The 57671-nt window shown below is 39.8% G+C and carries 52 protein-coding genes and 1 pseudogene (1 of these 53 running past the window's edge); 45 read left to right on the forward strand and 8 right to left on the reverse strand.

Going from position 1 to position 57671, the window contains the following annotated elements:
- Nucleotides 1–131 precede the first annotated feature (131 nt).
- Entirely contained in the window at nucleotides 132–1472 is a 1341-nt protein-coding gene (locus tag LQZ76_RS03285; protein ID WP_230098341.1) for an aminotransferase-like domain-containing protein, read from the reverse strand.
- Nucleotides 1473–1572: 100 nt separating this feature from the next.
- Between LQZ76_RS03285 and LQZ76_RS03290 the strand changes: the two genes are divergently transcribed.
- From LQZ76_RS03290 to LQZ76_RS03305, 4 genes are all read left to right on the forward strand, one after another.
- Nucleotides 1573–2385, forward strand: coding sequence for an NAD-dependent epimerase/dehydratase family protein (locus LQZ76_RS03290; RefSeq protein WP_230098342.1), 813 nt, complete (start codon nucleotides 1573–1575; stop codon nucleotides 2383–2385).
- 31 nt (nucleotides 2386–2416) lie between these two features.
- A complete protein-coding gene (locus LQZ76_RS03295) occupies nucleotides 2417–2635 on the forward strand; it encodes a DUF2798 domain-containing protein (protein ID WP_230098343.1) in 219 nt (72 codons plus the stop codon).
- A gap of 65 nt (nucleotides 2636–2700) precedes the next feature.
- Nucleotides 2701–3288, forward strand: a complete 588-nt coding sequence (locus LQZ76_RS03300) for a DUF1349 domain-containing protein (protein ID WP_230098344.1) — start codon at nucleotides 2701–2703, stop codon at nucleotides 3286–3288.
- 219 nt (nucleotides 3289–3507) lie between these two features.
- Nucleotides 3508–3954, forward strand: coding sequence for a hypothetical protein (locus LQZ76_RS03305; RefSeq protein ID WP_230098345.1), 447 nt, complete (start codon nucleotides 3508–3510; stop codon nucleotides 3952–3954).
- Nucleotides 3955–4084: 130 nt separating this feature from the next.
- Here LQZ76_RS03305 and guaA read toward each other — a convergent pair whose 3' ends face one another.
- From guaA to guaB, 3 genes and pseudogenes are all read right to left on the reverse strand, one after another.
- The gene (gene guaA, locus LQZ76_RS03310) at nucleotides 4085–5632 is read right to left on the reverse strand and encodes a glutamine-hydrolyzing GMP synthase (RefSeq protein ID WP_230098346.1); all 1548 of its coding nucleotides are present in this window, start codon (nucleotides 5630–5632) and stop codon (nucleotides 4085–4087) included.
- A gap of 33 nt (nucleotides 5633–5665) precedes the next feature.
- On the reverse strand, nucleotides 5666–6610 hold the full coding sequence (locus tag LQZ76_RS03315; RefSeq protein ID WP_230098398.1) for an IMP dehydrogenase: 945 nt from the start codon (nucleotides 6608–6610) through the stop codon (nucleotides 5666–5668).
- 15 nt (nucleotides 6611–6625) lie between these two features.
- Nucleotides 6626–7729 (reverse strand): annotated as a pseudogene (guaB, locus tag LQZ76_RS03320) (IMP dehydrogenase); the annotation flags it as partial.
- A gap of 260 nt (nucleotides 7730–7989) precedes the next feature.
- On the opposite strand from guaB, the gene LQZ76_RS03325 reads away from it, so the two are divergent.
- Together LQZ76_RS03325 and LQZ76_RS03330 are read left to right on the forward strand one after the other, a co-directional pair.
- Entirely contained in the window at nucleotides 7990–8964 is a 975-nt protein-coding gene (locus LQZ76_RS03325) for a beta-ketoacyl-ACP synthase III (protein ID WP_230098347.1), read from the forward strand.
- A gap of 101 nt (nucleotides 8965–9065) precedes the next feature.
- The gene (locus LQZ76_RS03330; RefSeq protein ID WP_230098348.1) at nucleotides 9066–9728 is read left to right on the forward strand and encodes a 2,3-bisphosphoglycerate-dependent phosphoglycerate mutase; all 663 of its coding nucleotides are present in this window, start codon (nucleotides 9066–9068) and stop codon (nucleotides 9726–9728) included.
- 55 nt (nucleotides 9729–9783) lie between these two features.
- Here the strand turns inward: LQZ76_RS03330 and LQZ76_RS03335 are convergent, their stop codons facing one another.
- Nucleotides 9784–10767 (reverse strand): polyprenyl synthetase family protein, encoded by a 984-nt coding sequence (locus tag LQZ76_RS03335; protein WP_230098349.1) that lies wholly within the window; start codon nucleotides 10765–10767, stop codon nucleotides 9784–9786.
- A gap of 303 nt (nucleotides 10768–11070) precedes the next feature.
- On the opposite strand from LQZ76_RS03335, the gene LQZ76_RS03340 reads away from it, so the two are divergent.
- The 9 genes from LQZ76_RS03340 to LQZ76_RS03380 all read left to right on the forward strand — a co-directional run bounded on the left by LQZ76_RS03340 (nucleotide 11071) and on the right by LQZ76_RS03380 (nucleotide 19346).
- Entirely contained in the window at nucleotides 11071–11913 is an 843-nt protein-coding gene (locus tag LQZ76_RS03340; RefSeq protein WP_230098350.1) for an energy-coupling factor ABC transporter ATP-binding protein, read from the forward strand.
- Nucleotides 11889–12755, forward strand: coding sequence for an energy-coupling factor transporter ATPase (locus LQZ76_RS03345; protein WP_230098351.1), 867 nt, complete (start codon nucleotides 11889–11891; stop codon nucleotides 12753–12755). The genes LQZ76_RS03340 and LQZ76_RS03345 overlap by 25 nt, the downstream gene beginning before the upstream one ends.
- Nucleotides 12752–13552 carry an energy-coupling factor transporter transmembrane component T family protein gene (locus LQZ76_RS03350; RefSeq protein WP_230098352.1) on the forward strand — a complete coding sequence of 267 codons (801 nt, stop codon included), beginning with the start codon at nucleotides 12752–12754 and terminating at the stop codon, nucleotides 13550–13552. Before LQZ76_RS03345 ends, LQZ76_RS03350 begins: the two co-directional genes overlap by 4 nt.
- A 10-nt stretch (nucleotides 13553–13562) precedes the next feature.
- The gene (gene truA, locus LQZ76_RS03355; protein ID WP_230098353.1) at nucleotides 13563–14330 is read left to right on the forward strand and encodes a tRNA pseudouridine(38-40) synthase TruA; all 768 of its coding nucleotides are present in this window, start codon (nucleotides 13563–13565) and stop codon (nucleotides 14328–14330) included.
- A 154-nt stretch (nucleotides 14331–14484) separates the two neighbouring features.
- Nucleotides 14485–14928, forward strand: a complete 444-nt coding sequence (gene rplM / locus LQZ76_RS03360) for a 50S ribosomal protein L13 (protein WP_168722216.1) — start codon at nucleotides 14485–14487, stop codon at nucleotides 14926–14928.
- Between the two features lie 14 nt (nucleotides 14929–14942).
- Nucleotides 14943–15335 carry a 30S ribosomal protein S9 gene (rpsI, locus tag LQZ76_RS03365; RefSeq protein WP_168722215.1) on the forward strand — a complete coding sequence of 131 codons (393 nt, stop codon included), beginning with the start codon at nucleotides 14943–14945 and terminating at the stop codon, nucleotides 15333–15335.
- 142 nt (nucleotides 15336–15477) lie between these two features.
- Complete coding sequence (locus tag LQZ76_RS03370; RefSeq protein ID WP_230098354.1) at nucleotides 15478–16383, forward strand: UbiA family prenyltransferase; 906 nt, start codon at nucleotides 15478–15480, stop codon at nucleotides 16381–16383.
- 142 nt (nucleotides 16384–16525) lie between these two features.
- On the forward strand, nucleotides 16526–17575 hold the full coding sequence (locus tag LQZ76_RS03375) for a tRNA dihydrouridine synthase (RefSeq protein WP_168722213.1): 1050 nt from the start codon (nucleotides 16526–16528) through the stop codon (nucleotides 17573–17575).
- A gap of 334 nt (nucleotides 17576–17909) precedes the next feature.
- Nucleotides 17910–19346 carry an amino acid permease gene (locus LQZ76_RS03380; protein ID WP_230098355.1) on the forward strand — a complete coding sequence of 479 codons (1437 nt, stop codon included), beginning with the start codon at nucleotides 17910–17912 and terminating at the stop codon, nucleotides 19344–19346.
- Nucleotides 19347–19416: 70 nt separating this feature from the next.
- On the opposite strand, the gene LQZ76_RS03385 is transcribed toward LQZ76_RS03380, so the two are convergent.
- Nucleotides 19417–20367, reverse strand: coding sequence for an NAD(P)-dependent oxidoreductase (locus tag LQZ76_RS03385; protein ID WP_230098356.1), 951 nt, complete (start codon nucleotides 20365–20367; stop codon nucleotides 19417–19419).
- A 130-nt stretch (nucleotides 20368–20497) separates the two neighbouring features.
- Here LQZ76_RS03385 and LQZ76_RS03390 point away from each other — a divergent pair, with 130 nt between their 5' ends.
- Nucleotides 20498–21109: an ECF transporter S component gene (locus tag LQZ76_RS03390; protein WP_230098357.1), complete on the forward strand. Its 612-nt coding sequence runs from the start codon at nucleotides 20498–20500 to the stop codon at nucleotides 21107–21109.
- A gap of 218 nt (nucleotides 21110–21327) precedes the next feature.
- On the opposite strand, the gene LQZ76_RS03395 is transcribed toward LQZ76_RS03390, so the two are convergent.
- Nucleotides 21328–22017 (reverse strand): YoaK family protein, encoded by a 690-nt coding sequence (locus tag LQZ76_RS03395; RefSeq protein WP_230098358.1) that lies wholly within the window; start codon nucleotides 22015–22017, stop codon nucleotides 21328–21330.
- Nucleotides 22018–22187: 170 nt separating this feature from the next.
- Between LQZ76_RS03395 and LQZ76_RS03400 the strand changes: the two genes are divergently transcribed.
- From LQZ76_RS03400 to LQZ76_RS03425, 6 genes are all read left to right on the forward strand, one after another.
- Nucleotides 22188–23672, forward strand: coding sequence for a nicotinate phosphoribosyltransferase (locus LQZ76_RS03400; RefSeq protein ID WP_230098359.1), 1485 nt, complete (start codon nucleotides 22188–22190; stop codon nucleotides 23670–23672).
- Nucleotide 23673: 1 nt separating this feature from the next.
- Nucleotides 23674–24507, forward strand: coding sequence for an NAD(+) synthase (gene nadE, locus LQZ76_RS03405; protein ID WP_230098360.1), 834 nt, complete (start codon nucleotides 23674–23676; stop codon nucleotides 24505–24507).
- A gap of 278 nt (nucleotides 24508–24785) precedes the next feature.
- Nucleotides 24786–27437: a cation-translocating P-type ATPase gene (locus tag LQZ76_RS03410; protein WP_230098361.1), complete on the forward strand. Its 2652-nt coding sequence runs from the start codon at nucleotides 24786–24788 to the stop codon at nucleotides 27435–27437.
- A 109-nt stretch (nucleotides 27438–27546) separates the two neighbouring features.
- Nucleotides 27547–27993, forward strand: coding sequence for a hypothetical protein (locus tag LQZ76_RS03415; protein ID WP_230098362.1), 447 nt, complete (start codon nucleotides 27547–27549; stop codon nucleotides 27991–27993).
- 261 nt (nucleotides 27994–28254) lie between these two features.
- Complete coding sequence (locus LQZ76_RS03420; protein ID WP_230098363.1) at nucleotides 28255–29589, forward strand: C1 family peptidase; 1335 nt, start codon at nucleotides 28255–28257, stop codon at nucleotides 29587–29589.
- A gap of 302 nt (nucleotides 29590–29891) precedes the next feature.
- On the forward strand, nucleotides 29892–30785 hold the full coding sequence (locus LQZ76_RS03425) for a phosphate ABC transporter substrate-binding protein (RefSeq protein WP_230098364.1): 894 nt from the start codon (nucleotides 29892–29894) through the stop codon (nucleotides 30783–30785).
- Between the two features lie 65 nt (nucleotides 30786–30850).
- Here LQZ76_RS03425 and LQZ76_RS03430 read toward each other — a convergent pair whose 3' ends face one another.
- Nucleotides 30851–31489 carry a YigZ family protein gene (locus LQZ76_RS03430; RefSeq protein WP_230098365.1) on the reverse strand — a complete coding sequence of 213 codons (639 nt, stop codon included), beginning with the start codon at nucleotides 31487–31489 and terminating at the stop codon, nucleotides 30851–30853.
- Between the two features lie 93 nt (nucleotides 31490–31582).
- On the opposite strand from LQZ76_RS03430, the gene LQZ76_RS03435 reads away from it, so the two are divergent.
- The 23 genes from LQZ76_RS03435 to uvrA form a co-directional block, all read left to right on the forward strand.
- Nucleotides 31583–32869, forward strand: coding sequence for a helicase-related protein (locus LQZ76_RS03435; RefSeq protein ID WP_230098366.1), 1287 nt, complete (start codon nucleotides 31583–31585; stop codon nucleotides 32867–32869).
- Between the two features lie 238 nt (nucleotides 32870–33107).
- Nucleotides 33108–33536: a ComF family protein gene (locus LQZ76_RS03440; protein WP_230098367.1), complete on the forward strand. Its 429-nt coding sequence runs from the start codon at nucleotides 33108–33110 to the stop codon at nucleotides 33534–33536.
- A gap of 125 nt (nucleotides 33537–33661) precedes the next feature.
- On the forward strand, nucleotides 33662–34213 hold the full coding sequence (gene hpf / locus LQZ76_RS03445) for a ribosome hibernation-promoting factor, HPF/YfiA family (protein WP_230098368.1): 552 nt from the start codon (nucleotides 33662–33664) through the stop codon (nucleotides 34211–34213).
- 239 nt (nucleotides 34214–34452) lie between these two features.
- On the forward strand, nucleotides 34453–36816 hold the full coding sequence (gene secA / locus LQZ76_RS03450) for a preprotein translocase subunit SecA (RefSeq protein WP_230098369.1): 2364 nt from the start codon (nucleotides 34453–34455) through the stop codon (nucleotides 36814–36816).
- Between the two features lie 174 nt (nucleotides 36817–36990).
- Complete coding sequence (gene prfB, locus LQZ76_RS03455) at nucleotides 36991–38106, forward strand: peptide chain release factor 2 (protein WP_230098370.1); 1116 nt, start codon at nucleotides 36991–36993, stop codon at nucleotides 38104–38106.
- A gap of 105 nt (nucleotides 38107–38211) precedes the next feature.
- Nucleotides 38212–38919 carry a response regulator transcription factor gene (locus LQZ76_RS03460; protein WP_230098371.1) on the forward strand — a complete coding sequence of 236 codons (708 nt, stop codon included), beginning with the start codon at nucleotides 38212–38214 and terminating at the stop codon, nucleotides 38917–38919.
- 3 nt (nucleotides 38920–38922) lie between these two features.
- Nucleotides 38923–40311 (forward strand): sensor histidine kinase, encoded by a 1389-nt coding sequence (locus LQZ76_RS03465; protein ID WP_230098372.1) that lies wholly within the window; start codon nucleotides 38923–38925, stop codon nucleotides 40309–40311.
- 391 nt (nucleotides 40312–40702) lie between these two features.
- A complete protein-coding gene (pstC, locus tag LQZ76_RS03470; RefSeq protein WP_230098373.1) occupies nucleotides 40703–41623 on the forward strand; it encodes a phosphate ABC transporter permease subunit PstC in 921 nt (306 codons plus the stop codon).
- Nucleotides 41623–42510: a phosphate ABC transporter permease PstA gene (gene pstA, locus LQZ76_RS03475; protein ID WP_230098374.1), complete on the forward strand. Its 888-nt coding sequence runs from the start codon at nucleotides 41623–41625 to the stop codon at nucleotides 42508–42510. Before pstC ends, pstA begins: the two co-directional genes overlap by 1 nt.
- A 28-nt stretch (nucleotides 42511–42538) precedes the next feature.
- A complete protein-coding gene (gene pstB, locus LQZ76_RS03480) occupies nucleotides 42539–43357 on the forward strand; it encodes a phosphate ABC transporter ATP-binding protein PstB (protein WP_230098375.1) in 819 nt (272 codons plus the stop codon).
- A 14-nt stretch (nucleotides 43358–43371) separates the two neighbouring features.
- Nucleotides 43372–44130 (forward strand): phosphate ABC transporter ATP-binding protein PstB, encoded by a 759-nt coding sequence (gene pstB / locus LQZ76_RS03485; RefSeq protein ID WP_168722191.1) that lies wholly within the window; start codon nucleotides 43372–43374, stop codon nucleotides 44128–44130.
- A 22-nt stretch (nucleotides 44131–44152) separates the two neighbouring features.
- The gene (gene phoU / locus LQZ76_RS03490) at nucleotides 44153–44830 is read left to right on the forward strand and encodes a phosphate signaling complex protein PhoU (RefSeq protein WP_230098376.1); all 678 of its coding nucleotides are present in this window, start codon (nucleotides 44153–44155) and stop codon (nucleotides 44828–44830) included.
- A 217-nt stretch (nucleotides 44831–45047) separates the two neighbouring features.
- Nucleotides 45048–45446 (forward strand): PspC domain-containing protein, encoded by a 399-nt coding sequence (locus tag LQZ76_RS03495; protein ID WP_230098377.1) that lies wholly within the window; start codon nucleotides 45048–45050, stop codon nucleotides 45444–45446.
- A gap of 3 nt (nucleotides 45447–45449) precedes the next feature.
- Entirely contained in the window at nucleotides 45450–45809 is a 360-nt protein-coding gene (locus LQZ76_RS03500) for a phage holin family protein (protein WP_230098378.1), read from the forward strand.
- Between the two features lie 13 nt (nucleotides 45810–45822).
- The gene (gene hprK / locus LQZ76_RS03505) at nucleotides 45823–46755 is read left to right on the forward strand and encodes an HPr(Ser) kinase/phosphatase (RefSeq protein WP_230098379.1); all 933 of its coding nucleotides are present in this window, start codon (nucleotides 45823–45825) and stop codon (nucleotides 46753–46755) included.
- A gap of 21 nt (nucleotides 46756–46776) precedes the next feature.
- A complete protein-coding gene (lgt, locus tag LQZ76_RS03510; protein ID WP_230098380.1) occupies nucleotides 46777–47613 on the forward strand; it encodes a prolipoprotein diacylglyceryl transferase in 837 nt (278 codons plus the stop codon).
- Nucleotides 47614–47634: 21 nt separating this feature from the next.
- On the forward strand, nucleotides 47635–48651 hold the full coding sequence (locus LQZ76_RS03515) for an NAD(P)H-dependent glycerol-3-phosphate dehydrogenase (protein ID WP_230098381.1): 1017 nt from the start codon (nucleotides 47635–47637) through the stop codon (nucleotides 48649–48651).
- A gap of 96 nt (nucleotides 48652–48747) precedes the next feature.
- Nucleotides 48748–49620 carry a UTP--glucose-1-phosphate uridylyltransferase GalU gene (gene galU, locus LQZ76_RS03520; protein WP_230098382.1) on the forward strand — a complete coding sequence of 291 codons (873 nt, stop codon included), beginning with the start codon at nucleotides 48748–48750 and terminating at the stop codon, nucleotides 49618–49620.
- Nucleotides 49621–49751: 131 nt separating this feature from the next.
- On the forward strand, nucleotides 49752–50681 hold the full coding sequence (gene trxB, locus LQZ76_RS03525; protein WP_230098383.1) for a thioredoxin-disulfide reductase: 930 nt from the start codon (nucleotides 49752–49754) through the stop codon (nucleotides 50679–50681).
- Between the two features lie 97 nt (nucleotides 50682–50778).
- Nucleotides 50779–52506, forward strand: coding sequence for a phospho-sugar mutase (locus tag LQZ76_RS03530; protein ID WP_230098384.1), 1728 nt, complete (start codon nucleotides 50779–50781; stop codon nucleotides 52504–52506).
- 196 nt (nucleotides 52507–52702) lie between these two features.
- A complete protein-coding gene (locus tag LQZ76_RS03535; RefSeq protein WP_230098385.1) occupies nucleotides 52703–53332 on the forward strand; it encodes a YfbR-like 5'-deoxynucleotidase in 630 nt (209 codons plus the stop codon).
- Nucleotides 53333–53455: 123 nt separating this feature from the next.
- On the forward strand, nucleotides 53456–55474 hold the full coding sequence (gene uvrB / locus LQZ76_RS03540; RefSeq protein ID WP_230098386.1) for an excinuclease ABC subunit UvrB: 2019 nt from the start codon (nucleotides 53456–53458) through the stop codon (nucleotides 55472–55474).
- 9 nt (nucleotides 55475–55483) lie between these two features.
- Nucleotides 55484–57671, forward strand: partial view of an excinuclease ABC subunit UvrA gene (uvrA, locus tag LQZ76_RS03545; RefSeq protein ID WP_230098387.1) — the 5' portion only. The gene runs 659 nt beyond the window's last position; only the first 2188 of its 2847 coding nucleotides appear in the window; its start codon is at nucleotides 55484–55486; the stop codon falls past the right edge of the window.

The raw sequence follows: 57671 nt of genomic DNA on the forward strand, positions 1-57671 counted from the left end.
TTGGTTGCACCCGATGCTTTTTTCTTTTGATTATATCTAAAAGGGCCACTAAATGAAATTTAAAATTTCATTTAGTGGCCCTTTTTTTATAGGGTTATGTCACAACCCCTTATTTTGTCTATAAGCCGGTTTCAAGCATCAACGTCACGGATGACATATATGCCAATTACAGCCCAAAGAGTGGTTAAATTGGCTGTAATCGTGGCAGAAGGCATATTACGGACGTCAATACTAAAAAGATTTAATGGCCGCTGACCAATATAATTAGTGGTCAACATATTAACTTCCAAATTTTGCTGTTTCAGTAATTCTGTCAGCATTAATGCACTGATTTTAGTAGTATCAAAGTGCAAGACAACTTGGGTTGCCAGATTATTTTTTTTAATGCCATGTTGTTGCAAAAAAGTATTTAGTCGCCGTGCTTTTTGATGATAAGCGGTTGTGATTTGGTGGCGATGGCGGGTGAACATTGAACTCGTTAAATAGATGGCCAATGCGCGCTGCATAAACATATTAGTATCGTAGTCAATCAGTTGTTTTTCGTTAATGAACGAGTCAAATAATTTTTGGGGCATAATGACTGCGCCAAGCCGTAAAGCGGGAAAAATTATTTTAGAAAAAGAGCGTAAATAGATAACGTGATCGACATGTGCTTGTTCATAAAGGGTTTTAACCCGTGAATTATTTTCAAAGTCAGCAAAATAATCATCTTCGACAAGATAGACATCGTATTTTTGGGCCAGGTGACATAGTTTGGCCCGCTCGCGGTTGGTGTAACTTTGTCCATAAGGAACACTAAATCGTGGAATCGTATAAAAAAATTTAATTGGCTGAGTTTTAAAAATATTTTCTAATGCATCCCAATCTAAGCCATTTGCATTCCGGGTAATCGTTAAATAATCGGTAGTTAAGTTTTCCACTAAAGCATTCATTTGATGATAAGTAGGTTGCTCTAATAAAATGGTCTGTTTGTGATTGGGAAAGGGCATCCGCGTTAAAATGTATAACGCTTGTTGAATCCCGGAAGTAATTGCAATTTGACCGGTGCCGGTGAAAAGATGTTGGGTATTAAAATAGTTATTAATTGCGGTAATTAACGGCGGATAACCAGCGGGATTATTAAAGTACGTAAATAAGTGTTCGTGGGAGGTTTGGGTAACTTGATTTAAACATGCCCGAAAATCATTGTAGGGAAACAACGTCTCATCGGGCATCGAATTAGCAAATTTAATGGGTTGCTTAATCACTGGGGTGGGTTGTTCAACCCCAGTTAAAACGTAATTTCCACTTTTAGCAACCGCATAAATAATATTTTGGTATTTAAGTTCTTGTAATACATGGCTAATCGTATCTTTATTACATTGAAATTGGGTCGCTAAACTACGAATGGAAGGTAGTTTGGTACCAACTGGCCAAGTGCCGTTGTTAATCATACTTGTGATATAAGCTAAGACGGTCGCGTATTTAGTCATCAGCAATTCCTTTCTGTACCCAGACAGTTAGATAATAAGTCCATTGTAGCCCAGTAGAAAGGACTTTAAAATAGTTTTAGACAATAACGGAGGTCAGAACATGCAACGAATTTTTATTACAGGCGCTACAGGATTAATCGGTTTTCAATTAGGCCAAGTATTACTTAAGTTAGGTTATGAAGTGGGAGGATTAACGACTTCAGAGCACGGCGTACAACGCTTAGACGCTGCCGGAATAACGGCCTTTAAAGGTGATATTTTAGTCTATGATGATGTTAAAGCGGCTTTAGTTACGTTTAAACCAACAGTGATTATGCATCAAGTTACGGCGTTAAAGGATGGGAGCTCGGCAGCTAATGCCCATGTACGCACGATTGGGACCCGAAATTTGGTCCAAGCAGCCCAACTTGTCGGGGTTAAGCAAATTATCGCACAAAGTATTGCCTGGAGTTATGCACCTGGGGATAACTTGGCCACGGAGGAGACTCCGTTAGATATTACGGCACCAGCCCCGCGGCAAACGACGGTTAATGGGATTTTAGCACTCGAAAAAGCGGTTAAAACATTACCCTTGTGGACAATTCTACGATATGGCACATTATATGGTCCCGGGACGTGGTACGATCAAGGTAATTTAATTAATCAACAGATGGCAGCGGGGGAATTAACTTTGAGCTTGGGGATAACTTCATTTATCCACATTAATGATGCGGTTCAAGCAGCAATGCAAGCCTTAACCTTACCACAAGGTGTGTATAACATTGTGGATAACCAACCAATGGCAAACGAAACATGGTCACAGCTTTATGCACAAGTTATGCACAGCCCACAGGCCCCAAGCTTTATTCCAGCCCAGCCCTTTGAACGCGGTGTTAGTAATGCTAAATGGTTAGCTAACGGTGGGCAGTTGTAATATCCGACATTTGCTCAAGGAGTGGTTAATCATGAAGCACGTCACTAAAATAATTATCGGCATCATTAATACCGGCGTTTTATCATTGGTTTTTTATTACGTCAGTCATCCACAATTTCTGACAATCGCATGGGGCGTGTGGTTACATGCCTGGTTGATAGCATTCATATGTATTTTACCATTGAGCTATTTAACTCCATGGTTAGTTCAAAAACTACTTGTACGTACAGGTTTATTAAAAGAGCTTTAATTTAGCGTAGGAGTAACCTATAATGGAAGGTGCATAACAGAGAAAGTTCTCAAAGGAGTTAACTCATGGAATTTAACACACAAGAACTAGTTTGGACACGCCAACCACAAGCGGCCAAGATTACAGCCACAACAATTGATATTACAACAGCCCCCCATACTGATTTATGGCAACGGACGTATTACGGGTTTCAAAATGATAATGCGCCGGTTTTACAAATGACGACGGCCGAACAATATTTTTCTTTTGCTGTCAAAACAGAATTTAAAACCCACCAACGCTTTGATCAATGCGGGATTGTCTTGTATTTAGATAGTGATAACTGGTTAAAATCATCAACTGAATACGAAAATGAACAATTTCAACGGTTAGGTAGCGTCGTCACGAATGAAGGTTATTCAGATTGGGCCACCATCGATGTTTCAACAGAGCACAAGGCCATTTGGTATCGTTTAAGCCGGCGGGCAAGTGATTATCGCTTAGAATATTCATTTGATGGGGAGGAGTATCATCAAATGCGCATTGCCCATCTCAACCGTGGCGATCAAACGATTCAATTTGGTGTCTATGCATGTAGTCCCGAAGCTTCAAGTTTTACTGCTCATTTTTCAAACATGCAGTTAGGCGAATGTGTTTGGGAAGCCCATCAATAACATTTATAGTAAAAAATGTATTATCCCTAAGTTAATCAGCTTTCTCGCTTGTATTTAAGTTGCTAAACAGGCTTTTTGGCTGCAAAAGTGTTATTATAATGAATAATCTAAAGTTAATGTTATATTAAGATGTTGATTTGAAATAGCGTTTGTAAACGGATAATAGGATTGACTATTAGTGGCATCTCTAATTAAACAAGGCATAGGGGGATGAGTTAGATGGATGATGCAAAGATGGAACAATTAGTAGCGCGGGTGACCCAACTGGAACAAAAGTTAGAATTCCAAGATCAAGTGACTGCCGATCTCGTAACGCAAATTGAAGCGATGCGGTCATTGTTAATGAAGTTAATTGAAGAACAAAATGGATCAAGTGATTTACTGTTCGATATTAATTTTAGTATTCTTAAACAAGACTTAGGGGCGGAAGATAAAATCAATATCGGCTTATTATTAATGAAAGTTACGAAAGATTGTGCCGCTGGGTTACCAACACCAAGTCTAAATGAGTTTCACTATCATTTATTACAAGCAATGCATGTTTCTGAGGAACATAAGGGGGAATTTTCTTTGGAAATTTCAAAACAGCTACTTGCAAATTGTGTTAAAGACAGCCAAGGTGATCAACGCGATGTTGCTAAAGAAGTTTTTTCAAAACAAAAATAACACTGCTAAGACCAACCTCAAGGGCAATTACGAGGCATATTGAAAAATTAATTAAAATACAAATAAAAAAGTCACGATTTTTAAAATCGTGACTTTTTTATTTAATAAATTTACCGAACGAGAATCGTAATTATTCCCATTCAATGGTTGCAGGTGGCTTACTTGTAATATCGTAGACGACGCGGTTAACGTGATCAACTTCATTTACGATCCGAATTGAAATATCTTCAAGGACTTCCCATGGAATCTTAGCAAATGATGCTGTCATACCATCGATTGAAGTTACCCCACGTAAGGCAATTGTGTAATCATATGTCCGACCATCTCCCATTACCCCAACGGAACGAATTCCAGTAAGGACAGTGAAGTATTGCCAGATTTCGCTGTCAAGGCCATGGGCAGCGATTTCTTCACGTAAGATAGCATCAGTATCGCGGACGATTTCTAATTTATCTTCAGTGATTTCACCAAGCACCCGAATACCAAGCCCAGGACCTGGGAATGGTTGACGCCATACCAAGTGGTGTGGAATTTCAAGTTTTTCACCAATTGCACGGACTTCATCTTTGAAGAGCGTTTTCATTGGTTCAATTAATTTGAAAGTCATTTCTTTTGGAAGACCACCAACGTTGTGGTGTGACTTAATAGTTTGGGCTGTATCAGTACCTGATTCAATGATATCAGTGTAAAGGGTACCTTGAGCTAAGAAGTCAACGTCTTCAAGTTTGAAGGCTTCATCGTTGAAGACTTCAACGAATTCACGCCCAATAATTTTACGTTTTTGTTCGGGATCAGTAACCCCAGCTAATTTATCAAGGAAACGTTTTTGGGCGTCAACTTTGATAATGTTTAAGCCAAAGCCAGTTCCAAGGTCAGCCATAACTTGTTCAGCTTCGCCCTTACGGAGTAAACCATGATCAACGAAAATACAAGTTAATTGGTCACCAATCGCTTTTTGGAGTAAGACCCCAACAACTGATGAATCAACCCCACCTGAAAGACCAAGGAGGACTTTTTTATCACCAACAGTTTCACGGATTTCAACAATTTTTTCATCAATGAAGTCATCCATTGACCAGTTAGCTGTTGCTCCAGCAATGTTGAAGACAAAGTTTTTAAGGATGTCATTACCGTAAACTGAGTGACGAACTTCAGGGTGGAATTGAATTCCAAAGAAGTTCTTATCTAAGTTTTGAATGGCCGCAAATGGTGTGTTAGCAGATACTGCAACTGGTTCAAAACCTTCAGGTAATTGCGTAACTTTGTCACCGTGGCTCATTAACACAACTTGTTCTAAAGGTGTGTTAGCAAACAATGGTGTTGAAGGTACGGTAATGTTAATATCAGTAACCCCATATTCTTGGTCTTTGGCACCAAGAACTTCACCACCTGGAAGGTCGTGAGCCATCAATTGCATTCCATAACAAATTCCAAGAATAGGTAAACCTAATTCCCAGATAGCTGGATCAATTTTGAAGGCATCCTCAGCATAAACTGAGTTGGGACCACCAGAAAAGATGATTGCTTTAGGGTTAATTGCCTTAATCTCATCGGCAGTAAGTTTGTGTGATTTTAATTCAGAGAAGACTCCGAATTCACGGATTCGGCGAGTAATCAATTGGTTATATTGACTACCAAAATCAAGCACGAGAATTTTGTCGAATTCTTTATTGGCCATTAATATGGACTCCTTAAATATTTGAAATATAAATTATTTAGAGTAGTTAGGTGCTGACTTAGTAATTGTAACATCATGTGGGTGAGATTCAATTAATCCGGCCGTTGTAATTTGAACAAAGGCCGCTTTTTGAATCAACTCAGCCGGTGTTGCGGCCCCAGTGTAACCCATCCCTGAACGTAAACCACCAAGCATTTGGAAAATAACATCGGCAGCTGAACCGTTGTAGCTTGTGTGTTCTTCGTAACCAGCAAGCATGTTTTCGTTACCAGTTGCAATGATGTCACCTTGAACGGCTTCATCGGTTCCCGCAAGCATTGAATCAAGCATTACGGCATTAGCACCGGCAGAAAGAGCTTTAACGATATCACCAGAGTACTTAATGTCACCGTGGGCGATAACAAACGCACCGTGGGCATCAGCAACTTTAGCAACAGCTAAAATGGTTGAAAGTTCAGTGTGATCAGTGGTTTTAGCAACTAATGTAGTTGCCCCAGCTTTAAGTAAAGCTTGCGCATCATCAGCTGAAGTAACGTCGTCAGCAAACAATACTAAGGTTGGGAAAGCGGCGTGCAATTCAGTAATTACGGCTGGTGTTGCATGGTTAACAACAACCGCATCGACTTTAGCAGCAACTAATTTTTCAACACGGGCCATCAATTCATCATCGATGTTAACCGCAGCAGCGACAACTAAGTGACCTTGTTCACCTTGAACGTCAGTCGCGGCATTAGGTGTTGAAACAGTACTAATTGAAACTGATTTAACTAAACCAACTTCTTTGGCTTGCGCATCAATGCTTAATTTAGCAGAAATAACCCCAAGACCACCTTGTTGTGCAAGAACGGTTGCTAAAGTTGCATCAGTGATTGTTTGATCTGAGATAACCGGAATGTTTAAAGTCAACATTGGGGCAATTTGGGTTGCTAATGAAACACTGTTTGGTAAGACGTTTGAAGCAGCCGGTTGCAAGAGCACGTTTTCATATGAAAGGTGGGCTGCAGAATCAGTAGGGAAAGGGTTAGCAATCTTCGTTGCGGCATCATCATTGATTAAAGAAGCAAGATCAGTCAATTTAAGACCGTGCATGTTGGCTTTAACACCATCAATCATCTTACCAATTACATCAAGAGCAGCCCCCTTGTATGCTGTCCGACCTTCAATACCTTCAGGCACAAGCTTGTTAGCTTCGTTAACACCACCTTGGAAGTAACGGTCAGATGAACCACGTTGCATGGCGCCAATTGAACCCATTCCACGGTATGATTTGTATTTTTTACCATCTTCAGCAACAAATACTTCACCAGGTGCTTCATCAGTTCCGGCAAGCATTGAACCAACCATGATGGCGTTACCACCGGCAACAAGGGCTTTAGTAATATCGTCAGCACTCTTTAAACCACCATCAGCGATGATTGCTTTACCGTATTCCTTGGCAATCGTAGCGGCGTCGTGAATTGCAGTAAATTGGGGTACCCCAACTCCGGCAACGACCCGCGTAGTACAAATTGAACCAGGACCGATCCCAACTTTAACAACGTCAACACCGGCTTCAAATAAAGCGCGGGTACCACTAGCCGTGGCAACGTTTCCGGCGATTAAAGTGTTGTTTGGGAAGTCGGCACGAATTTCGGCAATTTTACGAAGTACTCCGGCTGAATGACCGTGAGCAGTATCGATAATAATTGCATCCGCACCAGCGTTGAACAATGCGCTGGCACGTTCAAACGTATCAGAGGTTACTCCAACTGCGGCGGCAACGAGAAGGCGACCTTGTTCATCAAGGGCGGCCATCGGGTTTGATTTGGTATCAATTGTTAAAGCCTTAACTTTAGCAACTTCGTTAGCTTGATCAGCAATACTCAAATTCTTGTGAATCACCCCAAGACCACCGGCACTAGCGAGTGCTGCAGCCATGTTGGCTTCGGTGACTGTGTCCATGCTGGCACTTAAAACGGGAATGTTTAAGTGTAAATTATCTGCAAGTGTTGTTTGCAAATTAATAGCAGTATCAGCGTTTTCGTTAGCATCAGCTAAAAGCGCGATATCATCAAAGGTGAAACCTTGTTTTGAGAATTTTTCGTCCCAGTTAGACATGAATTTTAACCTCTTTTCAAATTTTGATTGTTCTTAATTTACCAGTGAAAATTTAAAAAGTCAAACTTTACTAGTGGATTATTAGAAAAAAACGAACTATCTCTCATGTTAGCATATATTAAGGTAAAATGAATGCTCAAAAAGGATTAAAAACGATTTTTTTTTGATTATTTTCGCTTAGATGAGCTAAAATAGATTGATAAACTTTAAATGTAAAGTAATGGAAAAGATAATTAAACGAATTAGAAAGAGGTAATGAAATGAGTGATGGGGTCAAGATTATTGCAGCGGGGCATTATGTACCAGCCAGTGTTGTTGATAATCATCAATTAGCCGCAATTATGGATACTAATGATCCTTGGATTCAAAGTCATACTGGTATCAAAACCCGTCATTTTTCACTAGCTGGTGAAAATACGTCTGATTTAGCAACCAAAGCGGCGCAACAAGCCTTAACTAACGCTAACTACGCGGCCGAAGATGTGGATTTAATTATTGTTAGTACGATTACACCGGATGCCCAAACACCGGCCACCGCTGCCATTGTGCAAAAGAAACTGGGGGCAGTGAATGCGTGGGGTTATGATATTAGTACGGCCTGTGCAGGATTTGTCTTTGCTTTGAGCACGGCTGAGAAATTCATTAAATCAGGTGTCTATAAGAGTGCCTTAGTGATTAGTGCTGAAGTAAATACGAAGATGATGGATTTCACGGATCGAACTTCGACAGTCTTTTTTGGTGATGGGGCTGGGGCGGCTTTATTAGTCGCTGATGGTGATCAATCAGTGATTCGGGCTGAAAAATTACAAACAATGGGGGATGCAGAGACTATTCATTCCGGACGCGTCGCCCCAATTTCAGCCATTAAAGCAACGAACTATCCCGTAACAGATGCCTTTTATCAAAGTGGCCGGGATGTCTTTGAATTTGCCACGACTAAAGTACCAGAACAAATTGCTAGCTTATTAGCAGCTAATGCCTTAAGTAGTGATGACATTGATTTTTATATTATGCACCAAGCTAATTTACGAATTATTGAAACGATTGCCGAAAATTTAGGCCAACCCGTTGCTAAGTTTCGTGAAAATGTGTCCTATTATGGTAATACGTCTTCAGCGGGGATTGCGATGGCTTTTGCTGAATTAATGAACGAACAGGACTTAACCGGTAAACGCCTCTTATTAACGGGCTTTGGGGCCGGTTTAAGTTATGGTAGTGTAATCCTCGAATTTTAAGTAGTAATTTGGTAAAGGTACTTGCAGTTTATTAAAAATCAGCTATCATTGGTGAAAAAGGTAACAAGTATTATTGAATACGTTAATTGTGAGGAACTGAGATGGTTGATTTATACATTATGCGCCATGGTCAAAGTACAGCTAATCGGGATAATATTTTTACAGGTTGGAGTGATGTGGCTTTGACGACCCAAGGCGTGGATCAAGCTAAAGTAGCGGGGCAAAAATTAGCAGCTGCTAACGTTCACTTTACGCAAGTCCATACATCATATTTACGCCGGGCGATTCAAACGGCTAATATTGTGTTGGAAGAGCTCAATCAATTGTATCTACCACTGCATAAATCATGGCGTTTAAATGAACGGCATTATGGGGCGTTACGGGGGATGAACAAAGACGAGGCTAAAGCGGAATTTGGTGCTTGGCAAGTTCACCAGTGGCGGCGTTCATACGTGGCCGTGCCACCATTGTTACCAACCACGGAAGCTAAACGCCAATATCCGTTGGGATTAGAACCACGTGGGGAAAGCTTAGCAATGGCTTCAGCCCGGTTGTTACCGTATTGGCAAGACGTTATTGCCCCCGAATTACGTCAAGGCCATAATCAATTAATTGTCGCCCATGGTAGTACGCTGCGGGCGTTGATAAAATATCTGGAACAAATTGACGATGCCGATATTATGCAAGTTGAGGTCGATAATGGTAGTCCAATTCATTATCAACTCGATGACCAATTAAAAATACTAAAAAAAGAGTTCGTATAAATACGAACTCTTTTTTGACGGAAAATATTTACGGGTGTACAACCACTAAAATACGTTAGTTTTTACGTTTTAAAAGCTGGGTTGTTAATTGTAATAAGATTTTCTTAGCCGGTTTATCAGGTAAGTTTTCAATCTCAGCAAGCGCTTTACGCGTATATTCTTTAGCAAGTTCTTTGGCGGGCGTTAAACCATGGGCTTTGACAAGGCGGTCTAACACTAATGCTTCATCATCACTAATATCGTTGCGCTTTTGTAAAATCGGTAAGACGTCGGCTTTATGCGTTGCCATTGTAAAGATAAGTGGTGCTGAATAAACCCCTTGGCGTAAATCTTCAAGGGTTGGCTTACCAATTGCTTTACTTGATTCTTCGTAATCGAGAATGTCATCAAGAATTTGAAAAGCCATCCCAATATTACGCCCAATTTGTTCAGCATTCGCCAAAAATTCAGCAGGTGCATTTTCTTTGTTAGCACCAATTGTGGTTGCTAATGCAAATAGTTCGGCAGTTTTACCATCGATTTGTTTTAAGTAACGTTCAATCGTCATATCAAAATCATAGCGGGCATCTTTTTGATTTAACTCACCAGCCAATAAGTTATTAAGGTATTGGATATCCCGTTGAATTGCATCAAGATCGAGGTGATTTTTACTTAATAAGCGGAAAACCACAACAAATAAATAATCCCCAGCATAAACAGCAACATCTTTACCAAATTGTTGTTGTATTGAGGGGAGATGCCGCCGTGTTGGAGCGTCATCAATAATGTCATCATGGATTAGTGATGCGGCATGAAGCGTTTCAATTGCGGCAGCTAATCCTAGGATTCGTTGATGATCAATCTCATAAAAAGAAGACATTAAGAGGGTATAAGCTGGTCGCAGCATTTTACCGCCATTTTCAATCATTTTAATAATGGCCTTTTTAACATCTGACTCGTCAAGATTAATATTTTGTTCAATTAGCTCAACAACCGCTCCAAGGTCCTTTTTTAAGGATGGATATTTAATCCAAAGCGGGTGAAGTTGCGTGTGCGCCATAAAGCTTCCCCTTCTAAATCCAAATTTAAGCCGTATACTTAGGTTGGTTAAGTAAATATGAGCTTAAATAAATTACTTACTAAAATATACTTTATACTAATAATACCAAAAAACAATCAAAGTGACTAAGGTAATTATTTGTTAACATCGCTTTTTTGATTGATAACTTATACATTAGATTAAATTGTAGTAATAACCAAGGCGGGTTTAGTTAGAATCGCTTGCTAAAATGTGGTAAAATTTTGGCTATTCTGATAAAAAAATAACTTTAAAAATAAACGTTAAAATACGAAAGGAACGCCGATGAATAACATTATTGAAGTAAAAAATATTTCATACCAATATCCTAGTAGTGAAACTAAAGCCCTCGATAATTTATCTTTAAGTATTGCTAAGGGTGAATGGGTCGCTATTATTGGCCATAATGGTTCAGGTAAATCAACTTTAGCTAAGTTATTAAACTACTTGTTGGTCGCCGATGAAGGTGAAATTATTGTTGATGGCCAGGTAGTTAACGAAGCCAATATGTGGCAGGTACGAAATAAAATTGGGATGGTCTTTCAAAATCCTGAAAACCAATTTGTCGGCGCGACCGTCGCTGATGATGTCGCCTTTGGGTTGGAAAATCGCGGAATTGACCGGGCCGAAATGTTAAAATTAGTGCCAGCTGCCCTTAAAGAAGTACAAATGGATGCGTTTGCTGATCGCGAACCCACACATTTATCCGGTGGTCAAAAACAACGTGTGGCATTAGCGGGGATTATTGCGGTCGCACCTAAAATTATCATTCTTGATGAAGCCACGGCGATGCTTGACCCTAAAGGGCGCCAAGAGGTGATTGCAGCAATTCGCAAACTCAAACACCAATTAGGAGCCGAGTTAACGGTGCTTTCAATTACCCATGATATTGATGAAGCCGCTGATGCTGATCGCATTATTGTGATTAATGATGGTCAAATGGTTGATGAGGGCACGCCGGCTGAAATCTTTAGCGTTGGGCCACGGTTACTTGAATTAGGCTTAGACGTACCATTTGCCGAACAATTAAAGGCAGCATTAAGGCAGTTGAATGTGCCAGTTCCCACGGAATATTTAGATGAAGAAAGGTTGGTCACTTGGTTATGGCAATTGAATTCAAAAATGTAAATTATACTTATCAAGTGGGCACGCCCTTTGCCAATAACGCTTTAACGGATTTGAACTTTACGATTAAACCACAGTCATATACGGCCTTGATTGGCCATACTGGCTCGGGTAAATCAACTATTCTACAATTGTTAGACGGTTTGATTAAACCAACGACTGGGCAAATTATTTTTGATGAGCACGTGATTGATAATAAAACGTCACAAAAAGTCCTCGCCAAAGTTCGCCAACATGTTGGGATTGTTTTTCAATTTCCGGAAAGTCAATTATTTGAACAAACAGTCTTAAAAGACGTCATGTTTGGCCCACAAAATTTTGGTAAAACGGCCCAAGAAGCCCAAGCATTAGCAGAAAAAGCGTTACGTTTAGTAAATTTACCCGAAGAACATTGGCAAAAATCACCATTTGATTTATCCGGTGGGCAAATGCGGCGCGTGGCAATTGCTGGGGTCTTAGCGATTGAACCAAGCATTTTAATTTTAGATGAACCAACGGCTGGATTAGATCCAGTTGGTCGCAAAGAAATGATGCAAATGTTTGCCCAATTACAGCAACAACAAAATTTGACAATCATTTTAGTAACACACCAGATGGAAGACGTCGCAGAATATGCGGATGATGTCTTAGTGATGGTGGGGGGCAAGTTAGTTAAACACGCCACGCCAAGTGCAATTTTTGCAGATATTGCGTGGCTTCAAGCGCAACAACTTGATGTGCCCCATGCCGTGTTATTTAAAAATAAATTACAAGCACAGGGCTTGGAGTTACCTACCTCAATCATCAATGTTGAGCAACTTGCCCAAAGCTTACAACAATACTTGCAAAAAGGAGACCAGGGATGAGTAATATGATAATTGGGCGGTATGTACCAGGAAATTCAATTATTCACCGCCTTGATCCACGGGCCAAACTAATTTTAAGTGTGAGCTTTATTATTTTGATTTTCCTGGCCAATAGTTGGTTAGGTTATCTAATATTAGGCCTCTTTACGTTGCTAGCGGTGGCTAGTACGAAAATTAGTTTGGCGATTTATTTAAAAGGCCTCAAACCAGTACTATGGTTAATTGTTTTTACAATTATTTTGCAGCTGTTCTTTTCACCAGCCGGCCATGTGTATCTAGCATTTGGACCGTTTATGATTACCAATACTGGGATTATCAATGCGGTATATGTCTTTTTACGTTTTTTATTTATTATTTTAATGTCAACGGTCTTAACGTTAACGACGCAACCATTAGCCTTAGCCGATGCGTTGGAATATTTAATGAAGCCATTGTTAAAAGTTAAATTTCCGGTCTATGAGTTATCCTTAATGCTCGCCATTGCGTTGCGCTTTGTGCCAACATTGATGGATGAAACGGTTAAAGTGATGAATGCTCAACGTGCGCGCGGGGTTGATTTTGCCAGTGGCTCGATTGTTAAGCGTAGTAAAGCGATTGTGCCAATTTTAATTCCCTTGTTTGTTGGTGCGATTCAACGCGCAATTGATTTAGGGGATGCAATGGAAGCCCGCGGTTATCAAGGTGGTGAAAATCGAACTAAGTATCGGGTTCTTGCTTGGCACCGCCGTGATTCGCTGGCAGTATTGATATTTATTGGTGTTTTAGTAGTTTTAATTGCCACACGTTTTTTGATTTAGGAAGGGTAGTATGCCAAGATATAAAGTAACAATTGCTTATGATGGGACTGATTTTGCCGGGTTTCAACGCCAACCCGAACAACGCACGATTGAATCAGTCTTAACGCGGGTCGTCAATAAAATTGCCAAAAATGATGCCGGCACGATTGAAGTTTTTGGTTCAGGCCGCACCGATTCGGGAGTGCATGCGTATGGCCAAGTGGTGCATTTTGATTTGCCGTTCGCTATTCCAGCTGAAGGGTTACGGCATGGCTTAAATTCAATGTTTCCACTGGATTTAATGGCGGTGGCCGTTGAACAAGTTGCCGATGATTTTCATAGTCGGTTTAACACCCATGGTAAGCAATACCGGTATAAAATTGCTCGGAATGAATTTGTTGATCCATTTAAACGCCGCTATGCTTACAATTTTAAATATAATCTCGATTTAGATTTGATTAAAACGGCGATGCAAGATTTAGTGGGAGTCCATGATTTTACCAGTTTTGCAGCAGCTGGTAATTCAACTAAAGATTTTGTGCGTGAAATTTATGATGTCCAACTAGTTGAATATCCAGAATTAAATGAAATTCATTTTGTATTTACTGGGAATGGCTTTTTATACAACCAAGTCCGCATTATGACGGCCGTCCTCTTAGAAGTTGGGACCAAGAAGCGGCCAGTACACGATATTTTACGTTTGTTTGAAGTTAAAAATCGTTTGGAAGCACCGCTAACCGCGCCAGCACACGGCTTGTATTTAGAAAAAGTTTTTTATGAAAATCACGATAAAGAATAAAGTTAATTTTTTGCAAAATTTGCGCACATTTTAATTGACTTTACCTATACTTACCAGTAATATTAAGGACGGTATTGTTTACCATCCACATTTTAAAAGTCCCGGTAAGATTTGAAAAATTGATTGTAAACAGACAAAAACGGAGGAATTTTCCATGCGCACTACATTTATGGCAAAACCAGGCGAAATTGAACGCAAATGGTACATTGTTGACGCTACTGACATCTCATTAGGTCGTCTTTCATCAGTTGTAGCTTCAATTTTACGTGGTAAGAACAAGCCTACATTCACACCTAACGTTGACACAGGTGACAACGTAATCGTTATCAACGCTTCTGCAGTTAAGTTAACTGGTAAGAAAGCTACTGATAAGATTTACTACCACCACTCAAACCACCCAGGTGGATTGAAGTCACGTCAAGCTGGTGACTTGCGCTCAAACAACCCAGAACGCTTAATTGAATTATCAGTTAAGGGTATGCTTCCAAAGGGTTCATTGGGCCGTAAGCAAGGTTTGAAACTTCACGTTTATGCTGATGCGAACCACAACCACTCAGCACAACAACCAGAAGTTTTAGATATCACTAACTTAATCTAAGGAGGAGAATGGAAATGGCTACAGTTCAATACAGCGGCACAGGTCGTCGTAAAAATTCAGTTGCTCGTGTACGTTTGGTACCAGGTAACGGTAAAGTAACTATGAATGGTAAAGACATTACTGAATACGTTCCATTCGCTAACTTACGTGAAGTTGTTATGCAACCTTTTGCAGTAACTGAAACTTCAGGTAACTACGATGTTCTTGTAAACGTAAACGGTGGTGGTTTCTCAGGTCAAGCTGGTGCAACTCGTCACGGTATTGCTCGCGCATTACTTACAGTTGATCCAGATTTCCGCGGTCCATTGAAGCGTGCCGGTCTCTTGACTCGTGATGCACGTATCAAGGAACGTAAGAAACCAGGTCTTAAGAAAGCCCGTAAGGCTTCACAATTCTCAAAACGTTAATTTTTGTTTTTCAAAAATTTCCATTTTGGAATTTCTTGGTGTAATCGCTGCCAAGCAGCCACAATACATTAAGATAAAAAAGGTCGATCCAGAAATGGGTCGACCTTTTTATTAGTAAAAGATATGTTTAATGGAGAAGAAAATGCAAAAAAAAGTTCTACTTGATTTAGTTGAAATTAAATCCGGCATTGCTAGTGTCTTGCCGTTTTTAGTTGGTTTATTATATTCAGCATATGCAGGCTTAAAAATAGATTGGCTATCAATTGTAATGTTTTTCATTGCCGCCGTTTCATTTCATTTGGCTGCTAATGTTTGGGATAATTTCCAAGATTTTACCAACGCCAAGCATGAAACGTTTAAAGCTGGTATTAATGACGTGATTGGTCGTGAAGGTGTTGCTAAAAAACAAGTTATGACAGTTTTGGCAGTCTTAGTTGTACTTGCAACAGTTCTTGGGTTTGCAACTTGGGCGCGCGTGGGTGGCTGGTTATGGCCATTACTTAGTTTGATTAGTTATGCCGTAGCTTTTTTCTACTCAGCTGGGCCCAAACCAATTTCACGCACCCCCTTTGGTGAATTAGCTTCAGGTCTTACAATGGGGTACATTATTGTCTTATTGGTAGTCTTGTTGAACAATCCAACGCATGTTGATTGGCGCTTAGCTGGCCAAGTTTTCCTCGTTTCTGGTTTAGGAGTCTTTAGTATTGCCAATATTATGCTAGCCAACAACATCGGTGATTTACCAGAAGATATTAAAGAAGATCGCCACACGTTAGCCTTTTACTTAGGGCAAACAAAGGGTTTGATTTTATACTTAATTTTATATGTATTAGGTTATGCGAGTTTAATTGCTGCGGTTGTAATGGGCATTTTACCATGGACGGTGTTAATTACGATTATTGCTATTCCAGTGATTATTAAGCACTTTAAGTTTTTCTGGCATGATCGAACGAAGCGCGGTTCATTCTTGTTAACGATTAAAAACACCGTTATTTTAATGGCTTTGTTTATTATTGGAATGATTTTAGGCTTAATTTTTATTGGTTAAGTTAAAGACTTGCTAATTGATGTAAAAAGTCGCATACTTATTACTTAGTGTATTATTAAAAATTTGGCGGCTACTATTTGGTGTCTTTAACAGCCAGGAAGCATTGAAATGGGTCGCGATGTTGATTTAAGGAGTAGTTAAAATGACAGAGAAGACGACAAATTTTTGGAATGAAGTTGCTGCCAATGCAAAAGATGCAAATGGCAACAAACGACCTTTTTTAACTTTAGCACCCATGGAAGCCGTTACGGATACCGTATTTCGGCAAGTGGTAGCTAAAGCATGTGCCCCTGATGTATTCTTTACTGAATTCACGCATGCACGTTCAATTACCCACCCCCAAGCGAAGTTTTCCGTGCAAGGGCGTTTATATGTTGACCCAGCGGAAGCTTTCCCAGTGGCGCAACTATGGGGTGATAAGCCAGAAGATTTTGAAAAGACGGTACCTGAAGTTGTTGCGATGGGATATAAAGCCATTGACCTTAACATGGGTTGCCCAGATGGCACAGTCGTTAAAAACGGTGGAGGGAGTGATTTAATTCGCCACCCAGAAGCTGCTGAAGCAATTATTGCGGCGGCTCGTAAAGCTGGTGTACCAGTTAGTGTTAAGACCCGGATTGGGTTTGCAAAAATTGAAGAGATGTACACATGGTTACCGTTCTTGTTAAAGCAAGACTTACCATTATTGACCGTCCACTTACGGACACGGCAAGAAATGTCACGCGTACCAGCCCACTATGAATTAATTGATGAAATCGTGAAGATGCGTGATGAAATTGCCCCCAATACGCTATTACAAATTAATGGGGATATTGAAAATGCCAGCCATGCAATGGAACTAGGTAAACAACACCCAGGTGTCGACGGTTTCATGATTGGTCGGGGAATTTTTACAAATCCATTCTGTTTTGAATTAGAACCAAAAGATCATACATTAAAAGAAACGTTTGATTTATTACGTTTCCAATTAGATTTGTTTGATGATTTCTACAATCGATTTGGTTCACGTAAATTTGTTGCTTTACGTCGGTTCTTTAAAATTTATGTGCGCGGTTTACGTAACGCCCATGAATTACGCGAAAAGTTAATGGAAGCTAATTCAACTGATGAAGTACGCACAATTATTAATGATTTAGAAAATCAATATGGGTTAGATGTGATGGATCCGCGTTTCCAAACTTTAAATGATTAAAGCAGCGAATTTTAATTTTTAAATGAGAAATTACCGCTTAACTTAAAATTTTTTTAAAAATAAAATTGGAAATAATCACGCTTTATTTTTAAATAAAAAGCAGTTGTTAATTGATTAGCAACTGTTTTTTTTATTTACCAGACTAAGATTTTAAAACGAATACAACGAAAGAAACAAATATCTGCAAGTGATGATTATAAGATAAAAGTTGTATAGAATTATTAGGTGTTTTTTGATATTATTATTTAATTGATATTTTTTTATGAAAAAAGGCTTTCGCTTTTATGAAAAAATGTGTATTATCTAATAATCATATAGAAAGAAGGTAATGTTTATGGCAGCAAATCATGTAAGTATCTTTACGAAAAAAGATGTTGCAGCTGATCTTGCTAAACAGCCGGTTCTTGAACGGTCGTTGAGTGCGTTTGGATTGACAACAATGGGAGTAGGAGCAATCGTTGGGGCGGGGATTTTTATCACGCCAGGGATTATTGCTGGAAAGTACGCGGGACCCGCCGTTATTCTATCATTCCTATTAGCTGCTGTTGTCTGTGCTTTGGCAGCATTATGTTATGCCGAATTTGCTTCAACGATTCCGTTGGCTGGTAGTGCGTACACGTATGCGTATTCAGTGTTTGGTGAAATTATTGCGTGGATTCTAGGTTGGTCATTAGTATCAGAATACCTATTCGCGGTGTCATCAGTGGCTGGCTCATGGTCAGCATATTTTCAAAATTTATTAGGTGGGTTTGGCGTTGTCCTCCCAACATACCTCCAACATGCCAATGGTAAGGGTATTGATATTATTGCTATTATTATTGTTTTAATCGTGACAACACTCCTAATTAGTGGTGTCCGTGAATCAACGCGCGTTAATGAAATTATGGTTATTGTTAAAATTGCCGTTATCTTACTTTTTATTGGTGTGGGGGCGTTCTTTATTAAATCAGGTAACTTTGTCCCATTCATTCCAAAAGGCTTTACTGATGCCGCTGGTGTGCACCACTATGGCTTTGCAGGGATTGTCGCCGGAGCGGCTACGGCTTTTTATGCTTACATTGGCTTTGATGCGGTCTCAACGGCCTCAGAAGAAGTTAAAAATCCTAAGCGTGACATGCCAATTGGGATTATCGGTTCATTGGGGGTGGCCTCACTCCTTTACATGACTTTATCAGCGGTGTTAGTTGGGGTTGTTAACTACAAAGATTTAGCTAGTCCAGCGCACCAAGGTGACCCAGTGGCCTATGCATTGACATTGATTCACCAAAACTGGGTGGCCGGCATTGTGTCACTTGGAGCAGTTATTGGGATGACGACAGTGTTAATGGTCATGTCATTTGGTGGTAATCGGTTATTATTTGCTATTTCACGGGATGGTTTATTGCCAAAGGCCTTTAGTAAAGTGTCTGAACGTTCAAAGGTTCCCGCGGCAAGTACTATTATCTTTGGGGTATTAGCGGCCTTTATCGGTGGGGTTGTGCCATTGCAAACCATCGCAGAATTGGTTAATATCGGAACATTGTTTGCCTTTGCCTTAGTATCACTTGGAATTGTGTTCTTACGTCGGGATCCACAATTTAAGGATAACCGCCAAGGCTTTAAAGTTCCATTTTACCCAGTTGTCCCAATTTTATCATTTGCATTATGTGTCTTCTTGATGTTGCAACTTGAAATGATTACATGGAAAGTTTTCGTCATTTGGCAAGTCCTTGGTTTAATTTGGTATGCGGTATATGGTTCACGAAATTCTAAAGTCCGGCACTATCTATAATTTTGTATAAATAAAAAAGTCGTAAGAATTTAAAATTCTTGCGACTTTTTTGGTTTTAAATAATTCGTAATTAGTAACCCTTATCTAAATCAACCACGTTACGGATGAATGAACCGTCCTTAAAGTAACTTGGTAAGTTTTGTTGGAAAATACGAACTAAGCGTAAATTATAGTCGTGTGACTGACCAGTAGTATGACTAGTAATTAAAACTTCTGGAATATCCCATAAGATACTGTCAGTTGGTAATGGTTCAGGATTAGTCACGTCTAATGCAACATAGCGGACTTTTTTAGCTGTAACGGCTTTAACTAAGGCTGCATTATCAACTGAGAAGCCGCGACCAACATTGATGAACATAAATAAATCATCGATGTGGCTAAAGAATTCATCGTTAAAGAAGTCCCGTGTTTCTTCAGTACCTGGCAAAATGTTAACGATAATATCAGCATCTTTGACCGCGGTAGCATAGTCGGCAATGGCGTAGGTTTTATCAAAGCCTTCAACCGCCCGGCCGCTGTGATTAATTCCACTGACTTTAACGTGTAACGCGTGCAAGTTTTTGGCAAGTTCAATCCCAATGTTCCCAGTCCCTAAGATTAAGACTTTAAGTTCACTGAGGACATAAGTATTACCAGTAACGTCATCCCAAACTTTGTTGGCACTATTAGTCACGTGGGTATTTAAGCCACGGGTGAAGTATAAAATATCACCAATTACAGATTGTGAGATTTGTTCGGCGTGAACGCCACTGGCATTAGTAACCGTAATATTTTTTGCAGCAATTTTATCATGTGGTAAGTAATCAATCCCAGCACTGTGGGTTTGAATCCATTTTAACTTAGAGGTTGGTTCATCCAAAATAGCGTTGCCAATTTTGGCATCCCATCCTAGGAGGATTGATACATTAGGATAGTCCTCTGGTTGGAGATCTTTAAAATCAATAACAGTGGTATCATTAGCTTGAAGTTCTTCTAAGACGTCCTCTGGTATTTCACAGAAAGTAGCAAGAAGTTGAGACATAAGCAATTTCCTTTCCATAGTTAGATAAGTTATAATAATTTGTACCTTTCCTTATTATAGCGATTATTGATGACAAAAGGATAAGTAAACGTCACATTTTCAAATAAAATTAAACGGAGGTTATAATAATATGCGAAATATCCGTCAATTGGTCTTAACAGCAATTTTTATGGCGATTATTCTACTGCAAGTATTGGTACCATTTTTAGGTTATATTCCATTAGGGGCGGTCGTAGTGGGCGCTTCAGTGACCATTATTCAATTTACGGTTGCCCTTGGTACGATTTTCCTGGGTTTACGCTCAGGTTTAATCTTAGGCTTATTCTGGGGCTTAATCCGAATTTGGCAAGCCTTTACAACACCATTCTCAGTGGGATCATTGATTTTTATGAATCCTTTTACGGCGATTGGGGCGAGTGTCTTAATTGCGGTGGCAGTTAGTTTGGTCATCAAACCAACAACGAATGCGACCAATGTTAAAGTTTGGCAACTTGGACTAGCGGGGGCCTTGGCAGCTTTAGTTAATACCGGAATTGTGACCTTATTTACGTGGATTGGCTTCACATTCTTTCACGTTGATTGGCACCAATTTATTAATCTAGGGCAAAGCCAACATTTCTTAGGTTGGTTCTTATCAATTATTGTTGGGTTCAATGGGATTTTTGAAGTTATTGCCGGAATTATCATTGTACCAGTGATTGCAATGCCATTATTAAAAGTTAAACAACGCTTGTATAAATAAATAATTAAAAGTTTTTATTTTTGTTACAAAGTCGTTTAAACGCAAATAAAAGGGGTTCTGACATAACCCTTTTCAAGTACTAAATTGCTATCAAAACGCGCTCCAGAAGTCCGATATATTCGAAATATACGCAAAAAAAGCTAGGAAAAGTAAATTTTCCTGGCTTTTTTTGCTAGTATTTCTCGATATCGCCCGACTTCGGTCACAGCCCCTTGTGACTATTTAACTTGGGTAACGGTGGCATGATTGAATAGATGATGGCGTAAAATAACTAAGGCCATAATTATGAAAATGCACAGCCCAAATAAGGCGTGGACCCCCAAATATTCGGTACCGATAGTTGCTAAAACGGCGCCGATAAAGAAGGCAAAGATAATGGCTGCAAAATTGATGGTGTTACGTAATGCGCTTTTTTGGCGGGTGAGAAAAAATTCGCCAATACTTGAGCCTAACGTTTTTAAATTATTAGTACTCATAATTGCCGCATAGGTTACGCCATGGACTGAATTGAGAGTGTCTGCTTGAATGGCCGCAAAGAAAGCCATAATCCCAATTAAAATATGTTCATTTAACGTACTTGCAAACAGGCCACAGATGAAAAAACCAATTAATTCAATAATCAAGCTAAGTTCTTGCCAAACATAGGTCTGATTTTCCGGGAAGTGGTGGCGACAAATATAGTTACAACCAGCTCCCAAAACAAATGTTGCTAGGGGAATTAAATATGAAAGCGCAGTTGCAAAATGGTGATTAAATAAATTAACGGTTAACATAATGATGTTACCGGATTGCAAGCTCGCAAAGTGGCCATCAAAATTTAAATAACAAAAAGCATCTAAATAGCCTCCGAGTAATGAAAGGGTCACGGCAATACGTAATGATTGAGTAGGGTGTATACGGGTGTGCATATTAATTTATATATCCTTTATATGTGTGTGGCAAAAAATCATAAATATTCATTGTAATGCAAATACGGGGAAAATAAAAGAATATTTATGTTTGGGGATTATTTCCATAAATTAATAATGGCAAGTGATATAATTGTAGTTAAATCATTGCAGACGAAGAGGACAATACAATGGAATTTAAATATCCTGATGATAGTTTAATGTTGCATACCGATGCGTATCAAATTAACATGGTGCAGACTTATTGGTCACAAGGAATTCAAGATCGCCAAGCGGTGTTTGAAGTTTTTTTCCGGAAATTACCATTTGAGAATGGCTACGCAATTTTTGCGGGACTGGAACGAATTATCAATTTCCTTGAAGAACTACATTTTAGTGCCAGTGATCTTGAATATTTAGCATCTTTAGGTACTTACAGTCCAGAATTTTTGGCGTACTTAAAAGATTGGCGCTTTACTGGAACCGTGCGCGCCGCTCGCGAAGGGGAAGTGATGTTTGGTAACGAACCCTTGTTACAAGTGGAGGCTAGTTTAGCCGATGCCCAACTAGTAGAAACAGCCTTGCTAAATATTATTAACTATCAAACATTGATTGCAACGAAAGCCGCGCGGATTCGTTCAATTGTTGAAAATGATGGTCTAATGGAATTTGGAACGCGCCGGGCCCAAGAACTTAGTGCTGCTCTTTGGGGAACGCGGGCGGCCTATATTGGGGGCTTTGATGCCACTAGTAATGTGCGGGCTGGTAAGTTATTTGGGATTCCAATTGCTGGAACGCATGCCCACTCATTAGTTCAAACATACCGAAATGACTATGAAGCTTTTAAAGCCTATGCGCAAACCCATAAGGATGTGGTGTTCTTACTTGATACTTATGACACATTAAAGTCTGGTATTTTAACAGCCATTAAAGTCGCTAAAGAAATGGGTGACAAAATCAATTTCGTCGGTGTTCGGATTGATTCTGGTGATATGGCCTATATTTCTAAACAAGTGCGTAAGCAATTAGATAAAGCCGGGTTCCCAGATGCCAAAATTTTTGCTTCCAATGATTTAGATGAAAAAACAATCATGAATTTGAAAATGCAACATGCCAAAATTGATGTTTGGGGTGTTGGTACTAAATTAATTACCGCCTACGATCAACCAGCTTTGGGAGCGGTATACAAGATGGTTTCAATTGAAGATCAACATGGTCAAATGGTTGATACGATTAAGCTATCAAACAATGCTGAAAAAGTTTCGACCCCTGGAAAGAAACAAGTTTGGCGAATTCGCCGGAATGCGGATGGTAAATCAGAAGGTGATTACATTGCCTTGTGGGATGAAGATCCGCAACACGAAAAATCATTGCATATGTTCCACCCGAATTACACGTATATTTCAAAGGAAGTGGTTGATTTTAACGCGCGCCCAATTTTAGTTGATATTTTCAAGGACGGGAAATTAGTGTATGATCAACCAACCCTAGAAGAAATTAAAGCGTATTCTGCGCAAAGCTTAGAAAGCTTGTGGGAAGAATACCGCCGTGATTTAAATCCCCAAGATTATCCGGTTGATTTATCCCAACGTGCTTATGACCACAAAATGAACATGATTCATGATGTTCGTAACTATGTCAACGCATTAGAAATTAAGTTAGAAGAGGAAGTTTAACATGCGCGCATTACAAGCTGAAATTATCGAAAAATTAGGGGTTCAAGCAACCATTGATCCACAAGTTGAAATTCGTCGGAGTGTCGACTTTTTGAAAGATTACTTGCACGCCAATCCATTTTTAAAAACCCTCGTATTGGGAATTAGTGGTGGTCAAGATTCAACCTTAGCCGGCAAATTAGCCCAAATGGCAATTAGCGAATTACGTGCAGAAACTGGCGATCAAACATACCAATTTATTGCCGTGCGCTTACCTTATGGGGAACAAGCTGATGAAAGTGATGCCATGGATGCAATTGCTTTTCAAAATGCTGATCGCTCAGTGCGCATCAACATTAAAGAAGCGACTGATGCCACCGTTGCTGCATTGGAAGCTAACGACGGCATTCAAATTACCGACTACAATAAAGGTAATATCAAAGCACGCCAACGGATGATTGCCCAGTTTGCGATTGCTGGAGCCACTAGTGGGGCGGTGATTGGTACGGACCACGCCGCTGAAGCAATCACTGGTTTCTACACTAAATTTGGGGATGGGGCAGCTGATATTACGCCACTATACCGCTTAGATAAGCGCCAAGGTAAAGCCATGCTTGCTGAGTTAGCAGCACCGGAACACTTATATTTAAAAGTACCGACAGCTGATTTGGAAGAAGACCGTCCATCATTACCAGATGAAGTAGCCTTAGGCGTGACCTATGATGACATTGATAATTATCTTGAAGGACGTGTGGTAGCTGATGAAACAGCTACGATTATTGAAGGTTGGTATATGAAGACCGAACACAAACGCCAATTACCAATTTCAGTGTTTGATAATTGGTACAAGAAATAATTAAGTAAAGTTTAAAGTGTTAATTTTTAGTTAAGTGCGGTATACTAAATGTATAGAATAAATATATGAGGGAGTAACCTGCATATTACTTATGTGATGTTGTCGTCAGCAAGAAGCAATTCCGGCAATATTCTTAATTGGTGAGACTCATTTATGTTGGCATTTTTGCGCATAAGTGAGTTAGAGCTTTAAATTTAACTCGAAAACTCAAAACGCATAACTGCCAAGGCAGTTATGCGTTTTTTATGTGCAAAAAGGAAAATTAAGGGGAGTTAAACATGGATTTAAAGCGTTATCAACAAGCACCAACTGAGGTGGCCGCCCAATTGGCGACTGATTTGGAAAATGGGCTGCAACCGGCTGAAGTTAAACAACGGCAAAGCCAATATGGTGCCAACTCATTAAGTGAGCAAAAAAATACCAGCTTGGTACAAAAGTTTATTGGTCAGTTTAAAGATTTGATGATTATGGTTTTACTGGTGGCTGCTATTGTGGCGGCATTTGCCGGTGAAGGTGTTGATACGATTATCATCTTATTAGTGGTCGTCTTAAATGCGATTTTTGGCGTGTTTCAAGAAGCTAAAGCTGAACAAGCTATTACGGCTTTAAAAACCATGGCCGCACCACAAGCACACGTTATTCGTGCAGGGACAACCCATGCGGTACCCGCGAGTGAATTAGTACCAGGGGACGTTGTTTTATTAGAGGCTGGTGATATTGTTCCGGCCGATTTACGCTTGACGCAATCAGCATCCCTACGAATCGATGAAGCGATGTTAACGGGTGAATCAATTCCAGTTGAAAAAAATACGGTGGCATTAACCACTGCCGACTTACCATTAGGTGATCGTACTAATTTGGCGTTTATGAATAGTAATGTGACCTATGGCCGTGGCCAAGGAATCGTGACGGGCATTGGGATGGATACCGAAGTCGGGCAAATCGCGACTATGTTGACCCAAGCTAAAGTTAACGAAACACCATTACAAGCAAATTTACGCCATTTAGGTAAAACGTTAACGTGGTTGATTTTGTTCATTGCCATCGTCGTATTTATCGTCGGGATGCTTAATCATCAACATACTTGGATTGATATGCTCTTGGTAGCAATCGCGTTAGCCGTTGCGGCAATTCCAGAAGGGCTCCCAGCAATTGTTACGATTACGTTAGCATTAGGAACCACCCGAATGGCAAAGCAGCATGCATTAATTCGTAAACTCCCAGCGGTGGAAACTTTAGGAGCAACGGAAATCATTGGTTCTGATAAAACTGGGACTTTAACCCAAAATAAAATGACTGTTGAAAAATATTTTGTTACAAACGAATTATTTGATAGTCAAACGCCACTTAATGCTGATGCAGAAGTATTGATGGATATAATGGCGTTAAATAATGATACTAAAATCATTGATGACCAATTGGTTGGTGATCCTACTGAAACGGCATTAATTAGTTTTAACCAACAACATCACCGGCCACTCAAAGCGTTATTTGAAAAGCAAAAGCGCGTGGCTGAAATTCCTTTTGATTCTGAACGTAAGTTAATGACGACCGTAAATAGTGCGGGTGATGCGTACTTAATTACGGTTAAAGGGGCCCCAGATCAATTATTGGAACGGGTTAAGTATCAATTAATTAACGGAGCTGAAGTCCCATTAACACCGGCTAATAAGGCCGATATTTTAGCACAAAATCATTTAATGGCCACCCAAGCCCTCCGGGTGTTAGCATTTGCCTATCGTAAAGCTACCGTGATGCCCACTGAATTAACCTCGCAAGCAGTTGAAAATGACTTAGTATTAGTGGGATTAGTTGGGATGATTGACCCCGAACGGCCAGAAGTTAAAGCTGCGGTTGCAGCCGCTAAAGCCGCGGGAATTAAGCCGTTAATGATTACGGGGGATCACCGTGATACGGCCGCTGCCATTGCTAAACGCTTAGGTATGTTAACTGCAGATCAGACAGATGCCGTGATTACCGGTGCCGAATTATATCAACTTGATGAAGCTACCTTTATGCAAAAAGTTGAGCAATACGTCGTGTATGCCCGAGTCGCGCCAGAACATAAAGTGCGCATCGTTAAGGCTTGGCAAGCCAAAGGTAAAGTTGTCGCAATGACCGGTGACGGGGTTAATGATGCCCCCGCGTTAAAGAATGCTGATATTGGGATTGCGATGGGGATTACCGGAACGGAAGTATCCAAGGGGGCCGCTGACATGGTCTTAGCCGATGATAACTTCGCGACGATTATTTCAGCTGTGAAGGAAGGACGAAAAGTCTTTGCGAATATTCAAAAGGCCATCCAATATTTACTATCAGCTAATTTAGGGGAAGTTTTAACGTTGTTTATCATGACCTTAATGGGCTGGAGTATTCTAGCACCAGTGCATATTTTGTGGATTAACTTAGTTACGGATACTTTACCAGCCATTGCCTTAGGGGTTGAACCGGCCGAAAAGCAAGTGATGCAACGCCAACCGCGCGGGCGCTTAGCTAATTTCTTATCAAATGGGGTCCAAGGGGCCATTTTGTATCAAGGATTATTAGAAGGCTTCTTGACATTAGGTGTTTATTGGCTTGGAATTACCTTCCCAGTCCACGCTAATGATGCGTTAGCCCATGCCGATGCATTAACAATGGCGTATGTGACGTTAGGATTATTACAATTGGTCCATGCCTTTTCAACGAAGTCAGTGTATCAATCGGTCTTTACTATTGGGGCCTTTAAAAATAAATTCTTTAACTGGGCAATCTTAATCGCCGCGGTTCTACTTAGTGCAACGGTCTTTATCCCTGGTTTAAACGGCTTATTCCACGTGACACCACTTAACTTAGTGCAATGGGGAATCATTGCAATGGCAGCCTTCTTAATGATTGCCGTTGTTGAGGTGGTAAAATTGGGCCAACGCCATTTTGGTAATAAAATTTAAAGTCGGGTGTTAGTTAGTGTTTAACCGCCGCGACAGCGTTATTTTAAGGTATAATATACCAAGACCGGTTTAAATTAACGGGGAAAATATTTATATTAGGAGTCAGCAAATGGCTAAACAATCAAACGCATCAATTCAACAGTTCGCAATTACTTTACAATCAGTAGTTGAAGAAACTGAACAAACAGGTCAAAACGTCGCTCCATTTTTTGAAAAATTGGACGATGCTTTGCAAGCAAATGAACTTGCTAACATGGATAAAGCAGCATTCCAAGAAATCGTCGCTGAATTTAACGAAGCAACGGAAGTATACGAAGCAAACGTTACCCGCTTAGCAAGTGTGACAGCTCCAATTAAAATGATGGGGATGTACGTAAACTTGAAGAAGCACTACGCTAACTATGCAGCGGCTTGTCGTCAAATGACTAACTCATTAAACGTTGATGATCAATCAGTTGACTTAGCAGCTTTTAATGCTTCTGGTGATATTCAAGAAGCCGAAATGGATAAAATTTCAGTTTCAATTCAAAAGATGATGGCCCAAAGCCAATTCTAATTTAAAAGAGAGCGTGACAGCAGTCGGGCAATATAGAGAAATACACTAAAAATCCTCTATGCAGAAAATTCTTCATAGAGGATTTTGTCGTATTTCGAATATATCGGACTTCTGGAGCGCGTTTTGGCAGTGAATTTCTACCAGAAAATAGTTTTGTCACAACAGCTTTTTTATTTAAAATTACTCGTACATTAAAATGTGATTAACTTTTTTTAATGAAAAGCGTATGATAGGAGTATAAACTTTTTTGGAGGCTTAGAAATGACTAAAGCAATTTCACAAACACAACTTAAAAGCTATTGTAAAGATGTCCAAGCACGTCCAAGTACGGCCGTAATTCGACGTGCTGTTACTAAAAACGGGATTTATGCGAGTGCCCAAGATGCCCAAACAATTATTGATAATACGCCAATTTTTTCAATTGATTTAGATACCGGTAAGGTGGCTAATCAAAAGCAATCTGGCCGTTGTTGGATGTTTGCCGCGCTTAATACGATGCGCCATGAAGTCAAAGACTTGTTCAAATTACCGGATGGATTTGAACTTTCACAAAACTACACATTCTTCTGGGATAAGTTTGAAAAAGCGAATTATTTCTATGAAAACATTATCAAGACAGCCGATAAAGCGTTATCTTCACGTAAAGTTAGCTTCCTTTTGCAAACGCCACAACAAGATGGCGGCCAATGGGATATGATCGTAGCCTTGATTGAAAAATATGGGGTCGTACCACAAAGTGTATACCCTGAAGCGCAAGCATCATCAGCATCCCGTGAATTGAATATCACACTTAACTTGAAGTTACGTAAAGATGCGGTTACTTTACGTAAGCTAGTTAATGATGGGGCAAAAACTGACGCAATTGAAGCCGCTAAAGATGCGATGCTTCAAGAAATTTACCGCTTCTTAAGCTTAACGTTAGGTGAACCACCAGTAAAATTTGATTTTGAATATCGTGATGATAAGCAAGAATACCATTTAGATCAAGGTTTAACCCCAAAAAGTTTTTACGATAAGTATGTTGGCTGGGACTTGAGTGAATATGTATCAGTTATTAATGCACCCACTGAAGATAAGCCATACAATCATACTTATTCAGTTGAGATGTTAGGTAACGTTGTTGGTGGTCGCGAAGTTAAACACTTAAATGTTGAAATTGCAACGTTTAAAGAATTAGCCATTAAACAACTTAGTGCGGGCCAATCAGTTTGGTTTGGAGTTGACATGGGACCACAAATTGAACGTGACAATGGATTGATGGCAACGGGAATCCATCGTGAAGATGAATTGTTTGATATTGATCTTTCAATGACGAAAGCCGAACGTTTAGATTACGGCGAAAGCTTAATGACACATGCTATGGTCTTGACGGGGGTTGATTTAGTTGATGGCAAACCAACTAAATGGAAGGTTGAAAATTCATGGGGTGACAAAATTGGTAACAAGGGTTACTTTACGATGTCTGATGACTGGATGAGTGAATACTGTTATCAAGTGGTTATTAAAAAAGAATTTTTACCTGCTAACTTGGTGGCAGCATATGATGAAAAGCCAACCGAATTACAACCATGGGATCCAATGGGAGCCTTAGCATAAACTTACATTTAATGTAAAAAAGAACATGAAATTAAAAGCAAATGCCCGATATGACGGTATTTGCTTTTTGCATTGTAAAGATACATTTACAAAGCGTTACAATATCAATACTTTAAAGTGTAGATGATGTTTACATTATTGCGATATATTTATACATGTAATCAAGTGCGACAAGGTTAATACCTACCACGCCTGTACTTATTTGTACGTTACTTATTATTAAGTTAATCCGTCTTACTTGCTTACTGAAGTATGCTATTAATTAATTTTCGCACTAAAAGTGCTGAAGGAGTATGAATATTATGAAGAAAATCGTCACATTGGGTGCCACAGTTGCAGTAGCAGCATTTATGTTAGCTGCATGTGGAAACACTGGTTCAAAGAACTCAGCTAAGTCAGGTTCAAACTCAAGCGAAGTTAGCGGTAAAGTGCTTGCCGTTGGTTCAACTGCGCTTCAACCATTGGCTGAACAAGCTGGTGCACAATTCCAAAATGACAATCCAAAGGCTTCTGTTGAAGTTCAAGGTGGTGGTTCAGGTGCCGGCCTTTCACAAGTTGCCGCTGGATCTGTTCAAATCGGTGATTCTGATATTTTTGCTGAACAAGGTAAGAGCATCGATGCAAGCAAGTTAGTTGACCACAAGGTTGCCGTAGTTGGTATGGCACCAGTTGTTAACAAAGACGCTAAAGTTAAAAACGTTTCACAACAACAATTGATTGATATCTTTACTGGTAAGATTACTAACTGGAAACAAGTTGGTGGTGCAGATGAAAAGATCGTTCTTGTTAACCGTGCTGCTGGTTCAGGTACTCGTGTAACTTTCGAACAATTTGGTTTGAAGGGTGCAAAGCCTAAGGCATCTCAAGAACAAGACGCTAACGGTACTGTTCAAAAAATCGTTGCTACTACACCAGGTGCTATCTCATACTTAGCATTCTCATACCTTACAGGTGCGAACTTACAAGCTCTTTCAATCGATAACGTTAAGCCAACTGATGCCAACGTTGTGACTAACGACTGGAAGATCTGGGGTTACGAACACATGTACACTAACGGTGAAGCTAAGGGTGCTACTGCAGCCTTCTTGAAGTACATGGTTTCACCAGCTATCCAAAACGGTCTTGTTAAGAAGCTTGGTTACTTACCAATTTCTGACATGAAGGTTACTCGTGACGCTTCAGGTTCAGTTAAGTAATTTAAAGTTTTAATTTAAAATATTCAATCAAAAAAGCCATGTCCAATTTGGACATGGCTTTTTAATTATGCCCGAGTATAAGGAATCTCTTGATAGCCTTCTTGCCCAAGGGTTAGCGTGACATTTCCACCAAGTAAATCAGTCACAGCTTTACTAAATGAAGTTGTTTCGGTTAAACGAATGGGTAATGTTAATGTAACAACATCACTATATTCAATTTGAGGCGTCGGATAAGCGTTTTGTTGTAACCAATAATTTAATGAATCTAATTGATTATATTGAATTGTTAAATGAACGGTTTGCATAACGAGGCGTTCGACGAGCCCAACCGCATCAATCCCACTTGCAGCACTGCCAGCATAGGCCCGAATTAACCCGCCAGCCCCAAGTTTGATGCCACCAAAGTAGCGGGTAACAACGACGCAAACATCATGAATTTGATTTCGTTTGAGGACTTCTAAAATAGGTACGCCGGCAGTCCCACTTGGTTCACCATCATCGCTAGCACGTTGAATTTGATCTTGATCACCAAGCATAAACGCATAGCAATTATGATTAGCTTTGTTATGCGTTTTTTTTGTGGTAGCAATAAAGGCCAACGCTTCTTCTTCTGAAGTAATCCGTTTAAGGCTCGCGATAAACCGTGATTTTTTGATAATCGTTTCATCGCTGAAATCGCTGGTAATGGTTAAATATTGAGTCATTTGCCAATTTCCTATCGGTTAATTTATGTAAAAGTACGTATTTATTTTCCTGAGTCTATTTTAGCAAGAGATGAAAGGAGAAGCAAAATGCTGATGAGTAACTTGTATGGGAGATTAGTCGTGGTTCGTAATACCCAAGCACAAGCATTACAGACGAAATATCCACAGTTACAGGTTCAAGCTGCAATTAAAGATAATTATTGTCAAAGATGTTATGCACAGATAATGAAAGCGTGGCAGTTACCAAATGGCCATCGCTATTGTGGCCGTTGCTTACAATTTGGCCGCGTGACAACCCAAGATATATTAGTCAGCGTGCCGGAACCTAATCGGTTTCCACCCTTTGAAAATTGGCAGTGGTCCGGACAGTTAACGGCGGCTCAGATGCAAGTTGTGGCCGAGATTAACCACCATCAACACCATCATTTAGTTTGGGCCGTTACGGGTGCTGGTAAAACAGAAATGCTATTTCCAATTATTGCACAAGCTTTGGCAAATAAGCAGCGGATTTGTATTGCGGCTCCCCGCATTGATGTCATTTTAGAAATTGCGCCGCGCATTGTGGCCGTTTTTCCTAACATCCCGTTAGTGGTGTTATATGGACAAGCGGAGGAACCATATCATTACACGCAATTGGTGATTTGTACAACGCATCAATTATTAAATTTTACGGCCGCCTTTGATTTATTAGTGATAGATGAAATTGATGCTTTTCCGTTTGTTAATAATCCGTTACTTAAACATACACCTAAACGCGCCTTAAAAGCTACGGGGCGGTTAATTGGTTTAACCGCAACGCCAACGGTGCGACATTTATTACAATTTCAAAAACGAAGTTATTTACCAGCCCGTTTTCATGGCCATCCATTGCCACGGATAAACGTGCGCCAAGTTAGTAAATGGCGCCAATTAATTAATACACAGCAATTACCAGCATTGCTTACTAAATATCTGCAACAAAATAAGCACCAATGCTTGATTTTTGTCCCGACAATTCGGGAAACAAAAATACTTGAACATATTATCCAACGGCATTTTAAGACGTTAGCAATTATGAGTGTCTCCGCGCAAGATCTGCAAAGAACTGAAAAAGTTCAGTTGATGCGCCAACGTAAAATTCAATATTTGATCACCACAACAATTTTGGAACGTGGGGTGACGTTACCAGATATTGATGTCATTATTTTAGGAGCGGATCATCCGAATTTCACCAGTCGTAGTTTATTGCAAATTGCGGGGCGGGTTGGTCGTAAAATATCACGGCCAACGGGGTTAGTGCTAGCAATTGTCAGTCAACCGAGTTGGCAAGTATTAGTAGCCCAGCTAACGATTAAATGGCTCAATCATCAAGCAAATAAAGGAGTTAAACATGAATTGTAAACTTTGTAGCTCTTTTATAACGTATGAAGTATCCTTTGTTGATATTTTATGGTTTAAAAGTATTGAAGAGCCATTAATATGCGATAAGTGCCGGGCGAAATTCGTATATTTAAGCCCAAATGGTTGTCCCCAGTGTAATCGCCAACAAGATGAACACGACGTTTGTTTTGATTGCCAACGTTGGAATCGGCAACACGCCCCCCTGATTAACCGAGCATTATTACGTTATAATGATACGATGAAACAATTTATACAAGCGTATAAGTATCAGTACGATTTTACGTTAGCACAAGTTTTTAAAGCTGAATTTACCGCTTTTCTAAAGCAAGCTGGGGATGTCGTATACGTACCAATTCCAATGAAAAGTACGCAACGGCAATTTAATCAAGTCACAGCTTTAATCAATCAAAATAAACTAAAATTAGTTGAGGTTTTGGTAGTAAAGCCAACCGTATTTGATCAAAAACAAGCCCAACGAAACCGTCAACAGCGCCTAACTAGCGAGCAACCTTTTTGTGTAAATCCGCATTTAGTTGCTGCGATTAAAGCTAAAAAGATTGTCTTAATAGATGATATTTATACCACTGGGACGACCCTTCACCATGCGGTAGCCGTGCTAAGGCAATATACAACGGCGGAAATCGTTAGTTATACTTTATGTCGGTAAAGTGAATTCGTTTACATTTAATGTAAAGATGGTTTATAATTACATTAAGGTAAGCGAATGCTTAGTATTTGCTAACACCAAAACCTTGAGAGTTTTAGCTTTCAAGTCGAAGGGAGATTTTTATTATGTTAAAAATTGATGTACGTGGTGTAAACATTGAGGTTACTGATGCGATCCGTGAATATGTTGAAAAACGTTTGGAAAAATTAAACCGTTTCCTTGACGATGCAACTGATTCATTAGCACATGTAAAAGTGGGCGTTTACCCAGAAAAGGCCGCAAAGGTTGAAGTGACAATTCCACTTCCATACTTAACTTTACGTGCTGAAGATACTCAAGCTGATTTATACGCAGCGATTGATTTAGTTGTTGATAAATTAGAACGTCAAATCCGTAAGCACAAGACAAAGGTTAACCGTAAGTCACGTGAAAAGGGTTATAAAGGGCTTGACTTTACTGGTGAAACCGCCGATCTTGATGTGGATACCGAAGATAATTTAGAAATTGTGCGTAATAAGCATATTTCATTGAAGCCAATGGATTCAGAAGAAGCCGTGCTTCAAATGGAATTACTTGGTCATGAATTCTTTATCTTTGAAGATGAAGATCAACGCGTTAATGTAGTGTACCGCCGCGCTGATGGTCGTTATGGCTTGATTGAAGCTGACCGTGATTAGTTAAATATTAATGTTTATTTTGAGCAGTCAACTTATAATTTAAGTTGGCTGCTTTTTTGTAGTAATTAATTATCAATATAATATAGTAAGAAAATCGGATAAAAGTCAGAAAAATAAGTTTTTTTACCGGGAGTTTCTTTAATCATTGCATATTTTCTGATAATATATAGGTTGGAGTAATTTAACTTAGTATCAATATTTAAACTGAAAATCGAATTGAAAAGAAGGATTTAGAATTTATGGCTAACTTTTTACGCACATGGATTGAAAGCGATACTCGTGATTTAAAACGTCTCAGCAAAATCGCTGACAATGTTGAAAGTCATGCTGATGCCATGGCGGCATTAAGCGATGAAGAATTAAAAGCTAAAACAACTGAATATCAAGAACGATACCAAAAAGGTGAATCATTAGATAAATTATTACCTGAAGCATTTGCGACGATTCGTGAAGCTGATAAGCGGGTCCTTGGTTTATTCCCATTCCGCGTGCAAATTATGGGATCAACTGTTTTACATGAAGGTAACATTGCCGAAATGCGGACCGGTGAAGGTAAGACTTTGACGGCCACAATGGCAGTTTATTTGAACGCGATTTCTGGTGACGGGGTCCACGTTGTGACAGTTAATGAATACTTGTCTGCACGTGACGCGGCTGAAATGGGTGAAGTTTATAATTGGTTGGGCTTATCAGTTGGTGTTAATGCTTCTGATATGAGTCCTGAAGAAAAGCGGGCTGCATACCAAGCCGATATTACGTACTCAACTAACTCTGAGTTAGGTTTTGATTACTTACGTGATAACATGGTGACGGATCCAGCAGAACGGTCACAACGACCATTGAACTTCGCGATTGTCGATGAAGTTGACTCAATTTTAATTGATGAAGCGCGGACACCATTGATTATCTCTGGCCCATCATCAGGCACAACGGCGTTATACCAACGGGCTGACCGGTTTGTTAAGACTTTAACGGTTAAAGATGATTACAAAGTTGATTTGGAATCTAAGACGATTACGTTAACTGATGCTGGAATTAAGAAGGCTGAAGAATTCTTTAATCTTGATAACTTGTATGATGCTGAAAATACAGCATTGACGCACCACTTGGATCAAAGTCTACGGGCCAACTTTATTATGTTAAAAGATAAAGACTATGTCGTTTCAGACGATGAAGTTATGATTGTTGATAGCTTTACCGGTCGGATTATGGATGGTCGTCGTTTCTCAGACGGTCTTCACCAAGCCATTGAAGCTAAGGAACATGTTGAAATTCAAGATGAAAATAAGACGATGGCCAACATCACTTATCAAAACTTCTTCCGGATGTACAAAAAGCTATCTGGGATGACGGGGACGGCGCAAACCGAACGTGAAGAATTCCGGGAAATTTACAACATGGAAGTTATTTCAATTCCAACTAACCGACCAGTATCACGGATTGATGAACCCGACTTGCTTTATCCATCATTGAAAAACAAGTTTGATGCCGTAGTTGACTTAGTTAAAGAACTACACAGTAAAGGTCAACCAATCTTAATTGGGACGGTTGCGGTTGAAACGTCTGAATACTTAGCTCACTTACTTGATAATGAAAACATTCCGCACAATGTGTTGAATGCCAAAAACCACGCTAAAGAAGCCGAAATTATTGCTAATGCTGGGCAACAAGGTGCCGTAACGATTGCCACCAATATGGCTGGTCGGGGAACTGATATTAAGCTTGGACCGGGAGTTTCCGAACTTGGTGGTTTAGCAGTTATCGGAACTGAACGGCACGAATCACGGCGGATTGACAACCAATTACGGGGACGTTCAGGTCGTCAAGGGGATAAGGGATATTCACAATTCTTCTTATCACTTGAAGATGATTTGATGCAACGGTTTGGTGGTGAAAAAATTCGGGCCATCATGGAACGGATGAACCTTGAAGATGATGACGCCGTTATTAAAAACCGTTTGATTACGCGGTCGGTTGAATCAGCTCAAAAACGGGTTGAAGGTAACAACTATGACTCACGTAAAAATGTCTTACAATATGATGATGTTATGCGTGAACAACGTGAAGTTATTTACCGTGAACGCAACCAAATCATTGATGCAACTGATGATTTGAAAAATGTTTTATTACCAATGGTAAAACGGACTATTACGCGCGTAGTTGATGCCCACACCTTTGGTAAAGAAGCTGAATGGAACTTGGATGCGATTGTTGATTTTGCCACTTCCGTGATTGTTCCTGAAGGCTCAATTAACCTTAATGATTTAGGCGGTAAGAGTAAGGAACAATTGATTGATTTCTTATATCAAAAAGCGCTTGGTATTTACGATGAAAAGGCGAAATTACTTTACGAACCAGCCCAAATGTTGGAATTCGAACGAGTTGTTATCTTGCGCGTTGTAGATAGTCACTGGACTGATCACATTGATGCAATGGATCAATTACGTCAAGGAATTGGTCTTCGTGGTTATGGTCAATTGAACCCATTAGTTGAATACCAATCAGAAGGGTTCCGGATGTTTGAAGAAATGATTGCTGATATTGAATATGACGTAACGCGCTTATTCATGAAAGCTGAAATTCGGCAAAACTTAACAATGTAAATTGTTACCCGAACGCGTTTAAAAAGGTCGAGACTAGCATAAAAAACCAAAAATCTGACCGAATTTGTAATTCAGTCAGATTTTTCTAGTTTTATACCATAGTTAATCATTTTTTTTGCGCGAATCTGTTTAAATATTAAGTAAATACGATGCTAACAAGGAGGAAACTTGCGCATGGAATTAAGCGAAGCAAAGAAAAAACTTGAAGTTATGCAACTTGAAGTCGCTAAATTTGGGGCATCCCTTGATTTGGATGCTTTAGATGGCCAAATTGCTGAAAATGAATATGAAATGAGCCAAAGTGAATTTTGGAATGATAATCAAGCGGCGCAAAAAGTTATTGATGAAACTAATCAATTAAAGAAACGCCGCGATGAATACACGGATTTAGTTGATGGGGTGGATAATATTGCCACGACAATCGAATTACTAGCCGAAATGCCTGATGAGGACTTACAAGCTGAATTAGAGACGGAAATTACCACCCTCGAAGGACGCTTAGAGAGTTATCGCTTGGCGCAACTATTGAATGAACCTTATGATGCTAATGATGCCATTTTAGAAATTCACCCGGGTTCTGGGGGTACCGAGTCTGCCGATTGGGGCCAGAATTTATTCCGGATGTACACGCGCTGGGCCGAACAACATGATTTCAAAGTTGAAATCATGGATTATCAACCGGATGACGTTGCGGGAGTATCATCGGTAACGCTAGCAATTAAAGGGTACAATGCCTATGGATACTTGCGTTCGGAAAAAGGTGTGCACCGGTTTGTCCGTATTTCACCATTTGATTCAGCCGGTCGTCGGCACACTTCATTTGTGTCAATTGATGTAATGCCAGAAATTGATGATAGTGTCGAAGTAGATATTAGTTGGGACGATATTAAAATGGATGTTTTCCGGGCTTCCGGGGCTGGGGGACAACACATTAACAAAACTAGTTCAGCGGTGCGGTTGACGCACATTCCAACTGGGATTGTGGTGGCTTCCCAAGCACAACGTTCACAATTTCAAAATAAAGATACAGCCTTAGCGATGTTAAAATCAAAGTTGTATCAATTAGAAATGGAAAAGAAAGAACAAGAACGTGCGGCCATCGCGGGCGAACAAATGGAAAATGGTTGGGGTTCACAAATTCGTTCATATGTCTTCCACCCATACAGTATGGTTAAAGATCACCGGACAAATTTTGAAACCAGTAATCCGCAAGCCGTGATGGATGGTAATATTGATCCGTTTATTATGGCGTACTTACAATGGAAATTAAGTTTACAAAATCCAGAATAAACTTATGTTTACAAAACATTTACAAAAGCTATACAGCAACAGATGTATAGCTTTTTTATTAGTTTGGTATACTTATAGTAAATATGTATCTGTGAGGATTTAAGAATGCGAAAAGTTTTGGTGGTCGATGATGAACCGGCAATTGCAACACTGCTTGAATATAATTTAAAACAAGCAAATTACGAAGTACAAGTTGTGAATGATGGTTTGCAAGCATTTGAAGCCGGACGCACAAACCAATATGATGTAATTTTATTGGATTTGATGCTACCTGGGATTGATGGGATTGATGTCACTAAAAAATTACGTCAAGAAAAAGTAAAAACTCCAATTATCATTATCACAGCTAAAGGTGATGAATTTGATAAAGTGCTCGGCTTAGAAATTGGTGCCGATGATTATATTACGAAGCCTTTTAGTCCCCGCGAAGTGTTGGCACGGATTAAAGCCGTTATGCGGCGGTATGAAGATTTAGCTAATGCCAGTGATCAGGGTGAAAGTGGTGCAATTTTACGTTTTTCAGGTGTTCAAATTGATAAAAATCGTAAAGCAGTCACAATTGAGGGTAATGATATCAATTTGACCCCAAAAGAATTTGAATTACTATTGTTCTTAGTTGAACGTAAAAATCGCGTTCTTAGCCGTGAAGAAATTCTTAGTGGGGTTTGGGGCTATGATTATGCTGGTGAAACGCGAATGGTCGACATTCATATTTCACACTTACGTGAAAAGTTGGAAGTAGATGTGAAAAATCCACAAATTCTAAAAACGGTCCGCGGTTTTGGTTACCAATTTGTAGTTAAGAAGGATTAGCCCATGCAAAAACAAATGTGGCGACGAATTATTTTAATAAGTGCCGTTTTACTAAGTATTAACATTAGTATTATGTTGATTTTAGTGCGCATTTTAGACACGATGCTGAAGTTAAATTTTATTTGGGTCGCTATTATTGCCAGCATGGTTGTCACGGTTGTCCAAATTTGTATGTACACAATGATTGTTATCCAAAGGCAAACGTATTTAAATGCGATGACTGAGAAACTGGAAGCAATTGCTGCCGAAAAAAATCCAAGCCATATTTTATTGGATAAAGGTGATCCTTATTATGATGTCATTAATGCCATTAATAAGGTCCAATCATTTGAAAGTAATAAAGTTTATTGGTTACGTCGGCGAGAAGGTGAATTATCAACATTAATTCAACATTTACCAGTCGGGGTTTTGGTTGTTAATCACCACCGTAAAATTAAAATAATGAATGCCGCCGCTAACCATTTGTTGGGTGTTAAATTAGTGATTGGGGAGCTGTTATATAGTATTATTACTAATCACTATGCCTTGACGGCGATGTTGGAATGTGCGATGGAAACCCATCAAGATCAACGTAAAGCAATTCAAATTGAAACGGATGAAGGTATTAAGCATTTAGAAGTCACGATGGTTTACCACGAAACTTCTAAAACCCACTTTCAAATTGTCATTATTATTTATGACTTAACCGAAGTTGTTCAACTTGAACAAATGCAAGTCGATTTTGTTTCCAATGCCTCACACGAATTAAAAACCCCGATTACCGCAATTAATGGGTTTGCGGAAACGCTATTAGCTGGGGCTAAAGATGATCCGGCGACGTTAGAACAATTTTTGACGATTATCAATAATGAAAGTAAACGCTTGATTGATTTAGTCGAAGATGTTTTATCGATTTCACGTTTTACGACGACAGATGTTGGTGATGAACAAAGTGATGAGCCAATTATGATTAAAGGCTGGCTTGATGATGAGATTACGAGTATGTCACGCATTGCGGCCACAAAGAATATTGAACTTATTAATGCTACAGCTGTGACATTTAACGTTGCAACTAAACCTAATTATTTAACGCAAATTGTTAAAAATGTGATTAGTAATGCTATCAAATATAATAAAGAAGGTGGGGCCGTGGTAATCACAGCCCAACCAATTAATGAAGGTTGGCAATTAGAAATTAAGGACAATGGGATTGGGATTCCAAGTAAGCAATTGCCCCGTGTATTTGAACGTTTTTATCGTGGGGATGCTTCGCGGACGCAGCAAATTGCGAGTGGTACTGGTTTGGGCTTAGCAATTGTTAAAGAATTGGTGACAAAGTTAAACGGTGAAATTAGTTTGAAAAGTCAAGTTGGCGTTGGCACAACGGTAACAATTATTTTTAATAACGTATAAACATTAAACACAGCTTAAAGCTTAATAACTTAAACGTCTAATCAATGCGATGATTAGACGTTTTTTAGCTTGCTTAAAGAACATTTACAAAACATTTACATTACCACTACAGCGGATTTACGTTATTTACGTATACTAGCCTAGTAAGTAAATTTAGATATACGAAAATTATGCAGGGGAGGATACAAAAGATAAACGTGGCGAATATTTCGACACGGACTTTTTTGTTGATTGAATTTAAAAATAGAATAATATTGTGTATTTAGCAGAAGTTAGAATTTAGCAAACATAAATTACATTATCTGCTGCTGTAGTAGATAGCTTTTGATACATAGTTGTGCTGCATAAGAGCAATGTGTACTTAAGTGGGTTAATTAGAAGGAGAGTGCTCATGGATCAAATCCGTGAAAGTTTATTAAAGACATCAATCGCAACCAAGCGTGAACGTTTCGGGCGATCAATTACAATGGCAGCATTGATTTTGATTGCAGTCATCGTCGTTTCAATTTTTTACTTTATTGCATCTAAAGGGTTATCAACATTCTTTGTTGATAAAATCAATGTCTGGGAATTCTTAAGTGGTAAAACTTGGAATCCTGGTACTACTGATGCCCATGGTAAACAAGAAGTTGGGGCCTTGCCAATGATTGTCGGATCATTTTTAATTACGGTCCTTTCAGCCATTATTGCGACACCATTTGCAATTGGTACGGCGGTATTCATGACAGAAATTTCACCAAAGCACGGTGCCCGAATTTTACAACCAGTTATTGAATTATTGGTTGGGATTCCATCAGTTGTCTATGGTTTCATTGGTTTGACTGTCATCGTCCCACTTCAACGACACATTTTTGGTGGTTCAGGTTTTGGGGTTTTAGCCGGAACAGTGGTCTTATTCGTAATGATTTTACCAACTGTAACATCAATGACGGTTGATACTTTACGTTCAGTCCCACAATATTACCGTGAATCAGCACTTGCGATTGGGGCAACTCGTTGGCAAGCAATTTACAAAGTTATTTTACGTGCGGCCACACCAGGGATTTTAACGGCAATCGTGTTCGGAATGGCCCGCGCCTTTGGGGAAGCCCTTGCGGTCCAAATGGTGGTTGGGAATGCCCCAATTTTGCCAACAAACTTAACTAGTCCAGCCGCAACTTTGACATCAATTTTAACGCAAGGAATTGGTAACACTGTGATGGGATCAATGCAAAACGATGTGCTTTGGACATTGGCCTTGATTTTATTATTTATGTCATTAGTATTTAACATTATTATTCGTGTGATTGGTAAGAAGGGAGAATTGAAATAATGAATGCAAAAATTTCAAATAAGATTGCTACGGCAGTCCTATATCTAATTGCGGGATTAGTCGTTCTTCTTTTAGCTGGATTACTTGGATTTATCTTAGTTAGTGGTGTACCACACTTAAGTTGGCACTTTTTAACAAGTCCTTCATTGGCCTTCCAAGCTGGTGGGGGGATTGAGTTCCAATTGTTTAACTCAATCTATCTTTTATTTATCACAATGTTGATTTCCTTTCCAATTGCCTTGGGTGCGGGAATCTACTTAAACGAATACGCGAAGCAAAACATGTTTACAACGATTATTCGAACAGCCATTGAAATTTTAAGTTCATTGCCATCAGTTGTGGTTGGATTGTTTGGTTTCTTGTTGATTGTTGTTAAATTACAATTAGGGTTCTCAATCCTTTCAGGGGCGATTGCGTTGACAATTTTCAACTTACCATTGTTAACACGTTCGGTTGAAGGTTCATTGAAGTCAATTCCTGATTTACAACGTGAAGCTGGTTCAGCCTTAGGATTATCAAAATGGGAAACTGTAATTCACGTGATTTTCCCAGCCGCCCTTCCAAGTATTGTTACAGGGATTGTGCTTTCAGCTGGTCGGGTATTCGGGGAAGCCGCCGCTTTGATCTACACGGCCGGTCAATCAGCTCCAGCCCTTGACTTCACTGACTGGAACCCATTTGATGCTACGAGCCCATTAAACTTGATGCGTCCAGCTGAAACTTTAGCGGTGCACATTTGGAAAATTAACTCTGAAGGTATTCAACCTGATGCTGCACAAGTATCTGCCGGTGCTTCAGCTGTCTTAATCATTGCAGTTTTAATTTTCAACATATCTGCACGTTGGATTGGTAAAGCGCTCTACAAACGTTTGACATCAGCTCGTTAAACCACGGGTATCTGAAAGGAATTAAAGTATGTTAGAAAATGAAGCATTAAATACTGATAACGCACCATTACGGAACATTTATCGTTTTGGTGAGGATGCAGAAATTGCATTATCAACCCACGGCTTACGGGTATTCTATGGTGATAACGAAGCATTGTCAGAAGGTGATTTAGAATTTGAACGGTACAAGATTACATCTTTAATCGGAGCATCAGGTTCTGGTAAATCAACATTCCTACGGTCACTTAACCGGATGAATGATAATATTGCGACCGTTAAAGGACAAATTATGTACCGCGGCATTGACATTAATTCTAAAGAAGTTGATGTTTACGAAATGCGTCGGCACATTGGCATGGTTTTCCAACGACCAAACCCATTTGCTAAATCAATTCGTGATAATATCACGTTTGCTTTGAAGCAACGTGGAATGCGCGATAAAGCCAAGCTTGAAGAGATTGTTGAAACATCACTTAAGCAAGCGGCCCTTTGGGATCAAGTTAAAGATGACTTAGGTAAAAGTGCGTTGGCATTATCTGGGGGTCAACAACAACGGTTAGTAATTGCGCGGGCAATTGCGATGAAACCCGATATTTTATTACTTGATGAACCAGCGAGTGCGTTGGACCCAATTTCAACTTCACAAATTGAAGATACTTTGCTTGAACTTAAAGAAAAGTACACGATTGTTATCGTTACGCACAACATGCAACAAGCCGCACGGATCTCTGATTACACAGCATTCTTCCACTTAGGAAAAGCGATTGAGTATGATGAAACCCGTAAGATCTTTACACGGCCAAAGGTTAAGTTAACGAACGATTATATCTCAGGTAATTTCGGGTAGTATAGGAGGCCACAATGGCAGATTCAATTTTAACAACAGAAAATGTGCGCCTTTACTATGGCGATAAAGAAGCCTTACACGGTTTTGATTTAGATTTTCCTGAAAAAGGAATTACTGCTTTAATTGGACCTTCAGGTTCAGGTAAGTCAACGTATATTCGGGCAATTAACCGGATGCACGATTTGACTGAAGGGGTAACGGTTACTGGAAACTTCATGTTTAAAGGTAACAACATTTATGCACCAACAACTGATACGGTTGAATTACGGAAACAAATTGGGATGGTTTTCCAACAACCCAATCCCTTCCCATTCTCAATTTATGACAACGTGGCCTTTGGGTTACGGATTGCGGGTAAGACTAAAAAAGTTGAACTTGATGAAATTGTTGAAAAATCTTTAAAGCAAGCGGCCATTTGGGATGAAGTTAAAGATGTGCTCCATAAGAGTGCATTATCACTTTCTGGGGGCCAACAACAACGGGTTTCAATTGCCCGAACATTAGCCGTATCACCTGATATTTTGTTGTTGGATGAACCAACTAGTGCGTTGGACCCGGTTTCTTCACACAAAATTGAAGAAACTTTGATGAACATTCGTAACGATTACACGATTATTATCGTTACACACAATATGTCTCAAGCATCTCGTATTTCTGATCGTACCGCATTTTTCATGGATGGGAACTTGATCGAAGTTAGCCCAACTACGCAATTATTTACTGATCCAAAAGAAAAACAAACACAAGATTATATCACTGGTCGTTTTGGCTAGGTAACGGGAATAGGAGATTATTATGCGACGCTTATTTGATGAAGAACTATCAGATTTGGATGCTTCTTTTACTGAAATGGGGATGCTTGTCAGTGAAACCATTGGTAAAGCCGTTGTGGCGTTTGTGAACCATGACCGTGACACAGCATTGGAAATTATCAAATCTGATGAACAAATTAACCAACGCGAAGTAGCGATTGAAAAGAAGACTTTCGAAATGATTGCTTTGTATCAACCAGTGACAATTGATTTACGTGAAATTGTGACAGTTTTAAAAGCGGTCTCTGAACTTGAACGAATGGGCGACCATGCGCGTGATGTGGCCGAAGCAACTATTCGGGTTAAAGGAACTAAGCGTTCAGCAGAAATCGAAGAAACAATTGCTAAGATGGGTGAACAAACTCGTCAAATGGTAAAAGATATCCTTGGGGTCTATGTTAACGATGATGCCCAAGCTGCTAGTATTATTGCCGCTAACAATGTTAGTGTTGGCGAATTATCACACCAAGTCCGGTTGGATGTGATTGCAAACATTGAAAAAGATAGCGAATTAGCAACGTCAGGAACGGACTACTTAATCGTAGCGGGTCACTTGAAGCGGATTGCTGATTATGTAACGAACATTGCGGAATGGATTGTTTACAAGCGTACAGGTAAAATCGTTGATTTAAACCCTGGCAACAGCAGTTCATTTGTTTAGTAAATACTGATCTTAAGAATCCCGGCAAGATTAATTTCTTGCTGGGATTTTTTTCAGTGGGGATGCAAATGAATTCCTTAGTACGACAGTAACGGGGGATCAATTGCCTAAAGCTTTGGTTAGCATTTGGCATTTTTAGTGTTAAAAACCTAGTAGATAAGATAAAATTAAAGGGTAAAGCTATAAAATATTAAGTTTACGAGGTATAGAAAAGTTAATGAAACAAACAAAGAAATTACGACGTTCTAATAATCGCGTTGTGTTTGGAGTTTTGGGCGGCTTTGCCGAATATTTTGAAATTGATGCCAAAATCGTGCGGTTATTATTTATGGTCATCGCGCTATTAGTCATCATTGGAAGTCATTTCCATATTGGGTTTGGATCATGGTTGTTAATCTACTTATTAGCAACTATCCTGATGCCCGCTCCGGTCGGAAGTTGGTTAAATATTTTTAGTCAACTTCGAGATGCTAGTCGTGAACAACAAGCTAATGGGCAAGCTAAAAGTGGCCCAAGTCCACGGCGCACAACCCGACAAAAAACAAATCCACAAAAACCAACCATTATTGTTGATGGTGAGGTTCTTGATGAAAGTAATCCAAAGAAAGATAAGTAATATATGACATTTTTACAACGAGTAATTATCAATGTAATTAGTTTCACCGCACTGGCAGGTTTACTGCAAAGTACGCAAATTTTTTATGTTGGCAGCATTTGGGCAGCTTTAGGGGCGGCAATTGTATTGGCGTTGCTAAATGCATTTGTTAAACCGTTTTTGGTAATTATTTCTTTGCCAATTACGATTATGACCTTGGGCCTCTTTAGTATTATCATTAACGCATTATTACTGGAATTAACAGCCTATCTAGTTGGTACCCATAATTTTCACTTTGCATCGTTTGGGGCGACCATTTTGATGGCAATTATTATGTCAGTGATTAATGCAATTGTTTCAAATTATTTTAATCGCGAAAATTAGGAGAATACAGTAAATGGCAGACGTTGTTAAGGTACGAGATTTAGTTGAAAATACTCGTTTAGAAGTTGTGGCCGGTTCAGAATTTTTAGATCGGATTATTACGACTGGGGATATTTCACGGCCAGGTTTGGAAATGACAGGTTATTTTAGTTACTACGCACCTAACCGTGTGCAGTTACTAGGAATTACCGAAATTTCATTTTCAAAGCGCATGAGCCATGATGAACTATTAATGGTTGCCCGTAAAATGGCTTCCAAAGAAACGCCAGCGTTTGTTGTTTCAACCGGCCTTAAGGTACCCGATGAGTTTATTCAAGCTGCTGCTGAAGCGCAAATTCCAATTTTAGGTACTAAATTAACATCATCCCGGATTTTAGCTAACATGACTTACTTTTTAGGGGGCAAGTTAGCAGAACGACAATCAGTGCATGGGGTCTTGGTTGACATTTATGGTTTGGGAGTCTTGATTACGGGTGATTCTGGGGTTGGTAAATCTGAAACCGCACTGGAATTAGTGCGCCGTGGTCACCGCTTAGTGGCTGATGATCGCGTTGATGTTTATCAACAAGATGAAGAACGCTTAGTTGGTGAAGCACCCGCCATTTTGAATCACTTGATGGAAATTCGGGGAGTGGGGATTATTGATGTGATGAATCTCTACGGGGCTGGAGCAGTCCGTTCACATGCAACTATTGCGATGAATTTACACCTACAAACGTGGACGCCAGATGCTAAATTTGATCGCCTCGGTAATGCTGGTGATGTTTTAAGCATTTTTGGAGTGGATATCCCACGCTTTGCGGTACCAGTCCGCACGGGTCGTAACTTAGCCATCATTATTGAAGCCGCGGCAATGAACTTCCGTGCTAAATCAATGGGGTATGATGCGATGAAGAAGTTTGATGATAATTTAAATAAATTAATTGCTGAAAACAGCGAAAAATAAGTGAGAGTTGGGGATTGATAATTGATTGATTTAATAACAGCTTTAAATCCAATTGCGTTTAAAATTGGTGGCTGGCCGGTACACTGGTATGGGGTAATTATTGCCAGTGCGGTTGTGTTGGCCGTGACGCTATCTGTACGGGAAGCCAAACGGCGGCATTTAATCTCAGATGACATTTATGATGTGATTCTAATTGGGATGCCCGTAGCATTAGTAACCGCCCGGATTTACTATGTGATTTTTGAATGGCCATATTATAGTCAACATCCAGCGCTAATTCCAGCAATTTGGGATGGTGGAATTGCGATTTACGGTGGTTTGATTGGTGGCTTGCTCGTCGTCTTATTCGTGACGCGGCATAAGCTAATTAATACGTGGTTGTACCTCGATATTATTGCACCAACGGTTATTTTGGCCCAAGGGATCGGTCGTTGGGGTAACTTTATGAATCAAGAAGCCTATGGCCGCATTGTTTCACATTCATTTTTGACAAATTTACACATTCCAACCTTTATTGTTAACCAAATGTTTATTGGTGGGCACTATCGGATGCCAACTTACTTATGGGAATCATTGTGGGATGTGACTGGGTTTATCGTTATTATGCTTTTACGCCACCGGCCACATCTTTTCAAGCAAGGTGAAGTGGTTTTAACCTATATTATTTGGTACTCATTCGGTCGGTTCTGGATTGAAGGAATGCGGACAGATAGTTTATACTGGGGACCATTCCGAGTATCACAAGTATTATCATTAATTTTATTCTTTGGGGCCATTGTTTTGTGGTATGTTCGTCGCAAACGCAAACCCGAAAATCGTTGGTATTTAGATGGTCATAGTTTGACCCAAAATATGTAGTAGTAATTGAGGAGATTGCACATGACAGAGAAAATTGCCGTTCTTGGAGCAGGTTCGTGGGGAACTGCGCTCGCAAATGTTTTAACCGAAAATGGTCATGACGTGCGTTTATGGTCCCATAATCCCGCCCAAGTAACTGAAATTAACGAAAAGCATACGAATACACGGTATTTAAAAGATGCTCAACTTAATGCTAATTTAGTTGCTTATGCTGATATGGCGGCGGCTGTTACGGGGGTTGAAATTGTTTTAAGTGTAGTGCCAACTAAAGCGGTCCGCGAAGTTGCTAGTAAATTAGCGCAAATTTTAGTTGCTAATGATCAAAAAGTAATCGTTGCGCATGCCACAAAAGGGATTGAACAAAAGACGTACAAGCGGGTTTCTGAAATGTTAAGTGAGGAAATTCCCGCCGCTAATACGATTGCGATTGCCGTTTTATCAGGACCATCACATGCAGAAGACGTGATTAAACATGACTTAACACTGGTAACGGTTGCGAGTGCTAGTATGCCAATTGCTGAACGGATTCAAAAAGCATTTTCAAATCATAATTTCCGCGTTTACACGAATGATGATGTTATCGGGACGGAAATGGGAAGTGCGCTTAAAAATATTATTGCCATCGGAGCTGGCGCATTAGTCAGTCTTGGTTATGGTGATAATGCAAAAGCCGCCTTATTAACACGGGGCTTAGCCGAAATTTCCCGATTAGGATTAGCATTTGGTGCCAATCCATTAACGTTTATCGGTTTATCTGGGGTAGGTGACTTGATTGTTACTGGAACTTCCAAAAATTCCCGTAACTGGCGCGCTGGTTACCAACTAGGCCTAGGTAAATCATTGGCGGAAGTTGAAGCGGAGATGGGGATGGTCATTGAAGGGGTTTCAACTACCAAAGCGGCAAAAGAACTCGCAGCCCAACGCCATGTTGAAATGCCAATTACAGATGCGATTTACCAAGTTCTTTATGAAGGTAAGGATATTAAAAAGGCCATTAAAGAATTGATGCAACGGGAGGCGACTTCAGAAATTGATTAAAAAACGTGTATGTAAGCGCTAAACCGTGCTAGAATGTAAGCATAATTAAATTATTAAGAAATAAAAAATATACAGACTAATTTGGGAGTATGTGAAATGAAATCAGTTAAAAAAGCAGTGATTCCTGCAGCTGGATTAGGAACTCGTTTTTTACCAGCAACGAAGGCATTGGCTAAAGAAATGTTGCCAATTGTTGATAAGCCAACTATTCAATTTATCGTTGAAGAAGCCCGCGCGGCTGGTATTGAAGATATTTTGATTGTTGATGGTAAGTCAAAACGTTCAATCGAAGATCACTTTGATTCAAATCCAGAACTTGAAGCCGCCCTTGAAGCTGATGGTAAACTTGAAAAGTTACAAATGGTTCAAGAAACGACTGATATTAACTTGTACTTCATTCGGCAATCAAAACCACGTGGTCTTGGTGATGCCGTGTTACAAGCCAAAGCTTTTGTGGGTGATGAACCATTCGTAGTATTACTTGGTGATGATATGACGCGTGATGAAGTCCCATTGACTAAGCAATTGATTAACCAATACGAAAAAACTGGTGAATCAACTTTAGCCGTTGTTAAAGTCCCTCACGAAGAAACGAAAAAGTATGGGGTGATTGATCCTATCGAAAAAGTAGGCGATAATTTATACCAAGTACGGCAATTCGTTGAAAAGCCAAATCCTGATGAGGCACCATCAGATTTAGCAATTATCGGTCGTTACTTACTAACACCAGAAATTTTTGAAGAACTTGAAAATACTAAGCCAGGTAAAGGTGGCGAAATTCAACTTACCGATGCCATCGATAGCTTGAACAAACGTCAACATGTCTATGCCCATGAATTTACTGGTCGTCGTTACGATATCGGTTCTAAGATTGGGTTCTTGGAAACTTCAATTGAATTTGGGCTTGAACACCCCGAAACGAAAGATGAATTACGTGAATACATCAAAAAACTTGCGCAAGAAATGTAAGCAATTGGTGTAAAACAAAGGACTAGGGCAGTGAAATGGCTAGTCCTTTTTTGATAAAATAAAAGTTAATGAGTGACTTACTTACTAAAGTATAGTAAAATGAATTAAACAAATTAAGCGAGGCAATTTAAATGGCAGAAAAAACTTATGATGCAATCGTTATCGGTGCTGGCCCTGGTGGGATGACAGCAGCTTTGTATCTCTCACGTTCTAACTCATCAGTTTTGATGATTGATCGTGGGGTATATGGTGGTCAAATGAATAATACCGCTGAGATTGAAAACTATCCTGGTTTTGATTCAATCTTAGGTCCGGATTTAGCTGAAAAGATGTACCAAAGTTCAACGCAATTTGGTGCCGAATACGCTTTTGGAACGGTAACTAAAATTGAAGACCACGGGGCAACTAAGACGGTTGTTACTGATATGGATACTTACGAAACTAAGAGTGTCATCATCGCAACCGGTGCCCAATACAAGAAATTAGGTGTGACTGGTGAAGAAGAATTTGGTGGCCGTGGAGTTTCATACTGTGCCGTTTGTGACGGGGCATTCTTCCGTAACAAGCATGTTATTGTTGTCGGTGGGGGTGATTCTGCCGTTGAAGAAGGAACTTATTTAGCTGGTTTAGCTGAAAAGGTTACGGTTTTACACCGTCGTGACAAGCTTCGCGCACAACAAATCTTACAAGACCGGGCCTTTGCAAATGACAAGATTAACTTTAAGTGGTTCACTGAGGTGCAAGAAATCTTAGGTGATGACAAAAAAGTTACTGGCGTTCGCGTAGTTGATAACCAAACCCAAGAAGTGACTGAAATTGCTGCTGACGGAGTCTTTATTTACGTTGGAATTAACCCAATTTCAGAACCATTCCTTGACCTTGGTATTACTAATGAACATGGTTGGATTGAAACTAATGATTCAATGGCAACTAAGGTTCCAGGAATCTACGCCCTTGGGGATGTTCGTGAAAAGGAACTTCGCCAAGTTACGACGGCGGTTGGTGATGGAGCTATTGCTGGCCAAAGTGCTTACGGTTACTTACAAACATTAGGTGATTAAAATTATAAAAATCAGATGGGAACTCGTTTTCTATCTGATTTTTTTTGGTTAATAAGTTATAATTAACATACAAATTAACTATTCGGAGGCAAATATTGTGAGTTGGAAAGATAACTATGAAGTTTGGCGTGATTACCAAAATTTAGCAACTGATTTACGTAGTGAGTTAGATGCTAAAGTGCATGATGAAGCAGCCTTGGAAGATGCTTTTTATCAACCAATGAGTTTCGGAACGGCAGGGATGCGTGGGGTGTTAGGAGCTGGAATTAACCGGATGAACATCTACACGGTTCGCCAAGCGACTGAAGGATTAGCAAAATTTATGGATACGTTATCTGCTGATGAACGTAAACGTGGGGTTGCCATTAGTTTTGATTCACGGCATAACTCAGAATTATTTGCCCATGAAGCCGCCCGAGTTTTGGGAACGCATGGTATTCAAGCGTATGTTTTTGAAAGTTTACGGCCTACGCCAGAACTTTCATTTACGGTTCGCCATTTGAAAACATATGCCGGTATTATGATTACGGCATCGCACAACCCGAAAGAATATAATGGTTACAAGATTTATGGTGAAGATGGTGGGCAAATGCCACCTAAGGAATCCGATTTAATTACGGGTTACATTCGCGAAGTAACTGATTTATTCGGGGTTAAAGTTGCCGATGAAGCAGAATTAATGGCTGCGGGTACGGTTAAAGTGATTGGTGAAGATATTGATCGCGCATACTTACAAGCCGTTAAGACGGTTACGATTAACCAAGAATTGATTGATACCGTTGGTAAAGACATGAAGGTAGTCTTTACGCCATTACATGGGACGGGGCAAATGATTGGTGAACGGGCCCTTAAAAATGCGGGCTTTAATAATTATGTGATTGTGCCCGAACAAGCCGTAATTGATGGTGATTTTCCAACTATTAAATCACCTAATCCGGAATCACCAGCTGCGTTTGATTTGGCGATTAAGCTTGGTAAAGAAGTTAACGCTGACTTATTGATGGCCGTTGATCCAGATGCTGACCGGTTAGGAGCCGCTGTACGCTTACCAAATGGTGAATATCAATTATTGACTGGTAACCAAATTGCGGGGGTACTCTTACACTACATTTTAAAGGCTAACCAAGATGCAGGAACATTGCCAAGTAATGCCGCGGCCGTTAAATCAATTGTGTCATCAGAATTTGCAACGGCGATTGCTAAATCATTTAACGTTGCAATGATTAACGTTTTAACTGGATTTAAATACATTGCCGAACAAATTGAACACTTTGAAGCAACTAATGAACACACCTTTATGTTTGGTTTTGAAGAATCTTACGGTTACTTAATCAAGCCATTCTCACACGATAAAGATGCGATTCAAACATTAGTCTTATTAGCTGAAGTGGCTGCTTATTACAAAGCTCAAGGCCAAACAATTTATGATGGCGTTGAAAGTTTATTTGCTGAATATGGTTACTTCCGTGAAAAGACGATTTCAGAAACTTTTGCTGGGGTTGATGGGGCTGAACAAATCAATGCGATTATGACAAAATTCCGTGAGCAAGCACCACTAGCATTTGCGGATGTGGCCGTCGTTAAAGTTGAGGATTTCAGTAAACAAACTTCATTTGATGTGGCAACGCAAACAACCACCGCGTTGACATTACCAACGGCTAATGTTTTGAAGTATCACCTTGCTGATGGGACTTGGATTGCGGTCCGTCCATCAGGAACGGAACCCAAGATTAAATTCTACATTGGGACAGTTGCACCGACTGAAGCCCAAGCATTACAACAATTAACGGCCTTTGAAGGCGCCATTAGTGCCTTTATTGCCTAAATATTAGGTTTGTTTTAGGACTAAAACGTGTTTCAGTAAGCTAATACGCTAATAACCCCCTTGAAGAAAATTGCTTCAAGGGGGTTATTTCGTGGATTTATCAATATTACCTGCACTTCCTTTTTCTTAGCGTAAAATATTGCAACTCTTTTCACATTTTGATAGGATATATAAAACAAATCGGAGGCATAATTCAATGGGGATGCATGAATACTTACAAGGCTTAAGTGAACTCGAGATGGTTGTCCGCGCACCCGGATATTTTAAGTATCAAGGTCACAGCGTTGCAGCCCACTCATGGAAGGTGACACAAGCAGCACAATTTTTAGGCGATATTGAGGAAGTTAACGGTAATGAGGTTAATTGGCAACGACTATACGAAAAAGCCCTCAATCACGACTATACCGAGCGATTTATCGGTGATATTAAGACACCGGTTAAATATGCGACGCATACGTTGCGCATGATGCTCTCAGATGTGGAAGATTCCTTAACGGAAAACTTTATTGAGAATGAAATTCCATCAGAATTGGCTGATCGCTACCGCCGTCGTTTAACTGAAGGTAAGGATGATTCATTAGAAGGTCGGATTTTATCAGTCGCTGATAAATTAGATTTATTGTATGAAGCCTTTGGTGAAATTCAAAAAGGTAATCCCGAACCAGTCTTTGTGGAGATATATAAAGAAAGTTTGGAAACAATGCTGGAATTTGGTGATATGCCAAGTGTTAAATATGTGATTAAATCAGTGTTACCAGAAATGCTCGATCAAGAATTTTCAGATCGCGGTAAATTAATGGCGTTAACCAAAACTATTTTAAAATAGTTAAGCCAAGGATTATTTTACCGAACAATCGTTCTATATGGTAAAATTAATTAATTAGTAAAAAGAAAGCTTAGGATTAAGCTTTCTTTTTTATTCGATTTTTTATTTTGAAAGGGGCACCTTATGATTAATCGTGAGACATCACATGAATTTAACGTACATTCAAAATACCAACCAACCGGGGATCAACCTAAAGCGATTAACCAATTAGTTGCCGGGATTGAAGCCGGTAAGAAAGAACAAATCTTACTTGGAGCCACGGGGACGGGGAAAACGTTCACGATTAGTAATGTCATCAAGGAAGTTAATAAGCCCACCTTGGTTTTGTCACACAATAAAACCTTAGCGGGCCAATTATATGGTGAATTTAAAGAATTCTTCCCGGATAATGCCGTTGAATATTTTGTTTCGTACTATGATTACTACCAACCTGAAGCCTATGTACCATCTTCAGATACGTATATCGAAAAAGATTCATCGGTCAATGATGAAATTGATAAGTTACGTAACTCTGCGACCGCCTCATTATTGGAACGCAATGACGTGATTGTCGTCGCTTCTGTATCATCAATTTTTGGATTGGGTGATCCGCACCAATACCGGGAACACGTGGTGTCATTACGGGTTGGCATGGAAGTTGAACGCGATGCATTGTTACGCCAATTAATTGATATCCAATTTGAACGTAATGATATTGATTTTCAACGGGGTCGTTTTCGGGTGCGTGGTGATGTAGTTGAAGTCTTTCCAGCCTCAAGTGATTCCAAAGCATTACGGATTGAATTTTTTGGTGATGAAATCGATCGCATTCGTGAAATTGATTCCTTAACCGGCGAAATTTTAAGTGATCAAGCCCACGTATCAATTTTCCCGGCCAAGCACTTTATGACTAACGATGCAATTATTGAGCGAGCGACGCGCACCATTGCTGCTGAATTAGAAGAACAATTAAAAGTTTTTGAAAATGAAGGTAAATTACTAGAAGCCCAACGCTTAAAGCAACGGACAGAATACGATATTGAAATGCTCAAAGAAATGGGCTTTACGAGTGGAATTGAAAATTATTCACGGCATATGGATGGTCGTAAAGCGGGTGAACCACCATTTACGTTACTGGATTTCTTCCCCGATGATTTTTTAATTGTCGTTGATGAAAGCCACGTGACAATGCCGCAAATTCGGGGGATGTATAATGGTGACCGCGCCCGGAAACAACAATTGATTGATTATGGTTTCCGCCTACCCTCAGCACTTGATAACCGGCCGTTGACGCTTAATGAATTTGAAAAGCACGTCCAACAAATCGTCTATATGTCAGCCACCCCAGGTGTTTATGAAACTGAGCGGGTCCCAGCAAATGATATTGCCCAACAAATTATTCGACCGACTGGCTTACTTGACCCAACGGTTGAAGTTCGCCCAGTGATGGGCCAAATTGATGATTTAGTTGGGGAAATTAATGCCCGCGTTGAACGGAATGAACGAGTCTTTATTACGACGTTAACTAAAAAAATGGCAGAAGATTTAACGGATTACTTTAAAGATTTAAGTATCAAAGTTAAGTATTTACACGCCGATATTAAAACGTTAGAGCGCACGGAAATTATTCGTGATTTACGATTAGGTAAATTTGACGTTCTAGTCGGAATTAATTTGTTACGAGAAGGAATTGATGTTCCTGAAGTTTCCTTGGTCGCAATTTTGGATGCTGATAAAGAAGGATTCTTACGGAATGAACGGTCCTTAATTCAAACGATTGGACGGGCAGCACGTAATAGTAACGGCCATGTAATTTTGTATGCGGATAAAGTAACTGATTCAATGCAAAATGCAATGGATGAAACCGCACGGCGGCGGGAAATTCAACAGGCGTATAATACAGAACATGGTATTGTGCCAGAAACAATTATTAAACCGGTCCGTGATTTAATTTCGATTACCCAACCAAGTTCAGATGATGGTCAATCAAAATCAGCAAGCTTGACGGAAGTTGAATTTAAAGATATGAAGAAAGCGGATCAAGCATTAATTTTAGCAAGTTTAGAAGATCAAATGAAAAATGCTGCTAAACGCCTTGATTTTGAAGAAGCAGCAACTTTGCGTGATACGATAATGGAATTGAAAGCACTTAAAAAAGCTTGAGGATAAAGCATGGCAAACGATAAAATTGTAATTCACGGCGCCCGCGCCCATAACTTAAAAAATATTGATGTAACGATTCCGCGTGATAAATTAGTAGTTGTGACGGGATTATCAGGTTCAGGGAAGTCTTCATTGGCATTTGATACGCTATACGCTGAAGGTCAACGGCGCTATGTTGAAAGCTTATCGGCCTATGCGCGCCAATTTTTAGGGCAAATGGACAAACCAGATGTTGATTCAATTGATGGCTTGAGTCCAGCAATTTCAATTGACCAAAAAACAACTTCAAAAAATCCGCGTTCGACGGTGGGAACCGTTACGGAAATTAATGATTACTTGCGGTTACTCTGGGCGCGGGTCGGGAAACCAGATGCCGCAGCAGATGGGATTATTACGTTACCATCGATCGAACAAATCGTTGATCACGTCCTACATCACTACTCTGAACGCACGAAACTCCAAGTTTTAGCGCCCGTCATCGTGGCTAAAACGGGAACGCATGAATCGATTTTTGCCAAGATTCGTAAAGAAGGCTTTGTGCGGATTCGTTTAGATGGTGAAATTGTTGATTTAGCACAAGATTACACCCTTGATGAAAATCTTGAACATACCATTGAAATTGTCGTTGACCGAATTGTCTTAAAAGATGGCATTCGCTCACGGTTATTTGATTCGGTTGAATCAGCGATGCGTTTAGCTGAGGGGTTAGTGACGATTGATATTATCGACCAAGAAGCCGTGACCTTTTCGGATCACTATACTGGGGCGCTAAAAGATTTTGGGGTTGGTAAGTTAGAACCACGGCTCTTTTCATTTAATGCCCCCTTGGGAGCTTGCCCAGTCTGTGAAGGCTTAGGGGTTAGACTAGAAGTCGATGAAGATTTGATTGTGCCCGATAAAACATTAACGTTAGCTGATGGGGCGATTGCAGCCTGGAGTCCGATTTCTTCACAATACTATCCCGCCATGTTAGCGCAATTTGCGGAACAATTTAACATTCCAATGGATGTGCCCTTTAATAAGTTAACTAAGAGGCAACGCGATTTAGTGTTATATGGTTCAGGTAAGAAAAATTTCCATTTCCATTTTCAAAGTGATTTTGGTGGCGTACGCGATGTCGATGCGCCTTTTGAAGGGGTCGTTAATAATATTTCACGCCGCTACAAGGAAACCAACTCGGACTTTACGCGTGATCAAATGCGCCAATACATGACGGAATTAACGTGTGTGGCTTGTCATGGATATCGGTTAAATCCAGCCGCCTTATCGGTTAAAGTTAACGGCCAACACATTGCGGAGGTTTCCGAAAAAGCCGTGACAGATGAGTTAGCCTTTTTTAAACAAGTTACGTTTGGGGAACAAGATGCCACAATTGCCCAACCAATCATTAAAGAAATTATTGATCGGTTAACATTCTTGGAAAATGTTGGTTTGGATTACTTAACCTTATCACGTTCGGCCCGGACATTATCTGGGGGGGAAGCGCAACGAATTCGCTTAGCAACTCAAATTGGGTCAAACCTTTCGGGGGTGTTATACATTTTAGATGAACCTTCAATTGGGTTGCACCAACGCGACAATGATCGTTTGATTGCTTCGCTTAAAAAAATGCGGGATTTAGGAAATACTTTGATTGTCGTTGAACACGATGAAGATACGATGTGGGCCGCCGATTATTTAATTGATATTGGTCCGGGGGCCGGTGATTTGGGTGGTCAAGTGATGGCTGCCGGGACACCAAAACAAGTCGCACGGACAACCAAATCATTAACCGGTCAATATTTATCTGGTAAAAAGTTTATTCCGTTGCCAACCCAACGTCGCGCCGGCAATGGCCAAAAATTAACGATTACCGGTGCTAGTGAAAATAATTTACAAAACGTAACCGTTGATTTTCCACTTGGTAAGTTTGTCGCAGTTACAGGAGTTTCGGGTTCAGGTAAATCAACGTTAGTGAACATGATTTTAAAACGGGCCTTAAAACAAAAATTGAATAATAATTCTGAAAAACCGGGTAAATTTGAAAAAATTACCGGCTATGAAAATATTGAAAAAATTGTTGATATTGACCAAAGTGCGATTGGGCGGACTCCACGTTCAAACCCGGCCACATATACCGGGGTATTTGATGATATTCGTGACTTATTTGCGACGACTAATGAAGCCAAAATGCGGGGCTATAAAAAAGGTCGGTTTT

Origin of the sequence: Periweissella ghanensis, assembly GCF_918814755.1 — a bacterium.
In the GTDB taxonomy this organism is placed as follows: domain Bacteria; phylum Bacillota; class Bacilli; order Lactobacillales; family Lactobacillaceae; genus Periweissella; species Periweissella ghanensis.

Excerpts from the sequence above, each read along its gene's own strand:
- pstA (WP_230098374.1), top strand. The coding sequence starts at position 41,623 with ATGAATGCAAAAATTTCAAATAAGATTGCTACGGCAGTCCTATATCTA.
- guaA (WP_230098346.1), bottom strand. The coding sequence starts at position 5,632 with ATGGCCAATAAAGAATTCGACAAAATTCTCGTGCTTGATTTTGGTAGT.
- pstC (WP_230098373.1), top strand. The coding sequence starts at position 40,703 with ATGGATCAAATCCGTGAAAGTTTATTAAAGACATCAATCGCAACCAAG.
- pstB (WP_168722191.1), top strand. The coding sequence starts at position 43,372 with ATGGCAGATTCAATTTTAACAACAGAAAATGTGCGCCTTTACTATGGC.
- LQZ76_RS03430 (WP_230098365.1), bottom strand. The coding sequence starts at position 31,489 with ATGACTCAATATTTAACCATTACCAGCGATTTCAGCGATGAAACGATT.
- trxB (WP_230098383.1), top strand. The coding sequence starts at position 49,752 with ATGGCAGAAAAAACTTATGATGCAATCGTTATCGGTGCTGGCCCTGGT.
- LQZ76_RS03390 (WP_230098357.1), top strand. The coding sequence starts at position 20,498 with ATGCGAAATATCCGTCAATTGGTCTTAACAGCAATTTTTATGGCGATT.
- nadE (WP_230098360.1), top strand. The coding sequence starts at position 23,674 with ATGCGCGCATTACAAGCTGAAATTATCGAAAAATTAGGGGTTCAAGCA.
- secA (WP_230098369.1), top strand. The coding sequence starts at position 34,453 with ATGGCTAACTTTTTACGCACATGGATTGAAAGCGATACTCGTGATTTA.
- LQZ76_RS03375 (WP_168722213.1), top strand. The coding sequence starts at position 16,526 with ATGACAGAGAAGACGACAAATTTTTGGAATGAAGTTGCTGCCAATGCA.
- LQZ76_RS03515 (WP_230098381.1), top strand. The coding sequence starts at position 47,635 with ATGACAGAGAAAATTGCCGTTCTTGGAGCAGGTTCGTGGGGAACTGCG.
- LQZ76_RS03460 (WP_230098371.1), top strand. The coding sequence starts at position 38,212 with ATGCGAAAAGTTTTGGTGGTCGATGATGAACCGGCAATTGCAACACTG.
- LQZ76_RS03395 (WP_230098358.1), bottom strand. The coding sequence starts at position 22,017 with ATGCACACCCGTATACACCCTACTCAATCATTACGTATTGCCGTGACC.
- hprK (WP_230098379.1), top strand. The coding sequence starts at position 45,823 with ATGGCAGACGTTGTTAAGGTACGAGATTTAGTTGAAAATACTCGTTTA.
- LQZ76_RS03440 (WP_230098367.1), top strand. The coding sequence starts at position 33,108 with ATGAAACAATTTATACAAGCGTATAAGTATCAGTACGATTTTACGTTA.
- LQZ76_RS03345 (WP_230098351.1), top strand. The coding sequence starts at position 11,889 with ATGGCAATTGAATTCAAAAATGTAAATTATACTTATCAAGTGGGCACG.
- LQZ76_RS03535 (WP_230098385.1), top strand. The coding sequence starts at position 52,703 with ATGGGGATGCATGAATACTTACAAGGCTTAAGTGAACTCGAGATGGTT.
- uvrB (WP_230098386.1), top strand. The coding sequence starts at position 53,456 with ATGATTAATCGTGAGACATCACATGAATTTAACGTACATTCAAAATAC.
- LQZ76_RS03415 (WP_230098362.1), top strand. The coding sequence starts at position 27,547 with ATGGCTAAACAATCAAACGCATCAATTCAACAGTTCGCAATTACTTTA.
- LQZ76_RS03500 (WP_230098378.1), top strand. The coding sequence starts at position 45,450 with ATGACATTTTTACAACGAGTAATTATCAATGTAATTAGTTTCACCGCA.
- LQZ76_RS03340 (WP_230098350.1), top strand. The coding sequence starts at position 11,071 with ATGAATAACATTATTGAAGTAAAAAATATTTCATACCAATATCCTAGT.
- LQZ76_RS03465 (WP_230098372.1), top strand. The coding sequence starts at position 38,923 with ATGCAAAAACAAATGTGGCGACGAATTATTTTAATAAGTGCCGTTTTA.
- hpf (WP_230098368.1), top strand. The coding sequence starts at position 33,662 with ATGTTAAAAATTGATGTACGTGGTGTAAACATTGAGGTTACTGATGCG.
- LQZ76_RS03335 (WP_230098349.1), bottom strand. The coding sequence starts at position 10,767 with ATGGCGCACACGCAACTTCACCCGCTTTGGATTAAATATCCATCCTTA.
- pstB (WP_230098375.1), top strand. The coding sequence starts at position 42,539 with ATGTTAGAAAATGAAGCATTAAATACTGATAACGCACCATTACGGAAC.
- LQZ76_RS03295 (WP_230098343.1), top strand. The coding sequence starts at position 2,417 with ATGAAGCACGTCACTAAAATAATTATCGGCATCATTAATACCGGCGTT.
- galU (WP_230098382.1), top strand. The coding sequence starts at position 48,748 with ATGAAATCAGTTAAAAAAGCAGTGATTCCTGCAGCTGGATTAGGAACT.
- prfB (WP_230098370.1), top strand. The coding sequence starts at position 36,991 with ATGGAATTAAGCGAAGCAAAGAAAAAACTTGAAGTTATGCAACTTGAA.
- rplM (WP_168722216.1), top strand. The coding sequence starts at position 14,485 with ATGCGCACTACATTTATGGCAAAACCAGGCGAAATTGAACGCAAATGG.
- LQZ76_RS03370 (WP_230098354.1), top strand. The coding sequence starts at position 15,478 with ATGCAAAAAAAAGTTCTACTTGATTTAGTTGAAATTAAATCCGGCATT.
- LQZ76_RS03435 (WP_230098366.1), top strand. The coding sequence starts at position 31,583 with ATGAGTAACTTGTATGGGAGATTAGTCGTGGTTCGTAATACCCAAGCA.
- LQZ76_RS03330 (WP_230098348.1), top strand. The coding sequence starts at position 9,066 with ATGGTTGATTTATACATTATGCGCCATGGTCAAAGTACAGCTAATCGG.
- LQZ76_RS03380 (WP_230098355.1), top strand. The coding sequence starts at position 17,910 with ATGGCAGCAAATCATGTAAGTATCTTTACGAAAAAAGATGTTGCAGCT.
- LQZ76_RS03425 (WP_230098364.1), top strand. The coding sequence starts at position 29,892 with ATGAAGAAAATCGTCACATTGGGTGCCACAGTTGCAGTAGCAGCATTT.
- LQZ76_RS03410 (WP_230098361.1), top strand. The coding sequence starts at position 24,786 with ATGGATTTAAAGCGTTATCAACAAGCACCAACTGAGGTGGCCGCCCAA.
- LQZ76_RS03305 (WP_230098345.1), top strand. The coding sequence starts at position 3,508 with ATGGATGATGCAAAGATGGAACAATTAGTAGCGCGGGTGACCCAACTG.
- LQZ76_RS03350 (WP_230098352.1), top strand. The coding sequence starts at position 12,752 with ATGAGTAATATGATAATTGGGCGGTATGTACCAGGAAATTCAATTATT.
- LQZ76_RS03385 (WP_230098356.1), bottom strand. The coding sequence starts at position 20,367 with ATGTCTCAACTTCTTGCTACTTTCTGTGAAATACCAGAGGACGTCTTA.
- LQZ76_RS03300 (WP_230098344.1), top strand. The coding sequence starts at position 2,701 with ATGGAATTTAACACACAAGAACTAGTTTGGACACGCCAACCACAAGCG.
- LQZ76_RS03285 (WP_230098341.1), bottom strand. The coding sequence starts at position 1,472 with ATGACTAAATACGCGACCGTCTTAGCTTATATCACAAGTATGATTAAC.
- phoU (WP_230098376.1), top strand. The coding sequence starts at position 44,153 with ATGCGACGCTTATTTGATGAAGAACTATCAGATTTGGATGCTTCTTTT.
- LQZ76_RS03290 (WP_230098342.1), top strand. The coding sequence starts at position 1,573 with ATGCAACGAATTTTTATTACAGGCGCTACAGGATTAATCGGTTTTCAA.
- LQZ76_RS03400 (WP_230098359.1), top strand. The coding sequence starts at position 22,188 with ATGGAATTTAAATATCCTGATGATAGTTTAATGTTGCATACCGATGCG.
- rpsI (WP_168722215.1), top strand. The coding sequence starts at position 14,943 with ATGGCTACAGTTCAATACAGCGGCACAGGTCGTCGTAAAAATTCAGTT.
- LQZ76_RS03495 (WP_230098377.1), top strand. The coding sequence starts at position 45,048 with ATGAAACAAACAAAGAAATTACGACGTTCTAATAATCGCGTTGTGTTT.
- LQZ76_RS03420 (WP_230098363.1), top strand. The coding sequence starts at position 28,255 with ATGACTAAAGCAATTTCACAAACACAACTTAAAAGCTATTGTAAAGAT.
- truA (WP_230098353.1), top strand. The coding sequence starts at position 13,563 with ATGCCAAGATATAAAGTAACAATTGCTTATGATGGGACTGATTTTGCC.
- LQZ76_RS03325 (WP_230098347.1), top strand. The coding sequence starts at position 7,990 with ATGAGTGATGGGGTCAAGATTATTGCAGCGGGGCATTATGTACCAGCC.